This is a genomic window from Dyadobacter crusticola DSM 16708 (genome assembly GCF_000701505.1).
Lineage (GTDB): Bacteria > Bacteroidota > Bacteroidia > Cytophagales > Spirosomataceae > Dyadobacter > Dyadobacter crusticola.
The window spans coordinates 1-57671 of record NZ_JNJB01000019.1; the positions used below are offsets into that span (position 1 = coordinate 1).

Genomic DNA, 57671 nt, shown 5'->3' on the forward strand with positions numbered 1-57671 from the left:
ATGCCCATCTTTTACCAATAAATCTTTCACATTTAAACCAGGTGGCCTTAATGTAGTATGCGGTATTAATCCGGGTTTCCCCGGGCTATCCCCCAGTAAAAGGTAGGTTGCATACGCGTTACGCACCCGTACGACAGTGACATTGCTGCCCCTTCGCCTTGCATGTATTAAGCCTGCCGCTAGCGTTCATCCTGAGCCAGGATCAAACTCTCCATTGTAAATTATTTCCGATGGCCTAAGCCATCAATGTTTCTAACGAACCTATCTTTTTGCTCTCTTCATCATGTCAAAGAACGTTGCTCCGAGTTTCCTCAGAACTAGTGGCGCTGATCGTTTTCAGTGCTGTTGTTGTGATCGGGGTGCAAAAGTAGGACAGGGAATTTTAAGAAGCAAGCACCAGACAAAAATATTTTCAAAAAAAGTAAAAAAAAATTTTCTCTATCCTCATCTGGGAACGCCGCGCCTTTGATAAAGAAGTGCGCCGTTAAACTTTTAACTTTAAATTAAGCTGTAATCGTTTCGGAATGCCCGACAACCGTGCTGGTGGTTTCAGAAAGAATCGTTGAAACATATCGCCATTCAGCTGTTAACTGCATCTGGCTAACTTTTACCAAAACATATCCTCTTCTCGACGCATCCAAATAATTGAGGTGATCGACCAGCAATGCAAGAGCCTGCTCGAAACCCGCAAGTGATGCGGGCTCGGCCCCCAGATATTCCTCAAAACCGGGAGACGTCACCGAAGAAGTGGCGAGTTCTTTCCCTGCCAGCGATTTATCCTGAGATACCAGATTTGAATACCAGCCATTGTGCGAATCTCCGGATAATGCGATCAACTTTTTGCCTTTTGCCATGCCATAAAGTATCTCACGCTCCACCGGATATCCGTCCCAGGCGTCCAAATTATAAGGAAGAACCGTTTGCACGCGTGCGATTTCCTGCGGCGTCAGCGACGGATCCTTAGCAAGCAGGCGGCCTTTGATTTTTGTCAGTTCAACCAACAAGTTCTGGAACATGCTGAATGTAACCGGCGAGGCCGAGCCAGTCGCGTCCACCTCGGCGATGATCTGCACGATAGCGAGCAGCATTTCAGCAGGGATTACTGCCATATTGTCCAGCACCATATTCATAAATATAATCCCCCAAATGCAGCACAACGTCCGCTTCTGAGGCGGCGATAGCACCATACACGTTGAAGAGTCCCGACGGATAATTGGAACACGAACAAATCGCCAGCTTCACATCCTGAACTTCGGCATCCTTTGCCAGCGTCTTGGTTTCGCCTGTTTGCGAAATAACTTCCGTACCCGTGATTTTGAATCGGTAATAATACTTTGCATTGGACGTAAGTCCGCTGATATCGATACTCACCGTGTAATCATCTTTGGCAGAAGCATCAATCATTTCTGTTTTAACGATCTGATTGAAAGCCGCATCAGTCGCGAGATCATAGGTCAGCGTTACTTTTTGAGAACCCCAATTGGACGGAGAGACGCGGGTCCATAAAATCACCTGACTTGAAGTCGGGTCAAAGCTGGCGACGCCGTATTCAAAACGACCGTTCTGATCAGGATCTTCCGGACCCGGAATATTGTCGTGATCCGTGCAGCTTCCTACAAGCACAGTCGACAGAACAAGTCCGCCCGCACCCAGGACAGAACGACCCAGGAATTCCCTTCTATTGATTGTGGATTGACTTTTCATTGACAGCAATGGAGTTGATGGTGATAGGTTTCAAAGCTACAACTCGGCTATGTTCCCCATGTCACCGCAATTTTAAGTCGCTGTTGATTCTCCGTATTATCATTCTGTTACGGCGTTTCTGCCTAAAACGAATGGTCTTACATTGCAGCACTTTAAGATGAAAGCCACAAATTCAATGCAGGATTTAATTCAGAGAAGATCATTAATAAAAGGGCTCGGCGGGATATTCGCAGCCCCATTGATAACCAAGAAAGCAGATGCCGCTATATTACCAAAGCCGGCATTCCGCGTTGCGCATTTGACTGATGTACATTTGAAAAATGACCTAGGCGCGCCGACGAAATTTGCCAGGTGTCTTCACCATATTCAAAACCAGTCTCCAAAAGTCGACTTGCTTCTGAATGGCGGGGACATTGTTTTTGACATGAATAAGGAGAACATTAGCTCAATTGATTCGCAATGGAAGCTTTTGCATAGCATCATGAAACAGGACTCCAGCCTTCCTATCCATTATTGCCTGGGTAACCACGACGTTTGGTGGTATGAAAATTCCAAAGAATTACCTCTCTACGGCAAGCAATATGCCTTGGGCCAGCTGCAACTTACAAACTCGTATTACAGCATTATACGAAATGGCTGGAAAATCATCATGCTCGACAGTACGCACCTGGATATCGATAACACCTGGTATATCGGCAAGCTGGGCGACGCGCAATTTGCGTGGCTCGAAGCGGAGCTGAAAAACACACCCGAAAATATGCCGGTAATGGTGATGTCACACATTCCGATCCTGACGGCACTGCTAATGATTGAAGATAATGTGGTAAATCGGTGGGAAATGCTCGGCGGCGACATGCACACCGACACAGCGAAGATCCTTAGTTTATTTTACCGTCATAAAAATGTAAAACTTTGTTTAAGCGGGCACCTGCACATGCGGGATAAAGTGGTTTACAATGGTGTGACTTTCCTCTGCAATGGCGCCGTAAGCGGGGCTTGGTGGAATGGTATCCGTCGCGAAACACAGCCGGGTTACGCAGTTATAGATTTATTTGACGATGGAACATTCAATGAGCAATACGTGAGTTATTGACGGAATGAAAATCTCTTTATAACAGTAAAGCCGCCTCATTTGTAAGGCGGCTTTACTATATCAAGACAAAGTATTTAAGGTATACCAATCAATTCGTCTGATAAAACTTCACAGTTCCATCACCTTCGTTTGCTGTCACGAGCAGGCTTTTCCCATTCGGGCTTTTGTCAGATGGAACGAGCAACACGCCCTCTGGCGCATCGCCGGTTTTAATTAATTGAAGAAAATGCGGGGATGCAGGGTTGCTCAGGTCATATACCGCGATCGCATCTGCCCTTTCCAGCGCGATGAAAGCAATGGGCTTTCCATTGATTGTGCTCACGGTTACCCCTTCAGGCTCAACTCCCTTATCATCAGAACGGTCGTCGTCATAAAATCCTGCGTCGATTACTTTCTGCTCAAAATCAGATCCTGAATCGTGTACAAGGCTCATGTCAGCTGCATTGAAAATACTGAAACCACGCCCGCCGAAGCCGAACAGCACGTCATAGTCGCCGTCTTTGTCAGTATCCCCAAGGGTGTTAGTGATGCGCAAACGGCCCAGGTTGGCAGGCAGTTTAAGCGTGGCCCCATTGGGGAAAGCTGTCGGATCCAGTGTTACCGAACTCACGCGCGCTTGCTCGTCCAGCGCAGCATATTCCCGCGCATCGCCTTCATTGGCAGTGATCAGATAATTGGAACCGTTTACAGAGAAATATGAAATTGCATCGGGCAAATACAATGATTTGACAGGTATAGTCGTCAGCGCAATTTTGTTGTCACGATCGCTTGGATCGACCGCATTGATTAGCTTGCTCAGGTCCTTCGCACCAAGCGGATGTATTTTGACAATGGTTGCACTTGCCAGATCCACCTCTGCAATTCCGTTATTTTCCTGCAAAGTCACGAAAGCTTTTTTAGAATCACTGGAAACAGCCACATACTCAGGCTCGATATCCTGCGCAAAGCTTGCATTAAGACCATAAATCCGGAAATTTTTCATTGCCAATGTACTCAGCGAACTTTCAAACGCGTCGAACGTCAATGTTTTTACCGAGAAATCGTTCGCCACATCAATAATGGAGATTGAACCTTTGGGATCAACGGTGTAAGCTCCGTTAGGTTCACCTTCGTCGGCAGTCACAATGTATTTACCATCCGGGCTGAATGTTACCATATCCGGCAAAGCACCAACAGTAATCTCGCGGATCTTCGCCAGCGTGGTCGTATTTACAATGATCACCTTTCCATTTGCCTGCTTGTTTGTTCCTTCCAGCGCGATTGCCAGCATTCCGCTATGTACGGAAACGCTGTTGGCAACGCCACCCAGCGCAGAGATATCAATGGGTGTAAGCTTGGTTACCGTGGGAAATTGCGACAAATCCAGCACTTCAACCAGTGCCTTTGACTCATTGTTGACTACAAAAAGGCGCTTGCTGGCCGGATCATAGGCAGAGATTTCGGAAGCTCCTGTTTCTCCAAGATCGACGCTCGCTACTTCACGGAAAGAAGACAGGTTTTCTTCGCCTGGCTGCTGTGGAAAGTGGTCCATTACACAGCTGTTCATAAAAACTGCCAGTGCCAGACCAAGAATGTATTTGTGCTTCATAATACGTAGTTTAATTTTCAGCCAAATGTAATCCGTCACTTTTTTTTGGAACGGCCCAGATGAAAACTTAACAATTTTATAAAACTGGAATGCAGGATTGACCAGCAGTTACTTAACTTAATGTTTGCTTAATATTCGAAAGGCTACTTTGCACCAAAAACATAGGATGGAAATCTTTCTGATGGTTCTTGGCGGGCTGGGCTTATTCCTCTTTGCAATCAATAATCTTTCCGAAACACTTAAAGAACTTATTGGCAACAGGGCCAACAAATGGCTGGATCTGTTTACCAAAAACCTGATCGCGTCAGTAATAACCGGCACAATTGCTACAATTCTCCTGGATTCTTCTTCGGCCGTTATCATTATGACGATTGTCCTCGTCAATGCAGGTGCCCTGACCTTTCGCCAATCGCTCGGGGTGGTAATGGGAGCCAATATCGGCACCACATTTTCAAGTCAGTTGATCGCCCTGGATATTGGTCAATATTCTCCTATTCCGATTTTCCTTGGATTAATTTTCAGCTTTTTTGCGAAAAGCGAAAAAGTCTCCAAAACAGGCCGCGTAGTGTTGTTCTTTGGAATTTTGTTTTTTGGGCTATATACAATGGAAAGGGCGGTTGAGCCTTTGAAAGACCACGAGCAGTTTATATCCTGGATGGAGAAACTGGACAGTCCGCTCCGTGGGACGCTGATCGGCGCGCTCGTTACATTGGTTATCCAATCCTCATCGGCCACCGTGGGTATGGTGATCACACTGGCAAAAAAAGAGCTCATCAACCTGCCTGGTGCGATTTCAGTAATGCTTGGCTCAGAACTGGGTACTTGCTCTGATACGTTAATGGCCACAATCCGCTCCGACAGGCAGGCTGTAAAAACCGGCTTGTTCCATTTATTCTTCAACATCATTTGCATCGCGCTTGGATTAGCCCTCTTTCCCCAATTCAATGCATTTATAGAATGGATTTCAACAGGCACGGCAATGGAGCAGAAGATCGCAAACGCGCACATGATCTTCAATGCGGCCGGAGTTTTGCTTTTCATCCCTTTTGTGCCGGTGATCGAAAACCTGCTGAACCGGCTATTACCACAGAAACAAGCGATTGCGAGTCACTAAGCAATGCGCTGGATTATCATTCTTGGTAAGCAAACCTAATTCGGATTGAGCAACTTACGGAAGGCAGCAGGTGACAACCCGGTTTTCTGTTTAAACAATTTATTGAAAGACTGCGGATGCTCGAAACCTAGTGCATAAGCTATATCTGCGGTGGTAAGCGCATCGCTGCCTAACATTTCCTTGGCTTTCTCAACCATCTTTAAATGAATGTGCTGCTGGGTGGTCTTGCCCGTGAGGGATTTCAACATATCGGATAGATATCGTTGGGAAACTTTCAATTGTTGCGCTAGTTCCTGCGGCGTAGGCAAGCCGGTGATCAGCGCCTCGTTTTTTTCAAACCGCTCATTCAAAAACATGTTCATTTGATCGATCAGATCGTGATGAACCACATTTCGTGTCAGAAACTGGCGGTTGTAAAAACGATTACAATGATGCAGCAGCAGCTCGATTTGAGAGACAAGTACATCCTGGCTGAAATAATCGGTCGTTGTAGTCAGCTCGGTTGCAATTGAATCAAATACAGATTTGATCACAAGCTTCTCTTTTTCAGAAAGAAACAGCGCTTCGGATACCGAGTAGGAGAAAAAGCCATATCGATGCATTTGGCCTGCCAGCGGATATTTGTAAAGGAGATCAGGATGAAAATACAGCGCAAAACCCTCATGCTCCTCCTCATCAGCAGATAACTCGACCATCTGATTGGGCCCTACGAATGCAAGCCCGCCCTCGCGAAAGTCGTAAGAACCGGGGCCGTATTTTGCCTTGCCCTTAAACCGCAACTTGAATGCTATTTTATAAAAATGCAGCAAATACTGGCTCCCGGCATCGGCCAGATCAGGTTTGTCTTCATCATAGTTGACCAATGTAATCAGCGGATGCAGCGGCGACGGCAAGCCAACCCGCTGCATTAAAGCTGCAATATTCTCAAAAATCACTGGCTGCCCGTGCATATCGTCGTTTGACTTACTTATTTAAAAACCTGATCTCCTTAATCCTGAATTGCCGGGCGGATCACCAGATCGCCAATATCGACCTGATCCGGCTGGGCGATCGCGTAGGCAACCGCTTCTGCAATGGCCGTCGCAGGAATGGCAATTTCACTCGCACGCTGCGTCAGAACATCCCGGATGGATTCATTCTTGATTTTGCCCGCGAAAGGAGTATCTACAAACCCGGGAGAAATCCCTGTGACCCGCCAGCGACCTTTCGACTCCTGCCGCAACGCTTCGCTGATCGTGCGGACCGCATTCTTGGTAGCTGCGTAAACGCCCATTGTGGGCACAATACTGATGCCCGCTGTGGAAATAATATTGATAATATGTCCTGACCCCTGCGATTTGAACACGGGTAAGGCGGCAGCAATTCCGTAAAGCGTGCCTTTCAGGTTCACGTCGATCATCTGCTCCCACCCTCCCACATCGATATCCTCCAATAATTGCAGCTGACTGATGCCTGCGTTGTTAATAATCACATCTAAACGGCCAAATTTGTTCAATGCTAATTGTACCAGTGAAGCGACGTTAATCTGTGCTGTAACATCCATTTGCAGGTAAACTGCCTGGCCGCCAGCATTCACAATGCGTTCCGTTATACCGCCTAGAACCTCTGCCCTTCGGGCTCCGAGAACAACTTTCGCTCCCCTGGCTGCGAGCAGTTCCGCTGTGGCTTCACCAATGCCACTGCTTGCGCCGGTGATAGCGACCACCTTATTTTCAATTCCGTTTATCATATCGTATGTTGAGTTTTATGATGCAAAACTCCGGAAACGAAAAAGCCAAAGTGTAGCCGAAACCGCTGAATGTGTAGCCGGTAATTCCGGCTAATGTAAATGTTTACTATTTGTTGACTTCTGCAAGAGATCGCCAACACAAACTCCCCCTGAGGCAGGCGGAAGCGCTGTTTCCATTGTGAACTTAAAAGCGAATCCTGAGCGCACTATCTTACATTCAACGATTCACAAATCTCAACAACTATGCTTTACTGTGAGTTAAATCTGCATATCTTCATGTACACAAAGTCGTACACCAATGAGAATTATATCAGCCAGGGAATTTCGGGGAAAGCAGAAGGATTATCTGGATCTTGCCGAGAAGGAACGTGTGATTATTCACCGGGGAAAGAATAAGAAGTCAGTTTTACTCACGCCAATTGATGAAAGTACTGAAACTGATGTCTTCTTTTCGGACCCGCAAGTGTTAAATGCCATTAAAGAGGGCATTGAGGACGTGAAGGCTGGAAGAGTGACTTCCATTCGCGATCTTAAAAACATATGGGCAGATATTCTGTAACCTTTTACGATAGAGCTAAAAAAGACCTTTCATTTTTACACAAATCCGGCGGCAAGTCTCTTATAAAACGCATCGGGCTCATTTTTGAGGAGCTTGGTGAAGATCCGTATAACGGAATCGGCAAGCCCGAGCAGCTCAAAAATAATCTTTCCGGACTATGGTCACGGCGCATTGACAAGAAGCATCACCTTGTTTACCAGATCGTTGAACAAACTGTTACTGTTTTTGTAATTGCAGCAAAAGGACATTATGATGATAAGTAGTTGTCGCAATCGCCGCACACAAACGGGAACTATACGACAGACCAGTTAAGTCCACTCCCGCGCAATGCGTGCTCCGCTGACAGCTTGTTTGCCGGGTAGGCATGCTCCATTGATATATGCCCAAAATCCGGTGAAACGAGCCGAATCGGCAGTCGATTGTTCTGATTTAAATCCTGCCGCAGCGAATGGTTGTGTAGTGGCGTTTTCATGAATGCATTCTTATCCGGCAAGATATAGCTCCATTTTTAGTTTTCTAAAAAGGCAAGCCGCTGGTACTTTGCCACAGCCGCCTCTTTCCCGGCTTCTAGTTCTTCCAGCAAGCCAGGCTTGACGACAGTCGGGCAATGCTTGGCTCCCCACAGAGTAAGCTCCACAATAATTGGAACGGTATCAGCTCCTTTTTCGGTCAGACGGTAATTAAACTTTGACTTCTTATCCGCAGCTACGGTCTTGGTCAAGATACCTTGCGATTCAAGAACGGCGAGACGATCGGCCAGCACATTGGTCGCTATTTTTTCCTCTGACTGCAGAAACTGGCCATAAGTAGACTTCCCGCCAAACACAATATCCCTGAGAATGAGTAAGGTCCATTTGTCTCCCAGCACATCAAGTGACGTGCTGACGGGGCACTTAGAACGCTGTTTTAGTTCTTTCATAAAATCAATTTTCATTCTACTTGCAAAAAGCAAGTAGAATATCATACCTTTACACTTGCAAATCGCAAGTAAATATAAGCAGGTTTTTATTTCTTTTTTTCATGATTCTAATAACAGGAGCCACAGGTGGATTAGGCCACCAAGTCATTAACGAATTACTCGCTACCCATCCGGCCACGGAAATCGCCGCGCTGGTGCGCGATATCAGCAAAGCAACCGACCTCGTGCAGCGCGGTGTGGACGTCCGTCAAGCCGACTACTTTGATTATCCTGCATTGGTGCAAGCCTTTCAGGGCGTTGATAAGGTGCTGCTGGTTTCCGCCGTTGCGTTTACCGACCGCGCGCAGCAGCACCGGAATGTAATCGATGCCGCAAAAAAAGCCGGCGTGAAGCACCTTTTTTACACCAGCATCCAGCGCAGTTCAGATTTTGTGATGGTAGAGGTTACGGAAAGCGACCTGGCGACGGAAGCTCACCTCAAAGCGTCTGGCTTAACGTACACCATTCTCAAAAACGGTTTCTACTTTGAAGGCCTTGCCTATATGGTCGGGAACGAGGTGCCCGGCGCGGAGATCATTTCGCCGGCAGGAGAAGGCAAAATCGCCTTCGTCAAGCGGGACGAGCTGGCAGCCGCCACGGCTGCCCTACTGACTAGCGAAGGGCATGAAAACCAGGAATATACCCTTTCAGGCAGTGAGGCCTATTCATTTCACGACGTCGCCCGGGAACTCTCTGCACTGGCAGGCCGGCCCATTGTTTACAGAAGCACCGAGCTGGCGCCTTACATTGCGCAGCAAGTTGCAGCCGGTCTCCCCGAATTTGTTGCCAACTTCATTGCACAATGGTGTGCCGCTGCGAAAGACGGCATGCTAGCCGGTACGGATAATACCGTTGAGCGCATGCTGGGCCGCAAGCCAACTTCACTGCGCGAGTACCTGAAAACGGCTTACTTTGCAGGTAACTGACGGCCGGTAGTTGCATTTAATTTCACGGGTAACCACATTGTCCTTAGCAATCAGCGGGGGCTGGACTTGGTTACCCGGCCACCATTCAAAGCTCCTTTTACGTTTCATTAACATTCTTTTACAGGCCATTGACAGACGACATAAAAGAAACTTTTAGCTTGCGGCACACTGCAGTGGTTGAAATCTTTGAGAACAAAAGGTTTACTGACCAAACTCGTACACGTATGTGCTTTTCTGTTATTTAAATTAAACCTGTATAAAAATGAAAAGAATCATTTATGCGCTGATCTTATCGCTCGTTGTGGTAAGCGGACTGGTATTTGCTAATCGTGAAATCAAGAATGAAGCTTCCAAAAAGCCAACATCAAAGTCACCCTCTGCTACTGAAAGAAAAGCTGCATTGAAAAAATGGGAGGCTACGCCTGATGGTATTATGTACAACAATTGGAAAGCATCTCCCGAAGGTAAAAAAGTGTATGCCAGTGAAGCTAAGATAAGGAAGCACATAATTGCTTTTAGCGATATGGAGGCTGTTGTGACCTCACTCTCTCTTCCGCCAGGTTCACGATTAGGCTTCGGAATGATGGTCAGGATTAATGGAGACGACTACATTCTCAGTTTCGGTTCGGAAAGGGCTCACCAGGATTCTTTGAATGCTATCAATGGATTTGAACAATTGCGTAATCTGAAAGTTAACAATAAAATAATCATAAAAAGCCGCAATGTGTCGCACGCGCCAAAGTATTCATTCCCAATAATATCAGGCGACTATGTAGAACGAAATAGCCAGGTTATTTACAAACGTGCTCCTCGCAAAGGCGGTTGCTAAGCAAAATGCATTTTGCTTCCCGAGAGTTTCATTGCGAATGATTAACAATGTATCTATGTTTGCCAAAGTCGTTTTCAGGCATCATTACTTTTGATTCTCATTCCTTTTGAACATTGGCCAGAAATGAGGAATTACAGTTATTTCAACCGGGACATCAGCTGGCTTTCCTTCAATGGACGGGTGCTTTCAGAAGCTGCCAGTAACGCCGTTCCGCTCATGGAGCGAATACGGTTTCTGTCGATTTACTCCTCCAACCTGGATGAGTTTTACCGGGTGCGGATGCCATATTTGCAGAAAAAAGCGATTCAGGAAGAAAGTGAAGATGCTTATGGTAAAGCCGAAATCATCATCAAAGGCCAGCTGGCAGAATTCGGCAATATCTTGCGGGAGTCCATTATACCTGCGCTTGATGAGCTAAACATTAATTTTTGTTACAAAAGCAGCATTCCAGACAAGATTATAAGTTTTGTAAATCGATATTTCTTCTCGCAGGTTGCAGGCTTTCTGCAACCTGTTTTTCTGAATGGTAGTTCTGGCTTTTTCCCCGAAAATAATCAACTTTATCTCGTTGCAATTCTCAAATATCCACTGCATGAAGAGCGGGTTGCATTGGTTAATATTCCGGCAGGAAATTTGAGCCGGTTTTTCAAAGTCACGCACGATAATCAAGATCATATTCTTTTCCTGGAAGACATTATCAAGCATAATCTGGCCAGCCTTTTTCCTGATGCCGTCAGCATTGAAGCTTATAATATCAAGATCACCCGGGACGCGGAGCTGGATATGATGGACGAAGACGGGGATGACATTGCAGAAAAGTTCGAGAGCCAGCTCAGCAAGCGCGATTTCGGCTTTGCAACCCGACTTTTATTTGAACCCGGCCTGCCTATGCAGCACCTTCACGACATTGTAAGCGCTTTTGATCTGAAAAGTGCTTCGGTGGTGGAAGGCGGGCAACACCATAATCTTAAAGATCTTGCTTCGCTACCAGTAAGTCCGCCTGCGGCAGCTTACCCTGCACGGCCGCCAGTGGCCACTGATATCCGTGAAAACGCAATGCTGTTTGATGCGCTGACAAAAAGCGATCTGATGGTACATGCGCCTTACCAGAGCTATGACACGATTCTCAGGTTTTTTAATGAAGCTGCGATAAGCCCGACCGTGAAGGAGATTTACACGACGATGTATCGCGTGGCACATGACTCCAAGATTGCATTTTCGCTCATCAGCGCGGCCAAAAACGGAAAAAAAGTAACGGTGCTTGTAGAATTAAAGGCGCGGTTTGATGAAGCAAACAATATCCGCTGGGCAAAGAAAATGAAATCCGCCGGCGTCAAAATTGTTCACAGCGTGAATGCATTGAAAGTGCACGCAAAGCTTGCATTGGTGATCAGGGAACATTCGTCAGCTCCGCATCTCGGATTGCTGGCGACGGGGAATCTCAATGAAGGCACCGCGCGTTTTTATACCGATCACATATTGCTTACCGCACATCAGCCGATGCTGCAGGAAGCCGAAACACTGTTCCGTTTTTTAAGCAAAAAGAAAAAACCTGACAGTACGGACCTGATCAGATTTGAGCATTTGCTCGTTGCACAATTCAACCTGCAGGGCAGATTTTTACAATTGATTGACCGTGAAATCGAGCACGCGCGGAAGGGATTACCAACCGGGATCACAATCAAGCTCAACAATCTGGAAGAAGAAGTGCTGATCAATAAGCTTTACGAAGCTTCAAATGCCGGGGTTGAGATCAAGCTTCTTGTGCGCAGTATTTGCAGGCTTGTTCCGGGCATCGCCGGACAAAGTGAGAACATAAAGGTCAAGCGAATAGTAGACCGGTATCTTGAACACGGCCGCGTTTTCATTTTTCACAACAACAGTCAGCCGGAAGTGTATATAGGCTCAGCCGACTGGATGAACCGCAACATTTACCGCCGTATTGAAGTTTGCTTTCCCGTTTATGATGAAAATCTGCGGGCTCAATTAACACAGATGATTGCATTGCAGTGGGCGGATAATGTGCAGGCCGTAATGATCGACAGTGAACTCAACAATGTGCCGATACAAACAGCACAGCTTGCAATCCGCTCGCAAGAAGCGATTTACAAGCTGCTGTCGGCTCCCCTGGCGTGATACAGAGCGGACTGCATTGGCACAAAACCCAGTGGTGATCACTAACGACCGCCCGCTATTTGACTCCGAAGCGGTTGCAAGGCTGTTACCCATTTTTTCAATTCAGCAAACATCGCCACGGCCGACTTCACCTGGGATTCATCACCCTTGAACGAATTGCCTGAATCGATTTGCTTGGCAAAAAGCGGCAGCGTAACACTCTGATTGATGGGCATCATTTGTAACGCTGTTAGTACCTGTTTGAGCATTTGGGCCGATCTCAACCCGCCGGAAACGCCGCCATAACTCACAATTCCTACCGGTTTGTAAGCCCATTCATGAAACAAATAATCTATCGCATTTTTAATGGGTGCCGGAAATCCGTAGTTATATTCTGCCAACACGATAACAAAAGCATCGCCTTCCTTGATTTTGGCACTCCAATCCTTCGTATGCTGATGTTCGTACTGACCTAGTCTGGGATGTTGTGGCTCGTCCATCAGCGGCAGGTTGATTTTTGCCAAATCCAGCAACTCAACAGTAATATCTTCCTGTTCCCTGGCGAGCGCATTGATCCATTCGGCGATGATAACTCCTTTACTTCCAGGCCGCGTTGTAGATGTGATGATTTTTAAATTCATACTGAAAAGTTGAAAATAGTCTAAAATGCACTAATTGTTTTGCTGCTCATTTCCGCCAAAAGAGCTGCGATCAATTTCACGACGGCAAATGCATCGGAGTCGTGGCAGTCAAATTGATTGTGCAAATTCATCAATTACGCCGAGTCTGCCCACCTGATTGCGATAATGTGCGAAAAACAGTGCAGAATAATCAGAGCAATGGATACAATTAACGGACTAAATTCTTTTAAATACAAAAGGATTGTTTGTTGCTAAATTGCGCGCCTTAAATGTTCGATCGGAATGCTGGGTCACGATATAACGTTCTTCGCTAGTTGTTATAATTGTCAGTTCTTTCTTAGCTGCCGCAAAGTTCCATTGATATATAGGACCGGGTACAGAAGGAACAATGATATTGAGTTTAAGATACCCACCTTTGTTGAGGGTAAAGCTGACCTGGTCGGCATTCGAAACTGATGGTGTAACATCGCGAGAAATTGTCCATGTACCTACAAAATAACTCTCATCCAAATTAGACGAGTCGACTTCGGTTTTTGAGCATGAAATGGCAACAATGGCCAGGATGTAAATAAACACTCTGTTTAGATTTACCATATACTTTCAGGTTTTGCGTTTGAAAGCACTATATTAATAATAGAAAATGGCTAAATGAATGGGTTCCTGGTGTTAATTAAAATTCTTATTATTAGGTTCAATCCTTGCCCTTTGAAGAAGTAAGTTCAAAAAATATCCTGTAACAAACTGCCACAGGATACCTACAAATTCCTTTACAAAAACAATGCTTTCCTATCAGTTATAAAAGACGAACTGATCAATATGAAACAGGGTTTTCGCTCCTGCCTGGTTGTTGTGAAAAACAAAGTAAAGGTCCCCGGCAGCAGAGCCTTCGGGCACCGGCACGAAAAGCTCTGTCCACCCCTGCCCGGCCCCAAATGACTGTCCCGCCGCTACATTGGTCTTACCGATCAGTCTACCTGATTTACCGCCTTGCCGGACCTCAATTGTTCCGCCCGCGCCGCTGGTTTGTGCGCGAATGCCGATGCGTTTCACATTTTTCAGGTCAATGTTGTTGAAAGCAATGTACCTACCGTCAATGACGCCGCTGATGTGCGCCATAAAAGCGGTAGTCAAGGTAGCGACACTCACATCACCTTTGTCAAAATCTTCGGCCTGAACCACGGCGCTGCGCAACGTAAGATAAGCCGAGGATGTCAGCGGCTCGATCGCATTTGCGCCCCCGTCTGTGTAGGACGCGCGCATCAGGTATACACCGTCGTTCCCTTTTCCCTTGTGCTCGGTTAGTTGAATGCTACCTTTCAGTGGAAACGTTTCAGTCTTTTTTGACAAAGAAAGGATGTAGCTGACCATCTCGGCCACGTCGTTCCGTGGCAGATCAGGGTGCGGTGACATAGCGCGCTCACCCCAGTTGCCGCTTCCTCCGTCGATGATTTTCTGGATCAGCTTCTCACGGGCATCAGGATTTCCCGCGTAGCGCTGCGCTACAGAACGGTAGCTCGGCCCCACGGATTCCTGATCCAGTGCGTGGCAAGCCCGGCAATCCAGGTTCGCCGTGAGGGTCTGGCCTTTCAGGTATTGCGCACCAGCCACGTCTTTGCCTTGCGTGAGTACAATCGCCGCGTCTTTACCATTGGGAATGTAGCCGAAAGAAACGGCGATCTTCTCTTTTGCAACAGTCTCCTCTTGATCAGAGACCAGGATCTCATAATCCATTTTCCGGTCATCCCAGTAAAAGCTGCGGTTGCCCGCGGTTTTGATAGCTACCTTTGGCGGCGTGTTTCCGACGAATACTTTCCTGGTCACCGTGCCTTGTCCTCCCTGCGGATCGGTGACTGTCAGGCGGACGTCATAAGTGCCATTTTTGCGGAAAATGTGAGAGACGTTTTTGCCCTGGTATTTTTTCCCCTCTACCACCCATTCATAAGCCAGCCCATTCAACCCGTCGTGATCGATGGTACCTTCTGATGAAAGCTTAACAGTAAATGGAGCAGCGCCGTACTGACGATCCAGACTGATAGCAGGCAGCGGGTTGCGGTTCCCTTCCGTGTACTCTATTCGTACCAGCCGGGCGTTATTGTTTTTGGAAAACCAATTACTCCCGTATTCAAGCAGGTAAATGGCGCCGTCGCCGGCAAACTGCATATCCACGGGCGCATCAAACCGCCAGTGGCTCAAAAATGGTTCCATTCCGGCGTAATGCCCATTTTTATCGAAACTCACGGCCATGATCCAGCCGCGGATCCAGTCAAAGAAAAACAGTTTGCCATTATAGTAGTCTGGTAGCTTGTATGGCGCATTTTCAAATTGTTTGCTATTGTAAACCGGCCCCGCCATCGCGGTCGCCCCGCCGCTGCCTACCAGCGGGAAGTACTTTGACTTGCCTTTGTTATACCATATCATGGCCGGCTGTGCAGGCGGAAGTTCGCGCAGGCCGGTATTGTTCGGCGAATCATTCAGTGGCCGTGCTGGATCTTTTCCCGGGCCTAACTGTTTGGTTTCGTAATTATAATGCGGGAAAATGTCGTTGTTACCCAGAAAGTAAGGCCAGCCAAAATAGCCGGGGCCGCGCACCTGGTTAATCTCGTCATAGCTCATCAGCTCGCCGTCTGCACCCCTCACTTTAGTATCCGGACCTACCTCACCGAAATACAGATAGCCTGTTTCATCATCAATGCTGAACCGGTAGGGATTCCGCATGCCCATTGCATAAATCTCCGGCCGGGTTTTGGGTGTACCTTCCGGAAAAAGGTTTCCTTTCGGAATGCTGTATCCGCCTTCGGGCAGTGGCTTGATCCGGAGAATTTTCCCTCGAAAATCATTGGTATTGGCGGCAGTGGCCTGATCGTCTGCGAGTTCGTGCCCCGGTCGCTCATCTATTGGCGTATACCCCTCAGTTTCCTCAGCATTGGTATTGTCGCCGGTGGAAAGATAGAGATTTCCCGCCCGGTCGAATTTCAGATATCCCGCCGAGTGACAGCAGTACTTCCTTTGCGTACCGAATTCCAGAATAGTGGTTTCCGTCGCCCGGTGAAGACTGTCTCCTGCGAACACAAACCGCGACAGGCGGTTTTTTGCGCTGTCCCCGGCTACTGCATAGTAGAGGTATAACCAGTGATTTTTCTCAAAATCAGGATCGGCAGCTATGCCAAGCAATCCATCCTCAATGCCACTGAAAACGCGGATATTCGCGACAGTACTTAATTGCTTCTTCGCGTCACTATAAAGCCGGATGCCGCCCTTGCGTTCTACAAACAGCACATCATTTCCCGGCAGGATCACCATTTCCATTGGTTCGTCCAAACCTTCCGCCAATATCGTGCGTGCATATCTGCTGCTGTCTGGAGGGGTTCCCTGCGTGCGATCTGTTTCAATGGTTCGGGAAGCTCCGGATAAGAAAAGAACAAAACCACAGAGCAAAATAATTGTTTTCATAAATCAGTTCTTTGTATCAGACACGCCCAATGCGGCGGGTAATGTTAAGCTTACAGGTGAATTTTGACAGCAGCGCCATTCTTCTTCCGGCTTTTGTCGGCGGCCTGCATAAAGGCGAAGATTTCCAGCGTTTCGGCGGGCGTTACCGGCGGCTTGCCTGTATCAAAAAAGTGTAGTATTTGCTGCACCAGTTGCTGGTAAGCCTGTTCGGAAAACAGCCCAAGCGGCGCGGTGCCCTTTTCCCCGAATGCAGTACCCGCGATACCAACGGGCCAGTCACGCACGCCCCGCAGTGTGCCGATCCGCCCATCAGTCCAGATCCCGGTGATCACGTCCGTGTCTTTGGTGTAGATCCTGCGAATTTCCTTACAACCCGGCCCCATGACGGTGTACAGCATTTCCAGCCCGTGTATGGCGTACCAGGCCAGGTCTGAATGCTGCTCGTCGATTGTGGCTGGCGTGTACACATCTGCTCCAATCACCTTACCAACCGCGCCCGACACCACTTTCTGCACATTGGGATCAAAACGGAGGGAGGATGACGAGAAAAAAGGAGTCGCATATTGTTCCGAGGCTTCTACAATCGCTTTTGCTCCCTGCAACGAAGCTGCGAGCGGCTTGTCTATAAAAAGTCGCTTACGCGCTTCCAGTACCGGTAAAGCCTGTGAAAGGTGGCCGTTTCCATCAATGCTTTCCAGCATCACTGCATCACATTGATCCAGCAGCGCAGGCAGGTTATCGACGATCGTGACCCCCAATTTTGCTAATTGTTCAGAAACGGATGGTGCCACGTTGAGGACATCCCGGTTGGTTTTGGGATGGTAGGCTACGGTCACTTTAAAACCTGGGTTATCCGTTACCGCGTTATTGATCATTTTGGTAAAAACCTCACAGTGCGAGGTATCCAGGCCAATCATGCCAATGCGCTTTGAGGCGGGGGAGAATGTGGCGGCCAGGGCTTCCCGGCGGACTGACAAGCCCAGTCCGATCCCTGCCGCTGCCCGAACAAAAGTCCGGCGGCTGTATGTACTTTTCAATGCAGATGAATGGATTTAATGAAGAAGCAGTATGGATATCAAACCCTCCCGGCTACTGCGCCGGAAGGATTTGATGAGCGGCTTATTGCCACAAGGGATGTTGTTTGAGGTTTGGATTAACCAGTATATCCTGATTGCTGACAGGGCGGTAGTAGTACTTCTCGGGGAAACTGAAAATGTTGTTCTGGGCTTTGATCCTGATAAATCCTTTATCACCGCCCGTCAATTCAAAAGGTGACGCATTCAGCTTATATTCAAATATCTCGACACCCGGGAATTGCTGACGTACCTGCTCAACCCCTTCACCAGCTTCGGAAATGTAGAATTCCGGTATACCATCACCCGAAATGTCAACCGGGCCAAGCTTGGCAATGTACATTCCTACCGGCGTTTCCGCGGCCAGGTTTGCTACTTTCCAGCGTTTCAGGTCATTCAGACGAAATCCCTCACAGGCAAGTTCCACACGACGCTCGCGCCGCAGTTCCAGCAGGGCACCCTGCTGGGTCGACGAAATGTTGGGGTATTTAGCAGCAAGGCGCGCATCAATGTTTGCCAGCCAGTCGGCAAGTACGGGCGCGGGCATTCCGACGCGTTCGCGCAGCGGTTTGATGGCCAGGTCCAGGTCGGCCTGTGTGAGCTCGCCCAGCTCGGCCCTAGCTTCGCAATAGTTAAGGTAAATCTCAGCCAGTCTGAAAACAGGATTATCAGTATGCCCGCGACCGCCTGCGAGGTCAATCTGGTCTGCATCTGTCGGATACGATTTAACCTGCGGATATCCTCCTATGTTCCAGTTCGGGTAGGCGATCTTCGGATTGCCGGGCATTTTGAAGCCTGGCTGCATGAAAGTCTGGTTCAAACGCGGATCGCGGTTTTGAAATACCTGCCAGTAGGTCATAGTCTGGTAACCTGCCACCTGCTGGAACGGAACTGCTTTCCCATTCTGAACCGCCAGATACGCTTCCAGCAAATCGCGTGACAACCCTGTATTCTCATTAAAAACCGCTTTTTTGGTGTTGGTAACGCCCTCGGCAAGGTTATATTCCCTAATCAGGATCATTTCCGGGTTGCCGCTGAGGCTTTCACTGTTGAAAAGCGCTTCATAGGCCCGCTTGCGTTCGCCTGTACCATTTGTCATATAGATTGAGAAAAGGCCGGAGTCCATCAGCTGTTTTGCTGCGTTCCGGGCAATTTCGAGAAATCGGTTTCCGTCGGTCAGGCCCAGCTCCGTGCGGTATTTTCGCGTGGTTCCTTCTTCGAGTGCAATGCGGCTCTGCGCAGCAAGGGCAGCGTACTTGGTCAGGCGTGTTTTGGAGACTTTTCCGTCAATAGAAGGCTTGATATGCTCCACAGCAAATGCAAGGTCCGCCATAATCGAATCAACTACAACCGCTCTGGGATCCTGGGATTTCAAAAGCAGCTCGGTATCGGTGGTCTGCAAGGTACGACCGTACCAAGGCACATTGGAATATTGCCTTACCAGATCGTAGTAATGCAGCGCCCGGAAAAAACGTCCGATGCCGACAAAGTGGTTGATATCAGCAGCGTTTCCGGTAGTCTGATTTACCCTTTCCAGCATGAAGTTAATCGTGCGCAAGCGGTTCCAGTGTGAACCCCACTGGCCCACATTGTCCGGGTTGACCACGCCCCTCATCACCATATAAGCATACTCGTTATCAATGGCCGTGGCCACAACATTGTCGGAGCCTCTGTCATTCACCGGGTCTGGCAGATAGGTATAGAATTGATTGGAATAAATTTCCAGATCGGCAGGCGTTGCAAAGAATGCATCAGCAGTAATTTCGGTCTCGGGGCGCACATTCAAGAAAGCATCGTCGCAGCCTGCGAGAAAAATCGCAGCCAGGAGCGCCAGGGCCAGGGATCTATATTTAATGAGCTTGATTTTCATATCAGATAAGGGATGATGTCATGCATGCACATGACATTTGGAGTTTAGAAAGTTACATTCAGGCCACAAGAAAAGACACGCTGCAGCGAATAGGCGATCCCGCCGCCATTGCTTGCACGTCCGGCAAGTTCAGGGTCAACCTGGTAGAACTTCGGAAGCTTGCTCCACGTAAACAGGTTGTCGCCGCTGGCAAAAATGCGAACCCTGCTCAGACGGATCGCTTTGGCCGCATTCGCGGGAAGCGTGTATCCGATGGACAGGTTTTTCAAACGCAGGTAGGCAGCATTCTGCAGATAGCGGGTTTGCTCCACGGCCATTTCCCTGCCGGGTGTCTCAGCAATGCCAGGTTTGAGGCGCGGGTAGAATGTATCAGTACGTTCGGGCGTCCAATGGTTGTCGCGCATGTGCGGTGTAAGGTGCGTCCACTGCGTAGCGTAGTAGCTGTAAAACTCGTAATCGGTTGTCGTGCTGCGGTAGGTCGGGTAAAAGTTACGCCTGCCCACACCCTGAAAAAACACGCCCAGATCAAGGCCTTTCCATTCGCCGCGCAGGTTCAGACCGAAGGCGTAGCGTGGCTCGCTGTTGCCGATGATAGAATAGTCGCCGTGATCATTGAGCGTCCATTGCCCGCGGTTTACCTTGCCGTCTCCATTCAGGTCGGCGAATTTGAGGTCACCAGCTTCGAGCGGATAGGCATTGGAGGATACCTGTGACTGATCTGCATGGGACTTTACTTCATCATTCGTTCCAAAGTAGCCCAATGTGGTAAGTCCCCAGATTTCGCCGATCCGTTTTCCCACATAATGGTCGTCCAGCGTACCGGTAGCATTGTCATATCGGGTGATTTTGGAGCGGTTATCAGAAAGGATCAGATTGAAATTGTATCTGAAATCGTCTTTGCCAACCTTGAACCGGTCACGCCAGCCCAGGTTAATCTCCCAGCCTCTGGTCTGCAAGTCGGCAGCATTGACATTGGGAGCAGCCGCGCCGAGTGTGCCGGGGTAGGTTTTAGCCTTGGTGAGCATATCCTTCGTATCTCTGATGAAAAGGTCCCCCGAAAATGAAAGCCTGTCGCGCAGGAAGTTCATATCAAGCCCCAAGTTACGCGTGATCACGCGCTCCCAGGTATAGTCACCCGCTACGAGCCCGGGAGCTCCGACGGTCATCGGACGTGTACCATCGAGCATAGCATTTAATCTTGAAAAACCCATTGTAGGCATATACCCGAACACACTGCTCGCCTGGTTGGCAAGCTGTCCGTAAGAGGCCCGCACTTTCAGGTGGCTTGCTACCGGTGTCAGGAATTCCATAAATGATTCATTGGAGAGCACCCACGCCACAGAGGCCGAGGGATTGAAAACGAAGCGCTTGCCTTTCGGGAACCTGGAAGATCCGTCGTAGCGGCCGTTCATCTCCACAATGTATTTGTCGTCGAAAATGTAGTTCAATCTTGCAAATCCACTCCGCATCGCCCATTTGGTGACGCTCTCCTGAAGGGATATCGTACCAGTTGCGAGCTGAGGCGTAGGGAAAGTTGGTGTGACTAAACCCACCCGATCGTAATACAGGTACTGGTTGCGGTAGGACTCCTGGCTGTAACCCGCCATTACATTCACGAAATGCTTTTGCGCAAATGTTTTGGTGAAGTTCGCGTACGCATCCATGTAGATCTGCGTGCGGGGCGTGGTACCTCTCGCTGCTGCATTATTACCTCCCCAAATAAAGGGCAGGCTCGGACCACGCTTGTAGGGAACGGCAAAATTTCCCCACTGATTAAGCGTCAGGTTATTGGTATAGGCAAAATTACCCTGCACGTCCAGCACATCTTTCAGTAAAGAGATCTTTGTATTAAGAGTTGATTGAAAGAGATTGTTCGTGGTTTCTGCCTGTCCGCCGTCTATCATTTTACCTACACTCTGAACACCCGCCGACGACCAGCCGCCTTCCGGATTGCGCACTGCCTCATAGGAACCCATTGTTTGTGAATAAAACAGAAAAGAGTCGTTGAATGCGGCTGGACGGGAGTAGCTGTTGCGCATGAAGCTGGTATTGTTGCCGATAGTCCACCAATCGGTGACTCTGAAATCCAGCTTGCTGCGAATGTTATAGCGGTTGAAATCTTCGGAAGCCGGTTTAAGAAGACCGTCTTCGTGCTGGAAATTTCCGGACAAAAGATAGTTTACGCGGTCAGTTTTGCCGGAGATCTCAATCCCGTGCTGCGTTGAAAATGCTTGTTTCCTGAAAATCTGGTCGTACCAGTTTGTGCTATCAAAGTAAGTCCAGGAACCGCCGAACTCCATGAACTTTGGCAGGCTCGGGTCACTTTGCAGACGCTGGGCATATTCCAGCACGTGTGCACCGAATTGGAAAGCGCCCATTTGATTGGAGTACGAAAAGTTGGTATACGGATCCTCCACGATCTGTGGCCGGTAAGTCGGCTGCTTGATTACGAAGTTATTGTTGTAGCTGATCTGCGGCTTTTCGGTCCGGCCGGATTTCGTTTTAACCAAAATAACCCCGAAAGCTGCACGTGAACCATAAATCGCAGCGGAAGCAGCATCTTTCAACACACTTACATTCTCAATATCCTGGGGATTGAGGTTGTTTAGCGCGGCAGCGTCCATAATGATGCCGTCGATAACTACCATCGGGCCGTCCGTACCGTTGATCGAGTTCTGACCGCGGATATTGTAGCTCGGCGAAGTATCGGCCCGGCCATTCCCAACATTCACAGAAAGGTTGGCGACCGTTCCCTGAAGTGCCTGGCCCACATTCATGACCGGCCTGTTGGCGACCAGCTCTGTCGGCGCGGTGGCGATGGAGCCTGAGATATTCTTGCGCTGCTGGGTTCCATACCCTACCACCACCACTTCGTCAAGCGCCTTCTGATCCACTTTCAGAAGCACCTCGATATCCGTTTTCTTGCCGACAGCCACTTCCTGCGGTATGTAGCCCACGAAAGAAAACACCAGCACGGCATTTTCGTCTGGTACTTCAATCGAAAACCGGCCGTTAACATCACTGATCTGCCCTTGCTGGGTACCTTTCAAAATGATATTTACGCCCGGCAACCCCTCCCCTTTTTCATCGGCAACTTTGCCGGTAACTGTCAGCTGGGCAGGTGTGGAGAGTTCGGTTCGGGTATGCTCATTCAGACCCACCTGCGGAGATTTCCCGTCCTTCTGATCAGACGGTTTCCGAACAATATACACGACATTTCCAGTGTTCATATAGGTCAGGTTCAAGGCGGGTAGTGTGACATTCAGCGCCTCGGAGACCCTGTACCGGCCTTTTGGAAGATTGAATTTCTGCTGGCGGCTTACCTGGTTTTCCATATAAGCGAAGCGCAATGCAGTTTGCTTTTCTATCTTTTTGAAAAGGCTCCTGACTTCTTCGTTCCTGAGTTCGACGGAAACTTCGATTTCGGCGAGCGACTGTGCGCCTGACGAATTGGCCAGCAGCAGCTGTGCACAGGCGACGGTAATAATGAGATAGAACAACCCTATTCGCATGATTGACTTGATAGCGGGCCGCGGGGCAGAAAGGACATGCCTTCCCCGGTTGATAAAATTTTTATACATTTACCAGACGTTTTTAGTGATTCCAAGATGTTAAAAGCGGAGCCGTAACATTGCATTTGCTACGGTATTGAAGCCTTCCGGTGGCCGCCGGGGGGCTTTATTTTTTACTCCGGGTGAGGTCGTTGCCGGTTAGCTGTCGTCGGGATGCGGTCGGAGGAGGTTTTGGATTGACATGATATAGTTGGTTAAGGTAGTTTTGCAAGGATTACGTACAGGAACCTCCTGTTATGGTTGCCTTTTTTCCGTCTACTGAATAGGTCGCCCCTGTCATGGCCGATAGTACTTTTAGAACGGTGGGCAAATCCTCCGCATTCAGGAACGAAGCGGTGATGCGGCATCTGAGGATTTCAGGCTCGGTAAATGTCAGCTCGGTCCCGTAGTGATTTTCGATTAACTCGCGGGCTTCTTCAAGCGTAATGTTATCAAAAACGAGGAAGTTATTTCGCCACGCCAGTTCCCGGTCTGCGTCAATGCGTGTGGTTGTGAATTTCTCGCTGCCTACATTCACAGTAACCTGCTCGTCGGGTTTTACCTTTGTATAAATACGGTCATTTCCTCCCACTTCCACGAGCCCGCGCGTCACCGTCACCTTCACCTCCGTTGGTAGAACCCTGACATTGAATGCGGTACCCAAGACGCGCGTCACGACCGCTCCTGCCCTGACCTGGAATACACTTTTCGGATCGTGTGCAACATCGAAGTAGGCTTCACCTTGCAGGGTAACTGTGCGAATTCCCTTTGCGAACTGCCTCGGAGAGTAGCTGAGCTCACTGCCTTCGTTCATGAGCACGCTGCTGCCATCGGGAAGGTTCAGGTATTGTTTTCCTTTGAAATCCAGCCGATCCGGGTTTTCTGAATGGATTTCTGTATCCGCGATTGTTGCCCGGCGGGTCACATTTCGGAATGTAAGCCACCACACCGAGCCAAGTATGAGAATGGCCGCTGCTGCCCAGCTCCACCGGAACCGGAATGCTTTTTGTTTCGCCGGAGCTGCGCCAAGAATATTAGCCAGGATTTCGGCCTGTACTTGATCCGGCATAGGTTCCGTGCTGGCTTCCATCTTATACTGCGCATCTATCCATATTTGGAATTGTGCACCAAAACCATTTTTAGTAAGCCAGCGCAGCTCCTCCTTTTCCTGCTCCGAAGCCTCCCGGGCAAGGTAGCGGGCCATTAAATAATCAAATCGCTGGGTTTGCCCAAAATCCGGCGCGCCCTCGCCCTCTGGTTCTTTTTCCATCAAACAAAAAAAGTGGTGATGTTCCGGCGTAGTATCCGGCTTCTGAAATACATGTCCGCGAAAAGGCGTCGCAGGGGGCACGCATTCTCAAAAGAATTTAGAAAAAAATGAAATGGAATGAAAAATGACGAAAAATCAGGTGATAACGCCCTTCTAATTCATCAGAAAAGGAGAAATAAAAGCGATCATCTCAGCTTTCAAAAGGGGTTCCAGCCTGACGCGGATGAAACTGAGAATGCGCTTCATGTGGGATTTGACTGCGAGGCGGGACAGGTTCAGGCGCTGCGCGATTTCTTCATGACTCAGTTCCTCTTCCTTCGCAAGCCGGTAAATTTCCTGCTGATGTCCTGGCAGCTTGCTGATTATTTCTTCCAAAAAGCGCTCATAATCGTGCTCCTGAATAAGCTGCTCGGTAGAGTTCGCCGATTGATCGGGATAATTCAGCTCAGTGACCAGGTCCGAGAAAACCATCTTTTTGCGATAGGCATCGTAAACCTGCTTTCGCACCATTCCCTGCAAATAGCCGCCCAGGTTTAGCACTTCGGTCATTTTTTCGCGACGAAGCCAGATATCCATAAAGATATCCTGAACAATCTCTTCGGCAGCTTCTCTGGAATCGAGGAATTTCAATGCAACGGAGTAAACTCTCGGACTATGTTTCTGGAAAATCTGTGCGAACGCAAGCTCGTCACCCTGCGCCAATGCGGCGAGCGTCTCCCTTTCGTCATACAGCTTGCCGATATTCATATTGCCATTGAGCAGGTAGCGGATTGCGTAACCTCAAATATATCTTTAGTCCCGGCTTAATTTGCAGATTAAGGGTTAATTAACAAAAATTTAAAACATCGGCTGCCGCTCCACGCAAATAAATGCGCACTGGTTCTCCCGAGGCAGGAACCTACTTTCGAGAAAAATATCTCTTGCTGAGCAATGAATAAGGTATGTGAGCAATGTGCGAAGTAATGAAAGACGAATCTACTGTTCACGTGCCAGCCTCAATCCAAAATCGAAACGCTTTTCAACAACCCTGCTGAGAATGCCGATCTGCCCGCAGTGGTACATGGTAGGCTTGATGTTCCAGTCAACGGCTTCAAATTTGGTTGTTGAGATGGGGTGTGGTGTTGGAGTTGGCTCTAACGGATTGTTTAATTCAGCATTCGAAACCGATTGGAGGATAGCTATTGACTTTTGCTGCATCATTTTCAGGTCTTGTAAAAGCGTTTCCGCAGTCGCACGCCCGACTGCTAACTGAGGTGCCGACGCAGTAAACAGATCGCTGTCAGCTAAGATTCGATTCGATCACATCCGGAATGATCCCATTTATCAAGTGGAATTTCGGCGAGAAGCTTATTTACCCATTCATAAGCATTGGAGGTCTGGCGAACTAATGTTTCTATTTCGGTCATTTTGGAAGGTCAGATTTCAATGGTTTTGCAAGATAGGCTTTTTGCCTGTACAGCCAGAAGAGCAGGTCTTCTCTGGAAATTACATACCCCTGCTAAGTACTACTGCACTTGCAATACCCCAACGGTATGCGCTTCCAGCCGGTCGAGGATAACATGATCACGAACAATGTCGAATTTCCGGGCCCAAAATTTCCCAGAGGTGATTAATGCGTCAAAATCACTTTCCTGCATGACATTCGGATGGGGCTTGCCTCCTTCAAAAACGATATATCGCAAATTGTCATTTACTACATGTTCACTGAACGGTGAGTTAAGCACAATGGTTTTGAAAAATGATTCGTCAGGAATAAGGGTTAGCTCGAAAAACTCGACGATGATGGGATTATCTGCTATGAAATCCAGGATGTAGCGAATGCATTCGGTGGTAAGGCACCACCATTGTGAGCCGCCATATGGTGGAAGATCCTTGAAAAAGGGGCGTTCCATGTTACGTTCACGCTGGAACGCGCAAAAAACATTACTTTCATGCATGCCAATCTTATCGACAAACCAGTAGTACTTGATCCTGTCCAGCCCGCCGTTCACCCAGTTCTTGTAAGGTAACTTCCAATAGTTCAGAAACTGCTTTCCCGAATGCTCCTCGAAAAATGAATAGATGGTCTCCTTGGATTGTAACGGGAAGTCTTGTCCGCTAAGCAATACGCAATAACCTTCTCGCCTCCCGGCAAGGGCCGCTTTCATAAGATTCAACGTGGCACTTACCATCGTGAACCCACCCCAACATACAGCAACCCGGTTTTTGATGATCCGGACCCGCTTCGCGGAAGCAAACCGGTGACGCCTGATCTCCCCATACGCCACCCGCTTATCCACGTGGATGTAAATGAAGGCACGATCGTCCAATAGATTGTCAACCAGCCGGTCTACCTGTTCCAGGTTTTTATGAGCCAGTATTAAGTAGTTGATATACATATTGCTAACTGCTTTTATCCATAACAATGCTTCAACCACAGGGAGCTAGAATGCCGCATCCCTGAAAAATCCGTCCTTCGATATGTAAAAGCGCCCGGGTGTTGCCGTCCAGGCGGGAATGGCAAACGACGGCTCTTTTTTTAAGAAGTGGAAATGAAATGAAAGGTACTCACGGCCGGTTTCGGTGTCCCGCAAGGTGCCTTCATCCCATACCAATATTTCCGATAACGCTTCCAGGTCGCCCTGTGCGTCTAACTTGTCCTGTTCGAGCACATGTGAGTCGAAATAGGCACGAATCTGCCCCGTTTCGGCCAGTCTGCATACAACATGTGACATGCTGTCGATCTGCGACTGTGTACGAAGAATGCTTTGACCTGCCAGAAGTTTCCACCACAAAAAGTTGCACTCGTCGAATGCAAAGGAACGGGTACTCAGGAAAATCTGCCGGTAGTCGGCGCTTTTTAGAAACAGCCTGTTGATCTTCCGATTGTTGCGGAACAATGTAAAATGTCCGACCAGGTATTCGCGTTTGGCACTCAGAACGTCGTACCGTGACAAAAGCTCGTTCGGGAAGAAGTTCCGGATATTTCCCAGGACCATATCCACGTCGCAGGTACCCCAGAATACCGAGGTTTTTAGATAATCATCAAAAATGATCCCGAATGCGGGTCTCAGATCACACACCTTATAGGGATTTTCCAGTGATACCGGCATTTCCAACCTGGCAATGGCCAGTGCTTTCAAGTCCGCCAGCGTCATTCTGACAACCTTCACATTCTGTCGCGTTCCTTCGGGCATTGTATCCGAAAAGAACAGGAATGTACAGTCCGGATTGGCATGGCAGCTCTCAAGAAAAAAAGGCATCCAGGCCGGCGGCGGCCCGAAATAGGGTATAATGAATGTAATTTCCTTCTTTTTCAAGATCAAAGTGCTATTGGTTTACCACAACAAGGGCTTCCAGCCCCTCTCCATAATGAAGTACCGGATCACTTCGGCACGAATTGAAGTGAAACCGTCCTTCTTCCAGGAAGCAAACTCATCAAGGCTGTAAGAAGGACGGGTGTTCCCGCTGTCCGAAGGGCTCGTTTGCCGGGGTACAACCGTTCCGATGTCGCCCAGTATCCGGCAGCTGGCTGCGAAATGGATGTCTTCCGCCGTTTCAAATGTGACTGGCCAGACGCCCCAGAAATACCTCAGCCATTCAGTCCTGAAAAAATAGCTGCTACACGGAAAATCGATCTTGGTATCTGCCTCACAGAGGTTAACCGAGTCAACCGTTCGGCTGTCGCCAACAAAATACCGGTTCACATAACCGGGACTTTTGACACGCTCGGGGTAGAAGTCGTCCCGGGGAATGATCCGGCCATTACTGGCCACAATGGCGTGGTGCTGACCGCAGGCCCGTATGCATGTTTCGATCCAGGTCGGCGACGGTACCATGTCATCGTCGAGCACCCAGGTATATTCCGACTTTGCGTGAATACCTATACTAAACCGCGAGAAATATTTAAGGTCCTCGTCCGACTGAAAGAATTTTATTTGTGGGTAATCGTCCAGCACGTCCTTCACATGCACATGCCGCATGCACTGAATCACCCATATATGGGCGGGCGGCGTCGTCTGGGCGAGGATTGCCTCTATCTGCTCGCGAAGATTGTTGCGCTTCCAGACTGTCAGAATAACAGTCACATTCGCATGATTTTCCATATTCTGTCGTGATCAGTTCGCGTTCATACGTCTTTTTTCCGCCTCGTTGCCCAGGCTTTTATTCCTGGCCTGCTTCACTGTTTTCTTTCCAAAATTGTAGGATAAAGACGCCCTCACTCGCTGATTATCGGAATAGTACCGGCTCGAAATGTTCACAGGCCCGTACTCGGTCAGCAATGTGTTAACCTGGGTCCTGAAAATATCCTGAAAAGAGACTTTAAAAGTGACATCTTTTACTACTTCCTTGGTCAGGCTGACCGTTGCCCAGTACAACGCCCTGTTCTGCCAGATCGTGTAGCGGTTGGGGGAGTTATAAGCGAAAAACAGCTCTGTCTTGTAGCCTTTGGGCAGTGAAAAGATGTTTGTGCTGTAAAAAGAAAACCCATAGCCGCCCAGCTTCACACCCGGCACATTACCGATCTCGGACCGTGTCTGTGTACCCGAAATTGTGAGAGAGGTGTTGGTTTGCCACCATTTAACCACTTCCTGTCCCCAGTTGGCCCCTACATATGCGTCGTTTACACTCTTAAGGTTACCCATCGACTGTATATAAATTCGCGTTTCCAGGTCCGCAAACATCACATCCGAGATGAGGTTCTTTGTATGCGTATAATTGGCGTAAAATGATAACCCGCCCATCGTATAGTAGACGTCCAATGTATTAGCGAAGGAAGGTTTCAGCGCCGGATTGCTTTCGGAAATCGTGTAAGGGTCCATCAGCGACCGGTAAGGAACAAGATTGGACAGCGCGGGCCGTGAGATCTTGCGGGTGTAAGAAATATTGAAATTCGATTTATTATCAAACTCTTTGGTGATTCCCAGGCTCGGAAAGAACCCGGAATATCGCCGGTTCAGATTTGAACTCGCCAACTCCTGGCTGGTATACTCAAACCTCACACCTGCTTGTACCGACCAGCCCCCTTTCAGGTCGTTGGTGTAATTACCATATCCGGCGTAGCCAAATTCCTTGTAAACCCCCGAGTTGCTGAAGGCGGGATCGAGTACGTAGAAACCTTCGGTAGCGGTTTCCTGCATCAGCTGGTTGTTGTTGCTGATAGACATATACCGCCCGCCCAGCTCCCAGCGGCCCGCTTTGGAAGGCAGGGTCAGATCAGCCTGCGCAATGAGGCTTCGCTGATCGCCGGGGTTCTGTATCTTAACGGCCGTGGTCGTTCCGATTGCTCCCCCTTCCGCATCCTGGCGCTGGTAGTAAAGATTCTGCACATTGGATTTATCCAAAAAACTCTGCGTCACATTCACCGATAGTTCCTTTCCGGTGCTGTCGAGTTTGCCGGTATAATAGAGGTTCACATCATAAGTCTCCGAATTACCCCGACGGTTCTTGTCCACGTGGAGCAAAGAATCAACCTTGCCGGAAGCGCCAATGAACCGGGTTTCCATATCGGTCAGGTAGCGGCTCCGGCTATGCCCGGTATTGAACCGCAGTCCTACCGACTGTCTGTCGTTCGGTGTGAAATCAATCCCGCTAAATGTCGAAACACCTTTGGTTCTATAAATTACTTCCAGTTCATTCTTCATTGCGCCGCCTGGAAATTTTCTCTCCAAGACCTGGTCTTCAAGTGTATTCTCCACTTTCCCACTTACGGAGGTGAAGAAGTTCCACTTCGGCGTCCGGAAGTTAAGAGAGCCGTCGGGATAAAACCTGCCCATTTGTCCTTGCGAGTGGATCACACTCAAACGCCCGTTTAACCCTGTGCTCAGGCTTTTTTTCGTAATAATGTTAATCACCGCTCCGAACGACGCATCGTATTTGGCAGGCGGGTTGGACATTACCTCTACTTTGAGAATTTCCTCTGCCGAAAAATTCTGTAAAAAATTGGATAATGCACTTTCGCTGGTTTGTCGCCCGTCCACCAGGATCAGTACGTTCCCTTTATTCCCAACTTTAATACCGTTGGACGATGTACGTACCAGGGGCGCATATTTCAGGAGATCTTCCACTTTGTTGCCCTTCGCGATGACGCTGTTCTCCACATTCAGGATCATGCGGTCGCCTTTTTGTTCAACCAGGCTGCGCTGGCCTTTCACGGTTATCTCCCGAAGATCCTGTGCAGTTTCTTCAAGAGCTATACCGGAAAATTCCTGTGCTGGGTTTGCCGCATTAAGCGTGAACCGCTCCGACCACTTCTTCTGAAAACCCATGTATTGTACAGTGACCAGATAGTCGCCCTCCGCAATGTTATCGATCGCAAAAAGGCCCTGATCATCACACATTGCTCCTTTCACAATGCTGGAGTCTTTGCCCGCAACGAGTGCTACGGTGGCATAGGGCGCGACTGCGCTGTTTTTTTCTACGACCTTCCCTTTTACAAGAAATTGCGCTGATAAATGGCCCGACAGGGACATTACAAATGCAGCAATCAGGTATGATTTCCTTTTCATAGCATCCGGATTATGATGATAATACCTTTTTTGATACGCAAAAGAGTTCAGAAAGCGGTTTTGCTGAAATTTTCTTATACCAACCCGCCGAAAATTAAGACGGGATAAAAACCTTCGGTTCGTCGAAACCCGGGCACGTTTCGTCTAAAAAAGACCCGTGCAACACAGCCGTTTCATTACTTCGCTGGTGCTATCATTCATCCTTTCTCCTTCAAACAAGCTGCGCATGAAGGCTATACAAACCTTTTGGACCCCGCCGGATCAACCTGTTCAACACCTTGCGGGGGGATGGCTCGACCCGCGCTACCATTTTATGAGTTGGGCATTGAGTGCCTCGCTCCTCGCCCGCCATTTCGAAAAAGTAGTCTTGCATACGGACATAAACGGCCGCCACATCCTCATCGACGAATTGGCCCTTCCTTACTCGGAGGTACATCTGGTACAGGAGGGACTGGGCAAAAAGTATCCGAAAAAATGGTGGGTAATGCGCAAAATCCTCTCCTATGGCTTGTCTGACGAACCTTTCATCCACGTCGACGGCGACGCTTTTCTCTGGAACGGCCTGCCGGAGTCCACACTTAACATGCCACTAATCGCCCAAAACAGGCAGGATGGCTTTATGTGCTATAATGTGGCCGTCAATCAGTTCAAGGGTGCCGGCATTCCGCTTCCAGGCTTCATCGATCCGTCGCTTGATGCTTACCCGGCCGTCAATATGGGTGTTACCGGAGGTACGGATTATGTTTTCTTTAAAAAATATGCGGATATCGTGGGGACTTTCTACGACCAGCACCTATCCGGTCGGGAAGGCTCCGCGGAAATGACCAATACAGGTTATCTCAACACCCTGATTGAAGAATGCTTCTTTGCATTGCTAGCCGCTTCGGAGAACCTGCCCATTGCCATGCTCATTGATGAAAAAATGGATGGCGGCTATGCTTCTCTGGCCAACTGCCTCAACCAGAATTACCCCGTGACGCATCTGATCGGAGAGAACAAGCAACGCATTTTCTATTGCAAACAGGTGGAGTTCTACCTTCAGAAACTTTTCCCGGATACCTTCCGGCGTGTTGCCTATTTTTTGGAAAAATATAATTTTCGGCAAGCGCCTGTCAAAGATAAATCCACTCCCGACCCGTTCGCACTAAGTAATGCGTTGTGCAAAAACAGCGGAGAGCCTGCCGTTTTTACATTTGAAAACTATCACTCCCTCTCCCGCAAATACCGCAAACAGGGAAAAGAGCAGATCCTGAAAATGAGTCGGTTTGAAATGGAAAAGAGCCGCGCCATCCGCAATTACCTTCGCAACAAGTCGCGGTTTTCGATGCAACAGCAAAACCGTTTCGCCCTGGTGGATCGCCTTATGGCCCTCCCGATCCGTGAACGACTGGACGATACGCTGACCTATAACGAGCATGCGCCTGTTTTCAGGGTAAGATATCCGTCGCAATCGGTAGACAGCCATTGCACGCTGGTTTACGATTTCGATTTCCACTACGAACATATTACGCATCGATCGCTGGACGACCTGAGCCTGCTGATCCTGCTCAACACCGAGCATCCAGTAACTTACCGGACCCTGATCGGGCAGTTCGAGAACAGGACCGGGGCGGATCTAGATGCCGACGCACCAACACCCGCCCTGGTCAACCTGGATCTTAAGATCAAGGAAATGATTTTAATCGGCCTATTGACCTACACTTTCGCACAGAAACCAGCAGAAGCTTGCTAGAAAATCCCGGTAAAAACCTTGTCAAAGACAGACAGATTCTCAGTGATCACCTCGGCTTCCCCGTTGATGACCGCCTGCATAGGAATTTTTTGATTAATGTTGGTCGTCAGACCATTGGTGAGCGCCACTTTTACCCTGTAAAACCGATCAATAGGGATTAATGGCCTGGTGGCTACCTTACCGATCAGAAAACCATATTTGCTTTCCGGAAACTCATTGAGCCGCAGGATTACCTTCTGCCCTCTCCGGAGCTGGCCGGCCCCGTTAATGGGCACATACAGCTCCACATCGTAAGTTGAAAATTCCGGTACTACCATCAGGACCGATGCCCTCGGCATTTCCTCAGTACCTTTGAACATGGCTATCTTTCCATTGGTAGGTGCGGTGTAAAACTGCTTTTTGCCCGTAATGCTGTTGCTTTCAACGAGAATAGTGTCATTCTTCCGCACGACCTCGCCGTCCGATACCTGTGGCAGGTAATCCACGGCTGGATCGGTCTTCATCCACGCGACCCTGAAATATTGTTCTCGGGCATTCAGACTCGCCTTTGCTTTAATTGAGACCGGCAGATAGAGGTATCTGGAAACTCCCAGCACTATCACCAACAGTACAAGGAAAACAGAGATCCCCCATCGGATAACCCAGCTGGGAACCTGACCAATAATTTCCTGGATCTCTTCATTCGGTTGATACTGATCAATTACAGTTGACATAAGATTTTCATTTAAGCTGCGTCCAGTTCTAGTTGATTTTTAACCAGGTTGTAATAATACCCTTTGCTTCTGCACAATTCCTTGTGATTGCCGATCTCCTTAACCTCTCCCCCGTCCAGAACGATAATCTGATCGGCATTCTTGACGGTACTGAGCCGGTGCGCGATCACGATCACAGTGCGACCCTTGAAAAATTTCTCAAGGTTCTCCATAATGACGCGTTCATTATTGGCATCGAGTGCGCTGGTAGCTTCGTCAAAGAACAGGTAACTCGGATCTTTGTACACCGACCTGGCAATAAAAATACGTTGCCGCTGGCCTCCGCTGAGACCGGAACCTGCGCTGCCTACTTTGGTAGAGAAACCAAGCGGCAACTTTCGCACATAATCCTGGATATTGGCGGTCAGCACGGCTTCCAGCAAACGGTTTTCATTGATCCTGTGCCCGTCTACGGCAATATTCTTGGCGAGGGTATCCGAAAAAATAAACCCGTCCTGCATCACCGTCCCGCATCGGTTCCGCCAGCTACTGGCCTGAATGTCGGTCATTTCAATACCGTCGACGAGTATTTCGCCCTCCTGCGGCGGGTAGAATTTCAGAAGCAGTTTGAGTAATGTCGTTTTACCGCTTCCGCTGGCGCCCACGATGGCGGTCACCTTCCCTTTTGGAATGTGGATATTTATATTTTTGAGAACCCAGGGGACATGCGGGCTGCCGTACCTGAATGAAAGGTTGCGGATCGTAATACCCTCGTCGAAGCCAGTCAACATGCTGTTGAACCGTAGGTCGGCAACGGCCTCCTGCAATTCCCTCTCGCTGTAATCTGCAATCTCGCTCCGCTTACCAAACATATACTCCTCGTTCAGCTCTTCATCGGGTTTGTTGTGAATCTCGCTCAACCGGTCGAGGCTCATTTTTGAGTCCTGAACGCTTTTGATGAACTCGATGATCTGCCCTAACGGACCGTTCAGCTGCCCTATAATGTAGGAGATACTGAGCATGACCCCAAGTGATATCTCGTTGTTGATCACCTGAGTAGCCGAAATGTAGGTGACGATGATGTTTTTGAGCTGGGTGAAAAATGAAGATCCGATTTCCTGGTATTGTTCCAAGCTCAGGCTCTTCACATTTACTTTGAAAAGCTTCGCCTGGATGCGCTCCCATTCCCATCGGCGTGCGCGCTCACAATTGTTCAGTTTAATCTCCTGCATGCCGGTGATGAGCTCAAATATGCTGCTCTGGTTTTCACGCATGCTCTGGAACCGTTTGTAATCGAGGTCGCGGCGTTGTTTGAGGAACAGGAAAACCCAGGCAAACGAAAGAATACTCCCGATCAGGAATACCAGCAGCAGTTCCACACTGTAAAAAGCCAGTACCCCTGAAAAGATGATGATATTCAGGACAGAAAATAGCGTGTTGATAGTCGTACTGGTTAGGAAAGTTTCGATCCGGTGGTGGTCAGCAAGCCGCTGGGTGATATCACCCACATTTTTGCTCTCAAAAAAACTGATCGGCAACTTCATAAGCTTGATCAGAAAGTGCGAGATGATACTGAGGCTAATCCTTGTATTAATATGCAGCAAGATCCAGTTCCGTATCATATCGACGCTTACCCCGCCGAGAAAAAGCATCAGCTGGGCGATCAGGATCAGGTGAATGAGGCTGATATTGTGCTGGTGTATCCCGTAATCGACCAGCGATTGCGTTAGAAACGGAAATATCAGGCTCACAATGCTCCCGAAGACCATTCCGAGGCATACCTGCGTCAGGTACTTTTTATAGGGGGACAGGTACTGAAACAGAAATCCGAAACCCGTATTGGGCTTCCGGTCACCTTCTGCCTCTATATGATGAAATTCGGGGGTAGGTTCGAGGAGCAACGCTACGCCGACTTCCCTTGCGGGGTCGCCCGCCCAGCAGCGCAGGAACACTTCCCGGTCCAGGGCAATCAGTCCGTGCCCGGGATCGGCGATAATATAGCGATCCTCAAATTTCCGTTTGCTGAATGAAAACTGTCTTTTTACATCGTATAGCACCACATAGTGCTCCTGGTTCCAATGCAGAATACAGGGATAAGGCGCCTCATTGCTCAATTTCTGGCAATTGATCCTTACCATCAAGGTCTTGAAGCCGATCTTCTCGGCAGCGAGACTCAGGTTGGCCAGGCTCACACCCGATCGGGAGACAAATGCATTGGACCTCAAATAGTCAATGGAATAGTCCTTCCCGAAATATGCCGTCACCATTTTAAGACATGTGGGGCCACAGTCCATAAAATCCAGCTGTGCAAAAAACTTGTATTTATTTCCAGCCATGTCCGTCGTTAATTTACAATATTGATACTTTTCAAAGCGTCCGCATAGGACGTCCGCACCAAACCAGCGCCATCAATCGTCGCGGACGACAAATGGTCGAGCAACACGTTTTGTACATGTGTCAGCAGCTTCATCAAGTCATAGCAATAGACCGACGCGTTTGCGAATTTCTTTTCCGCGCTGAATCTATGCGCCAGATGCCCGCCTCCGCATACCTGCCTCACCCTGCATTTACGGCACATATCCGGTAAAATGCGGTGGCTCTGCCGGTGCAATTTTACTAACGGTGACTCATATACCTCACTAAAATCATGATCTGCCACATCCATGCCTTCCTTCGTAAAACCGTCCCCGCATGCTTTCAGGTAGTCTGATGCTTCGATGCCGCCGTCCGTCTCCACAATGAGGTAACGGTTCTCTTCCTGTCCAATACTTTCGAAGCCGGTATCAATACCGAGGATCATGAATACAAGTTGATTAAGGAATCGAATCCGCGGCTTAGCACTACTTTGATCAGCAAACCAACAATTGAAAAGTTTGATCCACCAATCACCGTACGGTGTATAAGCGTGCGTGGAAACCCGTTCTGTGTATAATGGCGGCGGCCTGTCGTGGTGGTAATCCGGCCACAAGAAGTCCAGATACCGGATGCCGAGGCCGCGAAAATACGCATACAGCTCATTCGGGTCCGAGTTGGCATCCATCACCGCCAATATACCGAGCCGACAGTCGGCGACTCGGGCAGCCTCTAATCCCGCCACCGTCCGGGTGTGGGTACCAAGTTGCCGGTGATCTTTACGGAACCTGTCGTGCCAGTGCGCCGGACCATCCAGGCTGATACCGATGTGAAATGAAAGATCGTTGAGCAATACACACCAGGCTGCATCAAGCAGCACGCCGTTGGTCTGGACACCAAATTTCAGTTTGACCCTGGAACCCAATGCGGCCCGCGCCTTCTCGACAAATGTCCTGAAAAATGCCTTCCCTGCCAGGAGCGGCTCTCCCCCGTGGAGGATGAATTCGAATTCCGTGAGCTTGAACTCGTCACAATGCCTGGCTACCCGTGCCATCAACTGATCGACCTGAATATCGGCCATTACCTTAGGCAACAGGAGATAACTTTCGTCACCCATCTGGTACATATAGCAATAGGAGCAGTTGATGTTACAACGGCTCGCTATCTTGACTACCACGCCGCTCAGGCCTTTTTGGGTGGGCATAATTCATCCAGGTTAACAATCAGGACATTTCGTTTTCATTGAAGCTTTTCCTTGTCATCGTCGTTAGTTTTACCGCCGCCAAACTGCAACCAGCCTCCCTGGACATCATCGCCATCGATCTGGTCTTTCCCGTCTTCTTTCAGTTCGTCGAGCGACTTTCTGGTGCTTTTCTTATCTAGTTTGCTAATAGAAAATCTGTCTTTCTTTTTCATGATTAAAAAGCATTTTAGTGATTGTTTAGTCCCAGATTTTCAAGCAGGTTACCCGAGCGGACGTTGGCTCTGCCGGTAGTCGTTTCGTAAAAGCCGGGCATGTAGGGGCGGTCACCGCCTCTGAGTTCTTCTCCGCCGTCTTTTGTTAGAATTTCAAAATCCGGCGTCTGGGCGGTCTCATTTCCCTCAAGGAGTTCCATCCAAAACTGGTCAAAGTTCTTTCTCATAGCAATTGTGTTTTGTAAAACGTGATGTACAAATGTGCCCGGTCCGCAAGGGTATTCACAGCTTTATCGACGAATCTATCCTATTATTCGACCATGCAGCCGTGAAGGACCATTCCAGGTTTTTCTTAAGTGAACCAGGAATGGTCTGTACGGATCTGTTCCTAGTTGTAGGACTACTAATTGGGGTTGTTTAATTGCTTAGAGCTGTGAGTGCTTTGCACAGGATACTAGTAGCGATAGTGGTCTCCGAATCGGTCATATTCCTTGTGGCTTCATCTGATGCGAATCCGACCAGACGCGCCACTGTAAATTTTTTAAGAAACATTTTTGCCGAATTCGCCGAAGTAGAAGATTGATTTTTCATGTCGTATGTTAATTGGTTTGATTTACGACATGAAGTAAGACAAGAAAAAACATAATTTTTCTCTTTTTATACCAATATGAGCTAACGGTCGACCAAAGCCCCAAAAGGATCGCGGCGGCTATTTTAATGGCAATTTGATCGATACTTTATACTCCTCGGGGGTAGTTGTCTTTTCTACCAGATGGTTATCTGGATAGTACATTTCGAGCCGTTTTTTCAGGTTCACCAGTCCTATTCCACCCGATGTTTCCCGGTTTGCGTTCCGCATGGCAGGCACGTTGGGCTTGCTGTTAGCAATGCTGAATTCCAGTCGTTCGGGCGTGACGCCGATGTGAATGTTCACGTAGGAGTTATGTCGTGTAGCGTGCACCCCATGCTTGAATGCATTCTCCACCAGCGTGATCAGCAGGAATGTAGGGATTTCATGCGCGTCATCAATCTCCCCGTCCTGCACTAGGCTAATTTTGCATCGGCGTGTACTGCGGATTGATTCCAGTTCTGCATAATGCTTGATATACTGAATCTCCTTGTCGAGCTTGATAAACTCATCATTGGCCTCGTACAATGCAAAACGTAAAATCTCCGACGCCTTCTGAAGGTACTCGGCCGCGTCCTCCGCCACCGGCAGGATCTTCGCATAGGCTGCATTGAGAACATTGAACACAAAGTGAGGATTGATCTGCGATTTTAGCACCTTTAATTCCATTGCCAGTGCTTCGTTTTGCAACTTCTGGCGCAGAATGTTTTCTATCGCCGCATACTTGGCAACCTTGAAAGCCGCAGGAAGCAGGAGTAGCTCCATTTCGGAAATGTCGTAGGCAAATACCAGCCAGGACCGCGGATTAAAAATTTGAAAAGGGGACAGGTACATTCCTGCGACTACCTGAAACCGGTCAGGCATGTTTTTCAAGTCAAATGCATAGTCGACCAACAAAAAAAGTAAGCCTGAGAGCAAATGCTTCACTACAACGATCGTCAACAGCAGGACTACGGCCAGGGTTACGCCTTTCAGATACTTTCGGAGCAAGTTAAAAAGCGCTACACAGAGGTAGTATTCAGGAATGACTTTCGAGAAATACAGGAAGCTCGACACAGTAACGCGGGGGTCGGAAAGCTGGGAAGCCAGTGTTGGGATGGCATAGGCATAATGTAGCAAAAGGAACAGTACCCAGAAGCACACATGATAGAAAACCCGCAACGCAGGGGTACGCGGGAAAAGTAATCTGGCTACGAAGGAATTATCGCTATCGTTTCTATCCATCCAATGAATTTTACTTTTCTGTCAGTTGCCTGAACACTTCATCCCTGGTCGGAGAAACCGCAATAGATACTTTCATGCCATTCAGCATCGTAATCATATTGCCTTCTATCACCTTTATGCTGTTCCTGTTCACAATATAGGATCGATGTGTTCTAACAAACGTCGGCGACGGGAGCCGGGCCATCATGGAAGCCATCGATGCCAGCGTCACCAGCACGCCGGCGGTATGGTATACCTTCACATAATCTTTCAACCCCTCTATGAAATAAATATCCTTGAACCAGACACAATACATTTTTCGGTCTGCGCGAATCCACATGTATTCGTCCTGGGCACCGTTTTCAGGTTTCTTGTCTGATACTGGCAATGCAGCCATATCTTCAAGTAGCGGATTCGCCAGAGCCGGATCGATATCAGCCAAACCCGCCGATTCGACGCTCGTCCTGGGCTTACCGTCATAAGCCTGTGCCCCGGTCACCAGCCTGCGTGCCTTGGTGACCGCTTTTAAAAACCGGTCAAAACCAATGGGCTTAAGAAGGAATGAGGTTACGTCGAAAGTGAAGCCGTCAACAGCATATTCGGGATAGGCGGTGGTCATAATCACTTGCGACTGCGGGGCATTTACAATGTTCAGCAAATCTAGGCCCGACAGCTCGGGCATGTTTACATCCAGAAAAATAATATCAGGCAGACGCTCCGGAATCACTTCCAGCGCTTCAACCGCATTGTAGCAGCTTCCCGCGTAGGTAAGCCACGGGATTTTAGCGATCAAAAACTTCAGTACTTCGTGGGCCGGCTCCTCGTCATCAATGATCAGACAACTTATTTTTCGGGTGGTCGTAGTTGGAGTCATCGGGGAACTGCTGGTTATTATGCTTGTTAAGGACCGCTGATTCATCCTGCGTTGAGGAGTCTGACAAGTAACCGAACATCCGGTTACATCCGACAAACAAATATGAGCATTCTCATTTAATTTATCACATTAGTTCTGTACAGTCACCATTTTTTTATCTGGGTTTTTTGCCCTCGCGAGGGTGGATTCGTAATATTTTTTTAGGTAGTGGTACACCACTAGTTCATGTACGCGCTGTTTGGAAACGAAAAGCCGGTTCAGGAACATGTGTATCAAACTCGCGGCGAGGCTGTTCCTGCTTATTTCCAGATCGGGCAGCAAGGCATCCATCACCGGTTTGATCCGAGCGGAGCGTTCGTTCAGAATAATAACGGCTTCCTCTATATCATTGGCTGCGTCGTCGGCCGCATTCAAAAAGCTCGCGATGTCTTTTGTATGGACCCGGTACTTGTTGTTGAGTTGTACCGTAAGCTGAGTATTACCGTTGAACTCATTGAAAAACCGGTCCTGCAGAGCGTCCATCAACGCTTTTCTCTCCGGAAGCGTGAAATACATGTCATCCAGGAGCGTATGCACGCAGCGCAGACCGATCAACCAACGGTACCGTTCCCCCTCATCACCTCCAAGTAAGTCGAGCAGGTCGACAGTAGCGACGCTATCTGCAAAAAAGACCGATTCGATGCCAGGAAATGAGTGCTGTCCATAGCGTTCCAGCTCTCTTTTGTAGGTATCTATCTGCAATTTCAGCACGATACCATCCTCCAGGAGTGGGTGCAGCAATTGATTGAGCTCATGAAGGACTTCGTTCCAGAACCCCGGCCTGCTGCCATGGTAAAACCGGATCCTCAAATGTTCATCTGGATCGGCATAGCGGAGATAGAACCATTTTTCAATAATGCCCTTTTCTAAAAGCCGCTCGGTAAACGGCTTAATCGTTGAGGTCAGCAAGCGGTCGGCGGTTTTTGTCCCGGCGTAGATTTTGATATATAACCATTCACTCCCAACCATAAACAGCCTGCGGACCCGATCGGGCTGTTGCGCAGCAGGAACGATGGATTCCTTCTTGTCTTTTTTCTGCAAAAGCGGGATAAGTAATTCGTTGACATACCCGCGACCAGCTACATTCAGCATCGTCTGTCCGGAACTGTCCAGTCCTGGGCTATCCACAAACTCGGAAATGGTGATCTTGCCGTATTTGCGCATCGCATCGCAAAGGATCTGTACCGAAATTTCCGACTCACCGTCGATGAGCAACTCATTGTCGCCCTGTCGGAGGCATACCCATTGCGGAATACCCAGCGCATTCCGGAGCTGCTGCCATTCCTGAACGTAAGCGGGCTCCTTGATGAGCAAGGCGGCAAAATCACCTTTTTCCAGGTTCCAAGTGGCTTTACTCAGTATCCAGTGCTTGTACTGCACACGTGGTAAAAATGGATTATTCCCCAGGAAACTCCAGTTCCAGTTGAAGTACTGGTTTCCGTGCTGATAGGCCAGATCGCATAAAAACCGGTAAACAGGAAGTCCGGCGGCAAAGTTATGGGCATTAGTCAGTCGTGGGTAAACGCGCTTGTTGAGTCTTTTAGAGCGTAGTACAATCTCTTTCCCACCTGGCACCGACACCATCAGGTCTTCGGGCAAAATCTGGTTTTCGGCAGGTAGCGAGGAACCGGCCAGGTAAGGGATCTCATATTCCCGGAAATGCGGACGCATCAGCACATTACCGACACGAGCCTCGGGCAAATGCGCGATTTCCGCAAAAATGGCGTCCGGATCGAGCATTTCCTCCTCCCGTGAGGCCGCTCTGGTCAATTCGGTCAATGCAGGATTTCCGTGGCAAAATCGGCCGATCAATTTTAGGCCGGAAGGTCCACCCATCGCGTGGAATGCGAACTGGAAATCGCCTGCATCCATCGCCTGTTGTGAGGGAGCGATCAGGCTTCCGAACAAGTAAAAGCTATCGGGCAGTGGATTTAAGACCGGCATCTCTTTTCGTAATGCATTTAGCATCTGGTCGGTCAGATGTACGCAGCTGCTCTTTTCGGCCATAGCATTCTGATAGATCTTTTCCTTGAACTTCACCACTGGTGTCCATTCGGTCTGCCCAGGTTTTGACACCGACGGCAGGTACATTTCATCTAGCAGCGGCAGGTTGTCGGCCTTCCCGGCCGTAATGTGTCCGTAACCCAGTCCGGCTTCATTATCGAGAGCCACGAGCAGCGGCACCTCCCGCTCTTCAAAGCGATCATAGAATGCCCTCCGGAACTGATCCGTCTCCGGAAACTGGTTTCGGTAGCCCAGGCAGGAAATATTGGTGAATTCTTTGGTCAGCGTGTCTACCACCTGCTCGCTGAGCACGCAGGATTCGGTTTGGTAGAAAAGGTCGGTCTGCACGAGGTCCTTACTGCCCGTAGTAACAAAATGCTCTGATATAATAGACTCGATCTGCTTGTATTTTGCAACACCGCCCTCCTGACATTGCAGCAGGTCATCAATTTCACGAAGATGACGTGTATCCTCCTCCGTTCCATTCAGACCTTCCAGCTTTTTGACGATCACTTTGAAAAACTCATCCCCGGTAACGGTCGCATCCATTTCGCTCACCAAGATCTGAGCTTCAACAATGGTATCAATATATTGGGCCGCTTCATCCGGTGTAATGTCCGGTGCTATGAGGCTATCAGCCAATTGTGCTACCGTCGCCCCGTCCCTGGCGAGTTCCAGCACTGTATCAAGGTATTCATTGGACTCGACGGCAGCCAGCACATATTGCCTTTTTTTATTTTTGACGGTCCCTTCCACATACCGGTAGGTGGTCCCGACTTTATATAAGCTGTTGTTTGGATAAAACTGTAATTGACTGTAGATGTAGCTCTTGCGTAGCAGACCTGAGACCATTTCCGCAACATAGTTCATATCCAGACGTGAGTGTGTATAGTACGGATCGTCCTTACTGAAGGTGATTCCTGTTGTCGGCCCCAGTTCACCCAAAGCGCATCCGGCAAAGAGACCATAAGGCGTGCTTCTGGACGTCATCCTCACCAGGTATTTGTACAACGACTTCATAAGCTTGTCCACGCCCGTCTTGACCCTGCCTTCCAGGAGCCCTGTAAATGAATCGTAAAGTTCCGGAGATGCAATATAAATGGCTTCCAGGATGGCAGGTTGTGAAATGAAACTGATCATTTCCTGCTCGAAAAGTTCCGGGTGCCCATTGATCTTTTTGTGAAACGCCTGAAAGACATCAAGGGATAGTTGTGGGCGCCTTAATAAAAAAAAGCCCTGAGAGGATATACGCATCATGCTTTGGATTGGACAGGTGAAACTCGTAACATCTTCAATTAAGAAACCGGAGTACAAATTGCCACTCCGGTTTCTTTTGCAAAATTGCCTTTAATTGGCACACGACGTGTAGGTGCTGGTACGTCCCTCGCCGCAGCAGCTGGGCCCGTTGTCTCCACCGTTCGTAGCGCCGCCCTCAATTTCTTGGGTCTGATCTAATGACAGCTGTTCTATGTCCAGTCGCGCAATTGTTTCTTTGTCAAATGATAGTTTCGATGTTAAGTCTCTTTTTTTCATGATTGGATCAGTGTTAAGGTAATCTGGATGAAAATTTATTTGGCACAGGAGGTGTAGGTAGAGGTGTTGCCTATCCCGCAGCAGCTTGCGCCATTATCGCCGGCGCCCGTCGCACCGCCTTCTACTTCCTGTGTTTGTTCAGATGACAATTGTTCTTCGTTCAATCGGGCAATTGTCTCTTTATCAAGAGACAGCTTCGAGTTGGTTGTTTTTTTCTTCATGATCCTGATGGAATTGAAAGTGATTAATAAACAAAGGGATTAGCGCGTAAACCGAGCTAATCCCGACCCATTGATTAGCCTGCGCATGAAGTGTAGGTAGATGTTTTCCCGATACCACAGCAGCTTGGTCCGTTGTCTCCGCCCGCTGTGGCACCGCCTTCCAGTTCCTGAGTTTGCTCGTTCGAGAGTTGTTCCTCATTAAGACGTGCGATTGTTTCTTTGTCCAATGAAAGCTTTGATACTTCTGATTTCCTTTTCATAAAAAATAAATAGTTAATGTGAATAAATGAAACATGACGTTCTAATTGGGCCCGAACGAAATCCCTACAAACATGGGGGAAGGAATGGCCGTACCTCATATTATTTATACGAATCGTTATATATTATCGACGTATGTCCATTGTCCGGAAACGTGACGCTTTTTATCTACCAAATGGCTCGTCTTTGATTTTTCAAAACTCGTCTATCATTTTCGAAGGATACGGCCGTGCGGGGTACCAAGGACAAAAAAAGCACCGGCCTTTGATAAAGCCGGTGCTCTCCCATGCGTACCTGCTGGCTCAGGCGCAGGAAGTATACTTATATGGCCCACAGCAGGTAGGACCTTCAACAGTAGTGGTAGCCGCACCACCAAATACTTCCCGGCTGTTATCGGCAGAAAGCACATCGATGCTCAGGCGGGCGATGGTGTCCTTGTCCAGTACCAGTTTGACAGACTCTCTTTTCTTTTTCATTATTGTATGTATTTAAAGGTTAAACCATGCGACAAACGCTGCTTGCCGCGATTGACCTGCGATATTTTCCAGGAAATGCCGGTGCGCTAAACTATCTATACCAAAATCTGATTTCCATCGACCATGCCCCTCCCCTAACCATGCTGCGGCGCATTCCGGATTCGTCGAGATAATGCCGGGGTTAGTCTATAATTGTCTTCCCGTGCCTGTGTGCATGGACACCTTTGTGCATTCACTAAAATAGAATGGCAATGACGTTATCAGGCACATCAGGACTTTCAGTTGAACTAGCCACTGGCAAGATCAGTGAGATCTGCGACACCGTCAGCACACACCAGGAACAACTCACCAGCTTCGGATTTTCAAGAGGCTATCTCGGCGTTTCTGTTTTCAATTACCTGTACGCCCTCCATTCCGGCGATCAAAATTACGTGGTTAAAGCCAGGCGTTCCTTCGACCAGGCCTGCGACATGATCGACGGTGATCCGGATAAAAGCTATCCCCAGGATTTTGCCGAACTCGGGGCCGTGGTGCATTACCTGTACGAGGCGAAGGTGATTGACCTGGAACCCAATGTTTTTCTCGGCGATGTAGACACCATTTTACTCCACAAGATGCGCTTTGAGCTCAGTCAGAGGAACATAGGCGGCTTCGTCAATGGCGCATTGGGTTATGGCCTCTATTTCCTCCAGCGATGCCGTTACGACTACGAACAGTTCCAACCCATTGTGGCCGAACTCATTCAGGGCATTCTTCAATGCGCAGTACATGTCCAGAACGGCTGTTACTGGATATCAAGACTGATGCCGAAAAAGGAAACCACCTATCTCAGCATGCCTCACGGGTCGGCAGCTATTTTACTGTTTTTTGCTAAAGCGGTTGAAATGAACCTGTTTTCTGCCGACGCGCTCCGCGATATTACCCGTAAAGCCATTGTCTATCTCAAAGCACACGAAACACACGATAAGCATTACCACTTCATCGACATCGTCCAGGAGCCGAATAAAAGCCGCTTGGCGCTGTGCTATGGGGATATGGGAATCGGGTATATGCTCCTCCGGGCAGGTATGGCATTCCGCAACGAAACATGGCGCCAGGAAGGACTCACGTTGCTCAGGAATTGCGCGACGCGGAGAAGCCAGCCGGAAACCGGCGTACTGGACGCCAGTATCCTTTTTGGCGCTACTGGTCTCGCACTGATGTTTGATCGCATCGCGCAAATCACCGGCGAAAGCGTAATGACCGAAGCGGCTGAGTTCTGGTATAATGAAATCCTGAAATGCGGAAATGCAGAGGACGGTTATGCAGGCTTCAAAGCTGCTTACAACCAATGGCATACCCATACCAACCTGGCTTTCAGTGAGGGCGTCATTGGCGTCGGGTGCGGGCTGATCAAAGGCGTAAATCCGGGAAAGGTAAACTTTGACGACCTGATCTGGCTTTTCTAACCTCACATACATTCCAACCATGCAAACCATCCAGGAAGATAAGCTCACGAGCCGCATCAAGGACCAAATTCCGGCACTTACCGCACTGATCACCGAAAACCCCACGCCCAATGCCAACGTGTCCAGGGGCGAGCTCGGTACGATCCTCTATTTTTTCTACCTCTCCCGTGCAACAGGCGAAGAACATTGGAGAACGGAGGGCTTTATCCGGCTGCAAGAAATGCTGAAACGGATCACGGACAATTCAGTTGCGGAGATGATGAACCCCACCCTCGCCAGCGGGCTCTCGGGCCTGGGTATGGCACTGGAAGTGCTGATCAATGAGGGATTTATTGCCGATCAGTATGTTGATTTCCTTGATCGTTTGGATCAGTATGTTTTTGAGCATTCCCATAAAAAGATCTTGAAGGGCAATACGGATTTCCTGCATGGAGGTACGGGAGGATTTCACTACCTCTACTACCGCCTTGAACGTAATCCCCATGTTCACGCCTACCTTGTCCAATACGTTCGCAGCCTGCCCGATATCACGCAACCGTTCGGCGAGGGTGCTTTCTTCCGCAACGCTTACATCGCCAACATATCCCGACCCGGAGAGGTTAACCTGGGACTTTCGCATGGAATGGCCGCGACGATCCTGGTCCTGCTAAATCTTTACGAAGCTGGAATCGAAAAGGAGCTTACAGAGTCGCTCATCCGCAAATACATCGGATTTATTATCCACCACAAAAATACAGGGGAATACGAGCCGGGAAAACACGCCATGTTCCCCAATACCGTCATTGTGAACGATCAGGGGCAAAGCGAACCTGACGGCGGAAGTTATCAGGGTGGCTTGCGCTGGTGCTATGGCGACATGAACGTAAGCCATTTACTATACAAAGCCTCCGCATTACTTGATGAACCGCATTGGTATGACCTCGCCACCGAAACGGGGCTGGCAAGCCTCGCCATCACTGATTTTACCCATGCCCGGTGCCACGGTTCGCTGTTCTGTCACGGCGCCACGGGTATTGCCCATTATTACGATTACCTGGGGCGTATCTCGGGATTGGACGACTACCGGTCGGGGTATCGATATTGGATGAAAGCCGCCTTTGCAGAATTTGAGAGAGAAAGGGCCGCAGGCTTGTATACCGACATTTCGAGCTTTTTCCTGGAAGGATCGGTCGGCTCGGGGCTGGTACTCATGAATGCGTTGCTGGATGAACCCGGCTATTGGGAAAAAATATGGTTACTATCTTAAGTTATCGTCATATGAAAAAGCCAACCTGTGGAATTTTAGATTTCGGCTTCCGTGAGAACGGACTGAACAGCCTGCTCAAACTGGACGACGTCGTCAACTCGGCGGCCACGGCCGAAGCGCTTGGATTTTCCAGATACTGGATCAGTGAGCACCACTTTTCCCAGAAGTCACTGGCGTGGTCAAATCCGCAGGCCGTGTTGCCGGTACTCGCCTCTTCCACCAAAAAGATTCGGGTCGGCGTGGCTGGGGTACTGCTGAACCTGTATTCGCCGTATCATGTCGCTACTTTTTTCAAGATGCTCAACAACATCTATGGGAACCGCATTGACCTGGGTGTGGCCAATGGGAAACCGAGCACCCACGCCATCAAGTATGCGACGGGCGACGAACACCTGGGAAAAAGTGAGGTTTTCGAAGAAAAATTCGCAGCCCTCATGCATTACCTGCGCGATGACGACGATCTCTATCAGGACGGGAAAGGTGTGGTAGTGCCCCCTTACAAAGGCAATGTGCCGGATGTATGGGCACTTTCGAGCTCTGCGTACCGTAGTAATGAGCGCATTATCAAACTCAGGATCAACGTTTCCAGATCTATTTGCCACGAATACGCCGAGCAAGGTTTTGCCAAGGACCGCCTTATCCGGCTTAGAGAGGATTATTTCGAGGCAAATGGACAGTACCCCAAAACCAATCTGGTGGTAGGTTTCATTTGCGACAAAACCATGCAAAAAGCCAGGCGTACCGCCGAAAAGTTTAAGTCAGCCGGCCCCTGCCTGAACCTGGTGGGTTGTCCCACATATTTCCAGGAGAAAATAGCAGAGTACCAGGAAGAATATGGCGTGGATGAATTCATACTTTACAATTACAGTGTGGATTCGCGCGAAAGAAACCTCGCCATGAAACTGATCAGTAAGGCCCTTCAAATGGCTGCCTAACCCCATCAAACAACAAGTTCTATGAAAGCAATAAGAATAGGGCTGATCGATTTCGGGCAGCGTTCATCTCACCTGAACAGCATGCTGAAGTTACAGGATATGATCGACTACGCCGTAACCGGCGAGGAAATGGGATTCGATAAGTTCTGGCTGGGCGAGCACCATATGCCCAAACCGGCATTGACCTACAATAATCCCACGAACCTGGTACCAATCCTGGCAACCTATACGAAAAAAATGAGCATAGGAACTGCTGGAACGCTGATTTGCATTCACAATCCCTACCATGTTGCCTCCTCTTATAAATTGTACAACAGCATTTTTCCAAACCGCATCGAGCTGGGCTTCGCCAATGGCATGCCCTACCAGGCTGTGGCGATGCATTCGACCGGTAAGCCCAATGAAGAGGCATATAAAGAGTTTGAGCAGAAGGTGAACGAAACTGTTACCCTCCTGAGAAAAGAGGAAGAACTCTTTCATAACGAAGGCGTAGTGCTTCCTCCCTACAAAGGTTTCTTGCCGGAACTCTGGACGCTGGGCAGCTCGGCCAACAGTTTCAAGCGCGCGCTGGCATTGGGTACCAACCTTTGCATCTGGGCCAGCCGGGAATTTAAATCCGAACAAAAAGATCAGCTCGATGCATTTCAGCAGCAGTTTTTTGAGCTCCATGGCCGTAGTCCGCAGATACGGTCGGTTGTAATCGGGATATGCCATCCTTCGGCCAGAACAGCTGCCAAAATTGCCCGGGAACAACAGGATGAAGATAAAATGCCGCATGGCGACGTACACTCCTTCCACGACTTCATTCAGGAATATCGCCGCTTTTTCAACCTTCACGACTTTATGTTTTTCAATGGCATCCTGGATCCGAAATATCGGATGCAGGGCGCAGAAAAGTTGAAACAAATGCTAGCGAATAATTAACTTCTTCAATATAAAGCAATATGACAGCTCGGTGTGTGGTCTTTGCCTGTTTTCTGTTCGCGTGCACTCAGGCATTCGCCCAGCAAAGGATGGTAGCCGGCCGGGTTACCTCCATTGAAAACGGTGCACCCATACCGGGGGTGAGTGTATGGGTAAAAGGCTTGACACTCGGTACAGTAACTGATTCTTTGGGAAGATACAGCATTCTGCTGCCCGGTGCAGCGCCTGCCACCCTGGTATTCAGGGGCATCGGCCTAGCTACGAAGGAGCAGGAAGCAACAGGGACTCAGGAAGATGTTCAGCTGATCCATGGTGGAGTAGCATTGGATGAAGTGGTGGTAAATGGTTACCATACTGCTTCCCGCGACAAGACCAACGGTTCCTACGCCGTTGTCCAAGGTAAGACCATCGAAAATACCCCGTTCATCTCTCTGGACAAAGCCTTGCAGGGCCTGGTTCCGGGTTTACAGTCCGTTGGCAGCTCCGGGCAGCCGGGTTCTCTGCAAAGCGTCCGCATTCGGGGAAACGGGTCCCTGCAAGCCTCTGCGGATCCTTTGTATGTGGTCAATGGGATCGCCGTTAATGCAGGATCGCTAAAACGCAACGCACCCGGTGCCAATGCTCTCTCCGGCATTGCTGCCAACGATATCGAAAGTATTACGATCCTGAAAGACGCAGGAGCCGCTTCCGTATACGGTTCCCGCGCTGCCAACGGGGTGGTTGTGGTTGTTTTGAAAAGTGGCCGACCAGGCCGTACTTCTTTCCGGTTTGAAAGCGAGTTCGGTTGGGTAGGGCGCGCCTACGAAAACCCCGCCAATCGTCCGCTCAACACAGGCGAATGGCGTGAACTCACCGCCGAGGGCGTTCGCAACCGTTTCCCCGAGCGCTACCCGGATATGCCGTCGGCCTTACGGTATGTGGAAGAATCCATGGGTATCAACCCGCAGGTAAACACCTCATGGCTCAAAGAAGTTACCCGGACTGGAAACAGCCGCCAGCATCATTTTTCAGTGAGCGGTGGGGACGAGAAGACGCGTTTTTATATCAGCGCTAGCCATCTCTCCCAAACTGGAAATGTCATCACGAGCAGTTTTAACAGGACTACCGGCCTGGTCACTCTGGATCATCGGGCGGGCAAAAAGCTGTCGTTGAAGACCTCGCTCCTTGTGGGGCATACCAGCCAACACGGCCCCGACAATGGCGGCGCATTTTCCAATCCTGTGCTGGCCGCCTATTTTTTGCGTCCTTCCCTTTCACCTAGCGCCCCCGACGGTTCGCCCAATATCTCCGCACCAGACTTCCCCGATGGCGGTTTGTATAATCCGGTAGCAATTGCAGCAATGGATAGCCGGAAGACCGGTCAGCTTAAAGGCATTGGCTCGCTTGCCGCTGATTACACCATTTTACGTCATTTTAAAGTCACCTCCCGTATTGGTATCGACTACCACACCCTCGAAGAAGACAGTTATAATAACCCGCTGTATGGCGACGCCATTCTCGAAAAAGGACTTTCAGCAAGGGGATATGGACGGTATTTTAATTGGGTATGGACGAATTTGGCAGAATATAACCGGAATTTTGCAGATCGTACCTTCTCACTGCGGTTGACCGGCGGTTACGAAGCGCAGAAATCCACTTACTATTTCAATCACGCCTCGACATATGGCCTTCCTACCAACCAGCAAATTCAGGTCCCCTCGGCCGGAACGGTCCCGGCCACGGTAGAAGGTGGTAACAGCGATTACGCATTCCTGTCCGCGTTGGGGCTGATGGACTTATTGTACCGGAACAAATGGCAACTATCAGCTAGCTTCCGACGCGACGGCTCGTCCCGGTTCGGGGATGGTCACCGGTATGGTAACTTCTGGTCGGTGGGGCTCTCCTGGCATGTAGACAGGGAGGATTTTTTCAAAAATGTTTCCTGCATTGATGCTCTTAAAATCAGAGGTTCCTACGGTTTCAACGGGAATGCGGGCATTGGCAACTATGACTGGGAGCCCACCTATGCTTACGGTAAAACCTATAATTATGAGGGCGGGACGGGCATGGGCCCTGTCACACCCGGCAACAACCGTCTGAGCTGGGAATTCAACAAGCCGCTCGATTTCGGCCTGGATATGACCTTATTGGGTGGGAGGATTACGCTGGTAGCGGACTGGTATCGACGCATTACTTCAAATTTGCTCATGGACCAGCCGCTCTCCGGCACGTCGGGGTTTGCCAGTTACAAAAACAATGCGGGATCGATGTCCAACCAGGGAATTGAAGTTGCCGTTTCAGGCCAAATTTCCCGGACAAAGGGGTTTACATGGGACCTCTCCGTAAGTATGAGCCGCAACAGGAACCGGATTGTTTCCCTTCCGGGTAATCGTGATGTCGTCACAGGAAGATTCATCCGTCGGACCGATAACGATTCACAATCCTTTTATATGCGGCAATGGGCCGGAGTAGATTCTCAGAGCGGCGTTCCTCTCTGGTGGGTAAACGGTAGCCGGGAGGAAGTTACCGGGTCTTACAATGCAGCCGCTCAGGCGCTCTCAGGCTCGGCTGCTCCACGCATCTTCGGGAGTATAGGCTCGGTTTTGACGTATCGGTCACTTAGCCTTGACCTGCAACTGTACTACTGTGCGGGCCACCGGATCTACGATGCGTGGGCCGGATACACGCAGAGCGACGGTGCCAATGCCAATTTCAATGTGGTATCGGCCCAGCTCGGACGCTGGCGGAAGCCCGGCGACCAAACCAACGTACCGCAATATGTGTACGGAGGGGCGAATGCGTCCAACGCTCCGTCAACGCGCTTTCTGTACCGGGGCGACTACGTCCGACTTCGCAACGTGTTACTGGCATACACCGTACCCGCCAGGATCTTACCGTTGGGCGAATCCTATGCCCTTAAACTCTACCTGCGCGGCGCTAACTTACTTACCTGGGTAAAAGACAAAAATCTCCCATACGACCCGGAAGCAGGTATCAGCAGCACTGTCAACTTCGACATTTTCATTCCACGGATGCTTTCTGCGGGGCTACAACTAACATTTTAAATTTTGCGGCGTATGAAACCACTAGTAGCAATCCTGTTCCTGGCAGCCCTGTTCATTTCCTGCGATAAATTCTTCCTGGACCTGCATCCCTATACCGAAATCCCAATGGCTGAGGCAATCCGGAGCGAGGACGACCTGCTCGCTGCGCTACACGGCTGCTACGCTCAGTTACGAAGCCAGAACCTATACGGACGATCACTGCCCGTGATCGGTGATCTCGCCTCGGATAATGTGTATATCTCTATCAGAAACTCGGGAAAATACCTCGCTTTTGACCAAAACCTGATCACTACCAACAATGAAGAATACAAAGGCATCTGGTACGATGCGTACACCGCCATTATGCGGGCCAATCAGGTGATCGGCGCAAATTTACCGGAAACTGACCAGGTGAATCAATACAAAGGAGAAGCGCATGCTATTCGCGCCTTGATGTATTTTATGCTTGTCAGGACTTTTGCCAGGCCCTTCACTTCAAATGCAGATTTCCCGGGCGTGCCGGTGGTCCTCACCCTGGACACGTCTTTGCGACCACCTCGGAAGACCGTTCGCGAAGTATATGCGCAAATCAACCGCGATTTCGATACCGCTTTCCGGCTCATTACTATCGAAAACGGTTCCACTCGTTTCTCGAAGTATGCCGTTTTGGCTTTGGCGGCGAAGGTATCTCTTTATCAGGCACAGTACGACCAAGCCCTGACTCTGGCCAAAAAGGTCATTGAGGCAGGAGGTTATCATATGCTTTTACCAACCAATCTGGTCGCATACTGGGCATCGGCAGGGACGCAGCCTAGCGCGGAGAAATTGGAGACCCTACTGGAAATATCGGCAGATGAAACGTTAAATGCAGGCCCCGACGAAATGGCGTACCTATACAGCCAGTCGGCATATGGCGATTTGCTTGCAAGCGCATCTCTCGTGGACCTCTACTCACGTAGTGATATACGCAGGCTACTGGTTATAAGTGGAAAAAGGGAATCGGCAGAGAATCCGGCGTGGATCGTTCAGAAATACACCCATGTTGAAGGCGACCGTGACAACAAAAAAGTAATACGACTCTCAGAAATGTACCTCATTGCCGCAGAAGCTGCCTATCGGACGGAGCGCGAGGACGTAGCGCGCTACTACCTCAACGAACTCGTTCGGCAACGCGACCCCGTTTTTAGATACACTAGTACAGGTCCCACGCTCCTCTCCGACATTATAATTGAACGTCGTAAAGAACTTGCATTCGAAGGTGACCGTCTCCATGATCTGAACCGCCTGCAACAGGAAATACACAAAACTGATGGTCAGTTCAAAACAGTCATTCCGTTTCACCACCCTTACCGGATCGGCCCCATTCCGGAAGCCGAAATCAACGACAATCCGCACATGAGGCAAAATGAGGGATATTGAATATTTGCTCGAAGTGCGGAAGGAAGTTCATACAGGCATTGCCTAGGTATATGTTAATGATCTTACGAACATTTTCATATGCTTCACAACCGCATTGTTGCCCATCTTGCGGACAGAGCGGAGATAGTACCCGTAAACTGGCTATGAAAAGCGCAGTCAAATGAGTGGTGGGATCAAAGCTTACACGTTAGATCTTGGAAAGCCCACTACTTCGAATAGTCTGGTGAATATTTTTGAACCTGCTGATGAAAAGGAAATTGTGACCGTTGCTGAACAAAAACAATTTTACGCCATTTGGTTGAAGAGTCTTTGATTCAAAGTTCCCAGTATCAACCTTGGTCGATCACTAATCATCGATGTGTTGAACAACTTCCAAATTTATTTTTTTGCACTTTTGCATGAGATGCAAAAAGTTGAATCGTCTATCTCTTGCTAAAATCTATTACTGTCGCCTGATATAATTATAGTTCATTACCTATGGAATTTAAAAAGTCGCAGTTAGAACTAAAGGTCATATGGAAGGACGACGATATGATCGAGTTGAGCGTCAAGGCAAGCAACGGAAGATACTTTGGGACAACACAGCTTTATGTTACAGCCGAATCATTAATGGAGTTGGCAACATCACTCGATAATTTCTCGGCAGGCTACCAGCCATTGTTATACGAGGCAGGAACAAATGGCGGCTGCGCTTTTTGGGGCATGTATCTATATCTTCTTAAGCCATCTGGTCTCATTGGCGTGGAAGTCAATCTAGAAGAGAACAGTAACGATCGTGACAGCAACCAGGAGAAGAAAAATAAAGTAAAATTAGAAATCCAAGTCTACACGGCAGCGATCGACCGGTTCCGAGATGAGTTAATTGAATTGGCCAGGAATGAAGAAGGTGTTGCTTCTCTGTATGGTGAAAACACTTGATAACATAAAGACTAGCGATCCGGGAAGTTCGTGAAATAATCTTCAGTTTCTTTCCGCATTGTTTTCACCTTCGATTTAATATTTCCTATAGCCCGGCAAACAAAAAAGCCTGCAATCGTTTGATTTGCAGGCTTTCGATGCTTTTTATTATTTCTTCAAGTGATCCCACTGGGATCATTTTTATCGCCTAACTGTTTCAGGAAAAGCAATAATTTAGATTTCAATTTCCAGGTTACCAAATAGGTTACCAGATGAAATGACCAATTTTGGAGAAATTTGACCGGTTTCACATATCGAATTTGCAATTTTGAAGCTAGTTTCCAAGAATCGGAGGAATTCTATTGGGACCTCTTAAGCGACGGCTGCCTTCGTTTCTAACCATGGAGTTTTCTAAATTGACTCTTCTGCGAACTATTTTCACAAGGAAGGCAAGGTATAATGAATATCTGCCCTCTGATGATTTATCCCACCCGGAGCGAAACAAATGTCGAACCGGTTACTGAGTGATTTAAAATTAATTTCGCAGTTAATCTAACCAAATGTGATCAAGACGAGGTTTGTAAGTGGTGCTATTTTCAAACGTTTTTTAAACATGGTGAATTAGTCCACTACCTTTATCTATAGCCAGCATTTAAAGCATTCAGCACAGACTGCTCACACTCCAGACCGTCTCGAAGTAAGTAAGTGCCAAAGCCCAGCAGCGGCATTTTCACACCGTTATTCAATGTAATCTTCATCGCTTAGAACATTTTGTATTCTGCTTATCAATAAGTGTTTAAAAGCTTGAAATGGGTTACCTGCCTTGCAGGCCTGCCAGGCTTGCGGGATAGCGTTCTCCCTGAAGGCTGATGTTGTTCAAAACCCTGTTGATATTGGCTAATTCGTCACCGCTTAAGGCAATTTTTGTACCGCCAATATTTTCTTCCAGGCGCGTGATTTTTGTAGTTCCCGGAATCGGTACAATCCATGGCTCTTGCGCCAGCAGCCATGCCAATGCAATCTGTGCGGGTGTGGCCAGTGCTCCGGCTACGTTATGTTCCCCGGCAAGCTTTGTTACAAGGTCAACAACGGCTTGATTTGCTTCGCGGTTTTCTTTGCTAAAACGAGGAAGGATATTTCTGGCATCGGTCTTGTCGAATTTAGTGTCCGCATTTATCTTACCCGTTAAAAATCCTTTGCCCAGCGGACTAAACGGAACCAGGCCAACACCCAGTTCTTCCAGCAATGGGATGATTTCATTTTCCGGCTCCCGCCAGAACAGGGAGTATTCGCTTTGCAGGGCTGCCACAGGTTGTACGGCATGTGCGTTGCGTATACTTTGCACACCGGCTTCACTCATACCGAAGTGTTTTACTTTGCCTTCGGCGATCAGATCTTTTACGGTTCCTGCAACTTCTTCTACTGGAACATTCGGATCCACGCGGTGCTGATAAAACAAGTCGATATAACCGGTTTGCAGATACCGCAGCGAGTTTTCCGCCACCTGCCTGATGCGCTCGGGACGACTATCCAGACCATCTGTATTTTTGCCGTTTTTAAAGCCGAACTTAGTAGCGATAATTACTTTATCACGTACATGGTGCAATGCTTTTCCTACCAACTGTTCATTGGCGCCTTGCCCATACGCTTCGGCAGTATCAAAGAAAGTGATGCCAGATTCATAAGCTTTTTGAATGATTGCAATGGCATCTTTTTCGTTTGTTGCCGGACCATAACCGTGGCTTAATCCCATGCAGCCAAAACCTAGTTCGGACACTTCTAATCCAGAGGTCCCTAATTGTCGTGTTTTCATTTTTTATTTTTGTATGTTTTCTGCTACAAAATTGTGCAGGAAGAGAGAGACCTCTTGTAGACAGATTACGGAATCCCTACCAGTTTTACTGATTAGGAAGACGGGTATCAAAAAGGGCTTGCCGGAACCTTTAATATTGTAGCGATTAAAAAATAAGATATGGAAGAGATTATAAGAATTGGCAGTATCGCGCAATACAATACCATTCGGGGTGTAACCACCAAACATCCTCTGGTTACCGTAATTGACCACTCAAAAGCGCAACCGATGCCCGCCAGGTCATTCAACGTTGGTTTGTATGCGGTGAGTCTGAAAGAACTGAACCATGCCCAGTTGCGCAATGGAAGAAAGCACTATGACTACCAGCAGGGAAGTCTGATATTTGTAGCCCCCGGACAGGTGATCGGTGTGGAGCCCGGCGATGAACAATTCGCCCCGAAAGGCTGGTCATTGCTCTTTCATCCCGACTTAATAAATGGCACTCCTTTGGGCAAACGCATGCAGGATTATTCTTTCTTTTCGTACGATGTAAATGAAGCGCTTCATTTATCTGATAAAGAGCAGCGTATTGTGACTGATTGCTTCTCGAAAATCGCGTATGAACTGGATCAAAATATAGATAAGCACAGCAAATTACTGATTGCCTCCAACATCGAGCTGCTGCTCAATTACTGCATCCGTTTTTACGACCGCCAGTTTATTACCCGCGGCATTGCAAACAAAGGAATACTGGAACGGTTTGAATACTTATTGAAAGAATATTTTTCATCCGGGAAACCGCTCAGGGAAGGCTTGCCTTCCGTAGCTTACTTCGCCAAAGCCCTGCATTTATCGCCTAACTATTTTGGTGACCTGGTTAAGAAAGAAACCGGCAGATCTGCTCTGGATTATATCCAATCAAAAGTGATCGACGTGGCCAAAGAGAGAATGTTTGACATAAATAAATCTGTGAGTGAAATTGCGTACGAACTTGGCTTTAAATACCCGCAGCATTTTACCCGTTTATTCAAACAAAAAGCAGGCGTTACACCGAATGATTACCGAATGATGAATTAAGTTGCTGTTAATTTTGGCGTTGTTGCGAAAGGTACATTTACCTATCAAGTAGTCATACAGTCATCAGTTGGCGAGCGTAAGAGCTTAAAAGGAACCTTGCTCTTACTGTGAATCTTCACATTTCAGATTAGCTAACTAACAGGCACAACGAAATTTGGCTAAATTCCTGGTTTAAGCCTAAAGAACTATATATGCCTTCAAAGGTTATTCATACCTATGAACATCTGGCGCTCAGCTGATCAGCCGACCTGATGGCAACTACTGTCGAATGCGACTAGTACGATTATAGACACGCTGAACAAAGCAAATATCGCGTTTGCACCCGCTACCAGCCGAATCGCCGATGCAAAAAGATTCTTAACTTAGAGCATCCATGAAAACAGCCGGTCAAAGCACACTCGCCGCGACAACGGCAGCTTCGGCCATGACTCTGTAATGTATTTGAATTCGGATCATATACTTAGCTCAAAAAAGCAGTTACTGGATTTGTTTGCTTATTCGGGAATCTTGAACAAATTCGAAGC

At 48.6% G+C, this 57671-nt stretch carries 49 protein-coding genes and 1 rRNA gene; 16 read left to right on the plus strand and 34 right to left on the minus strand.

The window, feature by feature from the left end:
- The 3 genes from Q369_RS0119615 to Q369_RS29385 all read right to left on the minus strand — a co-directional run.
- Positions 1-218, minus strand: a 16S ribosomal RNA gene (locus tag Q369_RS0119615); the annotation flags it as partial.
- Positions 219-503: 285 nt separating this feature from the next.
- Positions 504-1130: an alkaline phosphatase D family protein gene (locus Q369_RS29380; RefSeq protein WP_205624342.1), complete on the minus strand. Its 627-nt coding sequence runs from the start codon at positions 1128-1130 to the stop codon at positions 504-506.
- Entirely contained in the window at positions 1090-1704 is a 615-nt protein-coding gene (locus Q369_RS29385) for an alkaline phosphatase D family protein (RefSeq protein WP_031529483.1), read from the minus strand. Before Q369_RS29385 ends, Q369_RS29380 begins: the two co-directional genes overlap by 41 nt.
- A gap of 175 nt (positions 1705-1879) precedes the next feature.
- On the opposite strand from Q369_RS29385, the gene Q369_RS0119630 reads away from it, so the two are divergent.
- Positions 1880-2797, plus strand: coding sequence for a metallophosphoesterase family protein (locus tag Q369_RS0119630; protein WP_157488251.1), 918 nt, complete (start codon positions 1880-1882; stop codon positions 2795-2797).
- Positions 2798-2885: 88 nt separating this feature from the next.
- Here Q369_RS0119630 and Q369_RS0119635 read toward each other — a convergent pair whose 3' ends face one another.
- A complete protein-coding gene (locus Q369_RS0119635; RefSeq protein ID WP_031529485.1) occupies positions 2886-4385 on the minus strand; it encodes a choice-of-anchor I family protein in 1500 nt (499 codons plus the stop codon).
- Positions 4386-4551: 166 nt separating this feature from the next.
- Between Q369_RS0119635 and Q369_RS0119640 the strand changes: the two genes are divergently transcribed.
- Positions 4552-5499, plus strand: coding sequence for a Na/Pi cotransporter family protein (locus Q369_RS0119640; RefSeq protein WP_051664153.1), 948 nt, complete (start codon positions 4552-4554; stop codon positions 5497-5499).
- Between the two features lie 35 nt (positions 5500-5534).
- Here the strand turns inward: Q369_RS0119640 and Q369_RS0119645 are convergent, their stop codons facing one another.
- Together Q369_RS0119645 and Q369_RS0119650 are read right to left on the minus strand one after the other, a co-directional pair.
- On the minus strand, positions 5535-6449 hold the full coding sequence (locus Q369_RS0119645; RefSeq protein WP_031529487.1) for a helix-turn-helix domain-containing protein: 915 nt from the start codon (positions 6447-6449) through the stop codon (positions 5535-5537).
- Positions 6450-6487: 38 nt separating this feature from the next.
- Positions 6488-7228 carry an SDR family oxidoreductase gene (locus Q369_RS0119650; protein ID WP_031529488.1) on the minus strand — a complete coding sequence of 247 codons (741 nt, stop codon included), beginning with the start codon at positions 7226-7228 and terminating at the stop codon, positions 6488-6490.
- Positions 7229-7526: 298 nt separating this feature from the next.
- Here Q369_RS0119650 and Q369_RS0119655 point away from each other — a divergent pair, with 298 nt between their 5' ends.
- Both Q369_RS0119655 and Q369_RS0119660 read left to right on the plus strand, forming a co-directional pair.
- Entirely contained in the window at positions 7527-7787 is a 261-nt protein-coding gene (locus Q369_RS0119655) for a type II toxin-antitoxin system Phd/YefM family antitoxin (protein ID WP_031529489.1), read from the plus strand.
- A complete protein-coding gene (locus Q369_RS0119660; protein WP_031529490.1) occupies positions 7769-8050 on the plus strand; it encodes a Txe/YoeB family addiction module toxin in 282 nt (93 codons plus the stop codon). The genes Q369_RS0119655 and Q369_RS0119660 overlap by 19 nt, the downstream gene beginning before the upstream one ends.
- A gap of 29 nt (positions 8051-8079) precedes the next feature.
- Here the strand turns inward: Q369_RS0119660 and Q369_RS29070 are convergent, their stop codons facing one another.
- Complete coding sequence (locus Q369_RS29070) at positions 8080-8259, minus strand: hypothetical protein (protein WP_157488252.1); 180 nt, start codon at positions 8257-8259, stop codon at positions 8080-8082.
- 36 nt (positions 8260-8295) lie between these two features.
- Entirely contained in the window at positions 8296-8706 is a 411-nt protein-coding gene (locus tag Q369_RS0119665; RefSeq protein ID WP_031529491.1) for a winged helix-turn-helix transcriptional regulator, read from the minus strand.
- A gap of 101 nt (positions 8707-8807) precedes the next feature.
- Between Q369_RS0119665 and Q369_RS0119670 the strand changes: the two genes are divergently transcribed.
- The 3 genes from Q369_RS0119670 (at position 8808) to ppk1 (ending at position 12636) form a co-directional block, all read left to right on the plus strand.
- On the plus strand, positions 8808-9671 hold the full coding sequence (locus Q369_RS0119670) for an SDR family oxidoreductase (protein ID WP_031529492.1): 864 nt from the start codon (positions 8808-8810) through the stop codon (positions 9669-9671).
- Positions 9672-9933: 262 nt separating this feature from the next.
- Positions 9934-10500, plus strand: a complete 567-nt coding sequence (locus tag Q369_RS0119675; protein WP_031529493.1) for a hypothetical protein — start codon at positions 9934-9936, stop codon at positions 10498-10500.
- 123 nt (positions 10501-10623) lie between these two features.
- A complete protein-coding gene (gene ppk1, locus Q369_RS0119680; RefSeq protein WP_031529494.1) occupies positions 10624-12636 on the plus strand; it encodes a polyphosphate kinase 1 in 2013 nt (670 codons plus the stop codon).
- A gap of 41 nt (positions 12637-12677) precedes the next feature.
- Here ppk1 and Q369_RS0119685 read toward each other — a convergent pair whose 3' ends face one another.
- From Q369_RS0119685 to Q369_RS0119750, 13 genes are all read right to left on the minus strand, one after another.
- The gene (locus Q369_RS0119685; RefSeq protein ID WP_031529495.1) at positions 12678-13256 is read right to left on the minus strand and encodes an NADPH-dependent FMN reductase; all 579 of its coding nucleotides are present in this window, start codon (positions 13254-13256) and stop codon (positions 12678-12680) included.
- A 216-nt stretch (positions 13257-13472) separates the two neighbouring features.
- Entirely contained in the window at positions 13473-13850 is a 378-nt protein-coding gene (locus Q369_RS0119695; protein ID WP_031529496.1) for a hypothetical protein, read from the minus strand.
- Between the two features lie 195 nt (positions 13851-14045).
- Positions 14046-16706: a PQQ-dependent sugar dehydrogenase gene (locus Q369_RS0119700; RefSeq protein WP_031529497.1), complete on the minus strand. Its 2661-nt coding sequence runs from the start codon at positions 16704-16706 to the stop codon at positions 14046-14048.
- Positions 16707-16756: 50 nt separating this feature from the next.
- A complete protein-coding gene (locus Q369_RS0119705; RefSeq protein ID WP_031529498.1) occupies positions 16757-17743 on the minus strand; it encodes a Gfo/Idh/MocA family protein in 987 nt (328 codons plus the stop codon).
- Between the two features lie 82 nt (positions 17744-17825).
- Positions 17826-19649, minus strand: a complete 1824-nt coding sequence (locus tag Q369_RS0119710) for a RagB/SusD family nutrient uptake outer membrane protein (protein WP_031529499.1) — start codon at positions 19647-19649, stop codon at positions 17826-17828.
- A gap of 44 nt (positions 19650-19693) precedes the next feature.
- On the minus strand, positions 19694-23161 hold the full coding sequence (locus Q369_RS0119715) for a SusC/RagA family TonB-linked outer membrane protein (protein WP_169739266.1): 3468 nt from the start codon (positions 23159-23161) through the stop codon (positions 19694-19696).
- Positions 23162-23435: 274 nt separating this feature from the next.
- Complete coding sequence (locus tag Q369_RS0119720; RefSeq protein ID WP_031529501.1) at positions 23436-24470, minus strand: FecR family protein; 1035 nt, start codon at positions 24468-24470, stop codon at positions 23436-23438.
- A 153-nt stretch (positions 24471-24623) separates the two neighbouring features.
- Positions 24624-25217 (minus strand): RNA polymerase sigma factor, encoded by a 594-nt coding sequence (locus Q369_RS0119725; protein WP_031529502.1) that lies wholly within the window; start codon positions 25215-25217, stop codon positions 24624-24626.
- 228 nt (positions 25218-25445) lie between these two features.
- A complete protein-coding gene (locus Q369_RS0119730) occupies positions 25446-25670 on the minus strand; it encodes a hypothetical protein (RefSeq protein ID WP_031529503.1) in 225 nt (74 codons plus the stop codon).
- A gap of 305 nt (positions 25671-25975) precedes the next feature.
- Positions 25976-26848: a beta-1,6-N-acetylglucosaminyltransferase gene (locus Q369_RS28450; protein ID WP_031529504.1), complete on the minus strand. Its 873-nt coding sequence runs from the start codon at positions 26846-26848 to the stop codon at positions 25976-25978.
- Positions 26849-26893: 45 nt separating this feature from the next.
- Entirely contained in the window at positions 26894-27769 is an 876-nt protein-coding gene (locus tag Q369_RS28455) for a DUF6625 family protein (RefSeq protein ID WP_157488253.1), read from the minus strand.
- A gap of 18 nt (positions 27770-27787) precedes the next feature.
- A complete protein-coding gene (locus tag Q369_RS0119745) occupies positions 27788-28555 on the minus strand; it encodes a glycosyltransferase family 2 protein (RefSeq protein ID WP_031529506.1) in 768 nt (255 codons plus the stop codon).
- A 12-nt stretch (positions 28556-28567) separates the two neighbouring features.
- Positions 28568-30958: a TonB-dependent receptor domain-containing protein gene (locus Q369_RS0119750; RefSeq protein ID WP_031529507.1), complete on the minus strand. Its 2391-nt coding sequence runs from the start codon at positions 30956-30958 to the stop codon at positions 28568-28570.
- Between the two features lie 226 nt (positions 30959-31184).
- Here Q369_RS0119750 and Q369_RS0119760 point away from each other — a divergent pair, with 226 nt between their 5' ends.
- The gene (locus tag Q369_RS0119760; protein WP_035333710.1) at positions 31185-32690 is read left to right on the plus strand and encodes a DUF6734 family protein; all 1506 of its coding nucleotides are present in this window, start codon (positions 31185-31187) and stop codon (positions 32688-32690) included.
- Here the strand turns inward: Q369_RS0119760 and Q369_RS0119765 are convergent.
- From Q369_RS0119765 to Q369_RS29080, 12 genes are all read right to left on the minus strand, one after another.
- A complete protein-coding gene (locus Q369_RS0119765) occupies positions 32687-33403 on the minus strand; it encodes an HlyD family secretion protein (protein WP_031529509.1) in 717 nt (238 codons plus the stop codon). The two genes, Q369_RS0119760 and Q369_RS0119765, sit on opposite strands and share 4 nt — an antisense overlap.
- A gap of 11 nt (positions 33404-33414) precedes the next feature.
- Complete coding sequence (locus Q369_RS0119770) at positions 33415-35718, minus strand: peptidase domain-containing ABC transporter (RefSeq protein ID WP_031529510.1); 2304 nt, start codon at positions 35716-35718, stop codon at positions 33415-33417.
- Positions 35719-35726: 8 nt separating this feature from the next.
- Complete coding sequence (locus Q369_RS0119775; RefSeq protein WP_084165788.1) at positions 35727-36938, minus strand: radical SAM protein; 1212 nt, start codon at positions 36936-36938, stop codon at positions 35727-35729.
- A gap of 35 nt (positions 36939-36973) precedes the next feature.
- Positions 36974-37150: a hypothetical protein gene (locus Q369_RS29075; protein ID WP_157488254.1), complete on the minus strand. Its 177-nt coding sequence runs from the start codon at positions 37148-37150 to the stop codon at positions 36974-36976.
- A 14-nt stretch (positions 37151-37164) separates the two neighbouring features.
- Positions 37165-37377 carry a hypothetical protein gene (locus Q369_RS0119785; protein ID WP_031529512.1) on the minus strand — a complete coding sequence of 71 codons (213 nt, stop codon included), beginning with the start codon at positions 37375-37377 and terminating at the stop codon, positions 37165-37167.
- 482 nt (positions 37378-37859) lie between these two features.
- Positions 37860-39002 carry a sensor histidine kinase gene (locus Q369_RS0119790; protein WP_031529513.1) on the minus strand — a complete coding sequence of 381 codons (1143 nt, stop codon included), beginning with the start codon at positions 39000-39002 and terminating at the stop codon, positions 37860-37862.
- 10 nt (positions 39003-39012) lie between these two features.
- Positions 39013-39855, minus strand: a complete 843-nt coding sequence (locus tag Q369_RS0119795; RefSeq protein ID WP_051664157.1) for a LytR/AlgR family response regulator transcription factor — start codon at positions 39853-39855, stop codon at positions 39013-39015.
- 129 nt (positions 39856-39984) lie between these two features.
- A complete protein-coding gene (locus tag Q369_RS0119800; RefSeq protein WP_035333711.1) occupies positions 39985-43155 on the minus strand; it encodes a lantibiotic dehydratase in 3171 nt (1056 codons plus the stop codon).
- A gap of 90 nt (positions 43156-43245) precedes the next feature.
- Positions 43246-43431, minus strand: coding sequence for a class I lanthipeptide (locus Q369_RS0119805; protein ID WP_031529516.1), 186 nt, complete (start codon positions 43429-43431; stop codon positions 43246-43248).
- Between the two features lie 35 nt (positions 43432-43466).
- Complete coding sequence (locus tag Q369_RS0119810) at positions 43467-43652, minus strand: class I lanthipeptide (protein ID WP_031529517.1); 186 nt, start codon at positions 43650-43652, stop codon at positions 43467-43469.
- Positions 43653-43726: 74 nt separating this feature from the next.
- Complete coding sequence (locus tag Q369_RS0119815; RefSeq protein ID WP_031529518.1) at positions 43727-43912, minus strand: class I lanthipeptide; 186 nt, start codon at positions 43910-43912, stop codon at positions 43727-43729.
- A gap of 300 nt (positions 43913-44212) precedes the next feature.
- The gene (locus Q369_RS29080) at positions 44213-44386 is read right to left on the minus strand and encodes a class I lanthipeptide (RefSeq protein ID WP_157488255.1); all 174 of its coding nucleotides are present in this window, start codon (positions 44384-44386) and stop codon (positions 44213-44215) included.
- A 251-nt stretch (positions 44387-44637) separates the two neighbouring features.
- Here Q369_RS29080 and Q369_RS0119825 point away from each other — a divergent pair, with 251 nt between their 5' ends.
- The 7 genes from Q369_RS0119825 (at position 44638) to Q369_RS0119860 (ending at position 54299) form a co-directional block, all read left to right on the plus strand.
- On the plus strand, positions 44638-45834 hold the full coding sequence (locus Q369_RS0119825; protein ID WP_169739267.1) for a lanthionine synthetase LanC family protein: 1197 nt from the start codon (positions 44638-44640) through the stop codon (positions 45832-45834).
- 19 nt (positions 45835-45853) lie between these two features.
- Positions 45854-47080 (plus strand): lanthionine synthetase LanC family protein, encoded by a 1227-nt coding sequence (locus Q369_RS0119830; protein ID WP_031529521.1) that lies wholly within the window; start codon positions 45854-45856, stop codon positions 47078-47080.
- Positions 47081-47091: 11 nt separating this feature from the next.
- Entirely contained in the window at positions 47092-48015 is a 924-nt protein-coding gene (locus Q369_RS0119835; protein ID WP_031529522.1) for an LLM class flavin-dependent oxidoreductase, read from the plus strand.
- Between the two features lie 21 nt (positions 48016-48036).
- Positions 48037-48939, plus strand: coding sequence for an LLM class flavin-dependent oxidoreductase (locus tag Q369_RS0119840; protein WP_031529523.1), 903 nt, complete (start codon positions 48037-48039; stop codon positions 48937-48939).
- A 20-nt stretch (positions 48940-48959) separates the two neighbouring features.
- On the plus strand, positions 48960-51983 hold the full coding sequence (locus Q369_RS27860; RefSeq protein WP_084165791.1) for a SusC/RagA family TonB-linked outer membrane protein: 3024 nt from the start codon (positions 48960-48962) through the stop codon (positions 51981-51983).
- Between the two features lie 12 nt (positions 51984-51995).
- A complete protein-coding gene (locus tag Q369_RS0119850; RefSeq protein ID WP_031529524.1) occupies positions 51996-53381 on the plus strand; it encodes a RagB/SusD family nutrient uptake outer membrane protein in 1386 nt (461 codons plus the stop codon).
- A 477-nt stretch (positions 53382-53858) separates the two neighbouring features.
- The gene (locus Q369_RS0119860; protein WP_031529525.1) at positions 53859-54299 is read left to right on the plus strand and encodes a hypothetical protein; all 441 of its coding nucleotides are present in this window, start codon (positions 53859-53861) and stop codon (positions 54297-54299) included.
- Between the two features lie 793 nt (positions 54300-55092).
- On the opposite strand, the gene Q369_RS0119875 is transcribed toward Q369_RS0119860, so the two are convergent.
- Positions 55093-56091: an aldo/keto reductase gene (locus tag Q369_RS0119875; RefSeq protein ID WP_031529526.1), complete on the minus strand. Its 999-nt coding sequence runs from the start codon at positions 56089-56091 to the stop codon at positions 55093-55095.
- Positions 56092-56250: 159 nt separating this feature from the next.
- Here Q369_RS0119875 and Q369_RS0119880 point away from each other — a divergent pair, with 159 nt between their 5' ends.
- Positions 56251-57147, plus strand: a complete 897-nt coding sequence (locus Q369_RS0119880; protein WP_031529527.1) for a helix-turn-helix domain-containing protein — start codon at positions 56251-56253, stop codon at positions 57145-57147.
- Positions 57148-57671: the final 524 nt, after the last annotated feature.

Bases quoted from the DNA above. Each gene is read 5' to 3' on its own strand.
- Q369_RS29380 (WP_205624342.1), bottom strand. From the start codon at position 1,130: ATGAATATGGTGCTGGACAATATGGCAGTAATCCCTGCTGAAATGCTG.
- Q369_RS29385 (WP_031529483.1), bottom strand. From the start codon at position 1,704: ATGAAAAGTCAATCCACAATCAATAGAAGGGAATTCCTGGGTCGTTCT.
- Q369_RS0119630 (WP_157488251.1), top strand. From the start codon at position 1,880: ATGCAGGATTTAATTCAGAGAAGATCATTAATAAAAGGGCTCGGCGGG.
- Q369_RS0119635 (WP_031529485.1), bottom strand. From the start codon at position 4,385: ATGAAGCACAAATACATTCTTGGTCTGGCACTGGCAGTTTTTATGAAC.
- Q369_RS0119640 (WP_051664153.1), top strand. From the start codon at position 4,552: ATGGAAATCTTTCTGATGGTTCTTGGCGGGCTGGGCTTATTCCTCTTT.
- Q369_RS0119645 (WP_031529487.1), bottom strand. From the start codon at position 6,449: ATGCACGGGCAGCCAGTGATTTTTGAGAATATTGCAGCTTTAATGCAG.
- Q369_RS0119650 (WP_031529488.1), bottom strand. From the start codon at position 7,228: ATGATAAACGGAATTGAAAATAAGGTGGTCGCTATCACCGGCGCAAGC.
- Q369_RS0119655 (WP_031529489.1), top strand. From the start codon at position 7,527: ATGAGAATTATATCAGCCAGGGAATTTCGGGGAAAGCAGAAGGATTAT.
- Q369_RS0119660 (WP_031529490.1), top strand. From the start codon at position 7,769: ATGGGCAGATATTCTGTAACCTTTTACGATAGAGCTAAAAAAGACCTT.
- Q369_RS29070 (WP_157488252.1), bottom strand. From the start codon at position 8,259: ATGAAAACGCCACTACACAACCATTCGCTGCGGCAGGATTTAAATCAG.
- Q369_RS0119665 (WP_031529491.1), bottom strand. From the start codon at position 8,706: ATGAAAGAACTAAAACAGCGTTCTAAGTGCCCCGTCAGCACGTCACTT.
- Q369_RS0119670 (WP_031529492.1), top strand. From the start codon at position 8,808: ATGATTCTAATAACAGGAGCCACAGGTGGATTAGGCCACCAAGTCATT.
- Q369_RS0119675 (WP_031529493.1), top strand. From the start codon at position 9,934: ATGAAAAGAATCATTTATGCGCTGATCTTATCGCTCGTTGTGGTAAGC.
- ppk1 (WP_031529494.1), top strand. From the start codon at position 10,624: ATGAGGAATTACAGTTATTTCAACCGGGACATCAGCTGGCTTTCCTTC.
- Q369_RS0119685 (WP_031529495.1), bottom strand. From the start codon at position 13,256: ATGAATTTAAAAATCATCACATCTACAACGCGGCCTGGAAGTAAAGGA.
- Q369_RS0119695 (WP_031529496.1), bottom strand. From the start codon at position 13,850: ATGGTAAATCTAAACAGAGTGTTTATTTACATCCTGGCCATTGTTGCC.
- Q369_RS0119700 (WP_031529497.1), bottom strand. From the start codon at position 16,706: ATGAAAACAATTATTTTGCTCTGTGGTTTTGTTCTTTTCTTATCCGGA.
- Q369_RS0119710 (WP_031529499.1), bottom strand. From the start codon at position 19,649: ATGAAAATCAAGCTCATTAAATATAGATCCCTGGCCCTGGCGCTCCTG.
- Q369_RS0119715 (WP_169739266.1), bottom strand. From the start codon at position 23,161: ATGCGAATAGGGTTGTTCTATCTCATTATTACCGTCGCCTGTGCACAG.
- Q369_RS0119720 (WP_031529501.1), bottom strand. From the start codon at position 24,470: ATGGAAAAAGAACCAGAGGGCGAGGGCGCGCCGGATTTTGGGCAAACC.
- Q369_RS0119725 (WP_031529502.1), bottom strand. From the start codon at position 25,217: ATGAATATCGGCAAGCTGTATGACGAAAGGGAGACGCTCGCCGCATTG.
- Q369_RS0119730 (WP_031529503.1), bottom strand. From the start codon at position 25,670: ATGATGCAGCAAAAGTCAATAGCTATCCTCCAATCGGTTTCGAATGCT.
- Q369_RS28450 (WP_031529504.1), bottom strand. From the start codon at position 26,848: ATGTATATCAACTACTTAATACTGGCTCATAAAAACCTGGAACAGGTA.
- Q369_RS0119745 (WP_031529506.1), bottom strand. From the start codon at position 28,555: ATGGAAAATCATGCGAATGTGACTGTTATTCTGACAGTCTGGAAGCGC.
- Q369_RS0119750 (WP_031529507.1), bottom strand. From the start codon at position 30,958: ATGAAAAGGAAATCATACCTGATTGCTGCATTTGTAATGTCCCTGTCG.
- Q369_RS0119760 (WP_035333710.1), top strand. From the start codon at position 31,185: ATGAAGGCTATACAAACCTTTTGGACCCCGCCGGATCAACCTGTTCAA.
- Q369_RS0119765 (WP_031529509.1), bottom strand. From the start codon at position 33,403: ATGTCAACTGTAATTGATCAGTATCAACCGAATGAAGAGATCCAGGAA.
- Q369_RS0119770 (WP_031529510.1), bottom strand. From the start codon at position 35,718: ATGGCTGGAAATAAATACAAGTTTTTTGCACAGCTGGATTTTATGGAC.
- Q369_RS0119775 (WP_084165788.1), bottom strand. From the start codon at position 36,938: ATGCCCACCCAAAAAGGCCTGAGCGGCGTGGTAGTCAAGATAGCGAGC.
- Q369_RS29075 (WP_157488254.1), bottom strand. From the start codon at position 37,150: ATGAAAAAGAAAGACAGATTTTCTATTAGCAAACTAGATAAGAAAAGC.
- Q369_RS0119785 (WP_031529512.1), bottom strand. From the start codon at position 37,377: ATGAGAAAGAACTTTGACCAGTTTTGGATGGAACTCCTTGAGGGAAAT.
- Q369_RS0119790 (WP_031529513.1), bottom strand. From the start codon at position 39,002: ATGGATAGAAACGATAGCGATAATTCCTTCGTAGCCAGATTACTTTTC.
- Q369_RS0119795 (WP_051664157.1), bottom strand. From the start codon at position 39,855: ATGACTCCAACTACGACCACCCGAAAAATAAGTTGTCTGATCATTGAT.
- Q369_RS0119800 (WP_035333711.1), bottom strand. From the start codon at position 43,155: ATGATGCGTATATCCTCTCAGGGCTTTTTTTTATTAAGGCGCCCACAA.
- Q369_RS0119805 (WP_031529516.1), bottom strand. From the start codon at position 43,431: ATGAAAAAAAGAGACTTAACATCGAAACTATCATTTGACAAAGAAACA.
- Q369_RS0119810 (WP_031529517.1), bottom strand. From the start codon at position 43,652: ATGAAGAAAAAAACAACCAACTCGAAGCTGTCTCTTGATAAAGAGACA.
- Q369_RS0119815 (WP_031529518.1), bottom strand. From the start codon at position 43,912: ATGAAAAGGAAATCAGAAGTATCAAAGCTTTCATTGGACAAAGAAACA.
- Q369_RS29080 (WP_157488255.1), bottom strand. From the start codon at position 44,386: ATGAAAAAGAAAAGAGAGTCTGTCAAACTGGTACTGGACAAGGACACC.
- Q369_RS0119825 (WP_169739267.1), top strand. From the start codon at position 44,638: ATGACGTTATCAGGCACATCAGGACTTTCAGTTGAACTAGCCACTGGC.
- Q369_RS0119830 (WP_031529521.1), top strand. From the start codon at position 45,854: ATGCAAACCATCCAGGAAGATAAGCTCACGAGCCGCATCAAGGACCAA.
- Q369_RS0119835 (WP_031529522.1), top strand. From the start codon at position 47,092: ATGAAAAAGCCAACCTGTGGAATTTTAGATTTCGGCTTCCGTGAGAAC.
- Q369_RS0119840 (WP_031529523.1), top strand. From the start codon at position 48,037: ATGAAAGCAATAAGAATAGGGCTGATCGATTTCGGGCAGCGTTCATCT.
- Q369_RS27860 (WP_084165791.1), top strand. From the start codon at position 48,960: ATGACAGCTCGGTGTGTGGTCTTTGCCTGTTTTCTGTTCGCGTGCACT.
- Q369_RS0119850 (WP_031529524.1), top strand. From the start codon at position 51,996: ATGAAACCACTAGTAGCAATCCTGTTCCTGGCAGCCCTGTTCATTTCC.
- Q369_RS0119860 (WP_031529525.1), top strand. From the start codon at position 53,859: ATGGAATTTAAAAAGTCGCAGTTAGAACTAAAGGTCATATGGAAGGAC.
- Q369_RS0119875 (WP_031529526.1), bottom strand. From the start codon at position 56,091: ATGAAAACACGACAATTAGGGACCTCTGGATTAGAAGTGTCCGAACTA.
- Q369_RS0119880 (WP_031529527.1), top strand. From the start codon at position 56,251: ATGGAAGAGATTATAAGAATTGGCAGTATCGCGCAATACAATACCATT.